Source organism: Neorhizobium sp. DAR64862/K0K3 (assembly GCF_050500185.1).
Classification (GTDB): Bacteria; Pseudomonadota; Alphaproteobacteria; order Rhizobiales; family Rhizobiaceae; genus Neorhizobium; species Neorhizobium soli.
Genome location: NZ_CP191449.1, coordinates 565,067 through 618,811 on the forward strand (window position 1 = coordinate 565,067; position 53,745 = coordinate 618,811).

The following is a 53,745-nucleotide window of genomic DNA, read 5'->3' on the forward strand; positions in this document are numbered from 1 at the left end:
AACCATCCGCTTGCGGCCGTCGGGGCGGAGCGCACATGACAGAGCCTGTGCTTGTGGTTGATGATCTCAGGGTTTCGATCGGCGCGCAGCCGGTGGTCGATGGCGTCAGTTTCCACGTCGACCAGGGCGAGATCCTGTCCGTCGTCGGCGAGTCCGGTTGCGGAAAGTCGATGACGGCGTTTTCCGTGATGGGCCTGCTGCCAAAGGTCGCCCGGGTCGATGGCGGCCGCGTCCTGTTCGGTGGAGAAAACCTGCTGACCGTGCCGGAAGCCAAGCGCCGGCAGCTGCGCGGCAATGATCTTGCGATGATCTTCCAGGAGCCGGTCGCGTCGCTCAACCCGCTGATGAAGATCGGCCGGCAGATCGAGGAAAGCCTCGTCGTGCATCGCGGGCTCGACGGCAAGGCCGCCCATCGTGCCGCGACCGCCATGCTGGAAGAGGTGGGTATTCCGGAGCCTGAAATCCGCTCCGGCCAATACCCGTTCGAGCTTTCGGGCGGCATGTGCCAGCGGGCGATGATTGCCATGGCGCTGATCTGCAAACCGAAACTTTTGATCGCCGACGAACCGACGACGGCGCTCGACGTCACCATTCAGGCGCAGATCCTCGACCTGATGAAAAGGCTGCGCGACGAGACCGGAACCGCCATCCTTTTGATCACCCACGATATGGGCGTGGTTGCCGATATGGCGGACCGGGTTGCGGTGATGTATGCCGGGCGGATCATCGAGGAGGCGCCGGTCGATACGATTTTCGCGCGTCAGGAACACCCCTATACGCGGCTGCTGCTATCGACCATCCCGCGGCTGGACGGTAAGCCGAAGGCGCTGCTGCCGACGATCGAGGGGCTTGTGCCCGACATCGGCCAGTGGCCGGTCGGCTGCCGCTTCAGCCCGCGCTGTCCGCTGGCCGACCAGCACTGTCTCGACGAAATCCCGCCGCTTGCGCCTCGCCGTGACGAGGGCAGTGCCGCATGCTGGCATTCGGAACGGGTGGGAGAAATGCTATGACTGAACCGCTTCTGTCGCTGTCCGGCCTCAAGGTGCATTTTCCCATCCGCGGCGGCCTGCTCGGACGTCCGACCGGGTTCGTCAAGGCCGTCGACGGCATCGATCTCGACATCGTCCATGGCGAAAGCGTCGCTCTTGTGGGCGAGTCGGGCTGCGGGAAATCCACGCTCGGCGCGGCCATTCTGGGCATGACCAAACCGTCGGCGGGCAGCCTCCTGTTCGAGGGCAAGCCGATCGTTCATGGCGAGACCGCGTCTCGGCGCGCCCTGTCCCGCGAGGTACAGATCGTTTTCCAGGATCCGGTTTCCGCTCTCAATCCGAAAATGTCGATCGGCGAGAGCATCGGCGAGCCGCTGGCCATCCACGGTGTCGGTAACGCCGCCGAGCGGGCCGAGCGCGTCGCCGAGCTTCTGGCCCTCGTCGGACTGCATCCACAGCATGCGGAGCGCAAGCCGAACGCGTTTTCGGGCGGGCAGCGACAGCGGATCGTGATCGCGAGGGCCTTGGCGCTCAACCCCAAACTGCTGATCCTCGATGAGCCTGTGTCCGCCCTCGATGTTTCGATCCGCTCGCAGATCCTCAACCTGCTTCTCGATCTGCAGCGGCGGTTCGGTCTGTCCTACCTGTTCATCAGCCACGACCTTTCCGTCGTCCGGCATTTTGCCGACAGGGTTGCGGTCATGTATCTCGGGCATCTCATCGAAACGGGCCGGACGGACGATGTGTTTGCGCGCCCGGTACATCCCTATACGGAAGCCCTTTTGTCGGCAGTGCCGCTTCCAGATCCGGTGGCGCAGCGAAAGCGGCAGAGGATCGTGCTGAAGGGCGATCTTCCCAGCCCCGCCAACCCGCCCAAGGGTTGCAAGTTCGTGACCCGCTGTCCTCTGGCTGTCGATATCTGCCATGTGACGCACCCGCCGCTGGTCTCGACCGGGCCGGGCAGGGAGGCCGCCTGTCATGTCCGCGCCGGATCCGTCGCCACGGTCTGACCGCATGGCGTTGTTTCGGCGCGGCCGATGGTGCCAACTGTCCCAAAGTCGATCGGGTCACTACACGAAAGTGTAATCGCCGACGGGCAATCGTTGCCGCGGGTTTCCGGAACGATTTGGGATGGCTGTGGTTTCGGGTGGGATCAATCAGGAATACCCATGCCGCGCCTGAACTTCGCCGTCCCGTTCACATCTGCTTCCATCTTCTTGATGACGCTTCTGTCCAGCCCGGCTCATGCCGTGGATGCCTCGGGAACGCGCGCTGACCTGCGCGCGCCAAAACCGGTTGCAGGGCCGATCGAGGCGGGCGTCCCTCTTGTCGATCAGGCGAAAGGAGAAGTTGCCATCAAAACCTCTCAAACGAAACCGCGTCGTCTGGTGATTTCCCTGCACGGCATCAGAGGCTCCGGTTCGGTCATGGCGGCCATCGGCAATTCCTGGCAGTCAATCCTGATGGACACGCGGTTCGTCGCGCCGGATGCGCCGTTTGCGCATCGATCCGGCGGTCGTCAGTGGTTTGCGGTCGACGATCAGGTGCTGCGGCCGGATCGTATCGAAGGTGCCAGAAAGGCTTTCGACAGCCTGATGGCCGACATCGTCGAACGCGAAGGTTTCAAAAGTGATCTGGAAAGTGTCGCCTTTGTCGGGGTGTCTCAGGGTGCAATCATGGCGCTGGATGCCGTGTCCTCCGGGCGCTGGAAGGTCGGCGCAGTCGTCAGTATCGCCGGCCTGTTGCCGCTGCCGCCCAAGGCCTCGGCCTCGAAGATACCGGTTCTTCTGATGCATGGCGAGGCGGATCAGACGATCCCGTCCGTGGCATCCGTTGCCGCCGCCGGCCAGCTGCGGGGCGCGGGTTACGACGTTACTTTGAAACTCTATCCCCAGGTCGGGCACACGATCTCGTCCGAAGAGGCGAGGCAAGCCGTGCTTTTTCTGCGCGACCGGTTTGATCGCTAGCAACAAGCACGGGGCACCGTTCGGGTGCTAAGGTCGGTCCTCGTCAAACTGCTCCGCGTCCGGCAGCGCGGCAAGCCATGGCTCCCGTCGTTTGATCCAGAGTTCGTAGGTCGGCACTATACCCGAAGGCGCGTCGCGCAGGCTTCCGAGCTTGACCTCGGCTTCGTGCTCGTCGCAGGCGAAAAGCCTTGAACCGCACGACGGACAGAAGCGCCGTCCCCCTTGTTCGGCCGTCGTTCCTTCACTCAAGAAAGCATGAGCAGGCCAGATGCCGAAATAGGTGAAAGCCGATCCGCTCTCCTGACGGCAGTCGGTACAGTGACAGAGCCCAACCCGCGTGGGTTCGCCCGCCACACTGAATGTCACCTTGCCGCAGAGGCAACCACCCATTCGCACGACCGTCATGACGACCTCCTCCGGAATGCGCTTCGTCTTTGTCCGGAACATCATCGTCCGGTGCTGGTTCCAATTGCAAGATCCAAGAAGGAACCGATATGACCCAACTGGCCGACAATTTCATCGCTGCCCTTCATCGTCTGGAAAAGTCCAGCGACGTCGATACTATCGCCCGCCTGTTCCGCGACGATGCTGTCCTGTCCAACCCGTTGTCGATCCATGATTCAGCCGAGTCGGGAGCCGCACAGACGTTCTGGACGGCCTATCGCGCCGCGTTTTCAACGATCGAGTCCGAATTCATCAACGTCGTCGAAACCGATGGCGTCGCGATACTCGAATGGCGCAGTGACGCGGTTGTCGAGGGGCAGTCCGTGGCCTATTCAGGCGTCAGCGTTCTCGAAAGCGATGGCGAAAAGATCAAGTCGTTCCGGGCCTATTTCGATCCTCGCGAGCTTGTCGCCAAAGTCGATACCCGTGCGGTGGATGCAACGCCGAGCGACGTTGAGCCCGCCTGACTTTATGTCGAGATCGTCATCGCGGCCAAATCCCGTCTGCCGAAGCCCCGTCAGACCAGGGCGGCAGCGTTCTCCCGGGCGCTGTTCAGGCGCCCGGTCTGGATCTTGCCATGAAGCTCGAACCGCACGCCGTCGAAGTTGTAGAGGGTCTTGCCTTCGCCTTCAAAATACGCGGGCACGATCTTGTTGGTCAGCCGTGATCCAAATCCCGTCCTGGCCGGAGCCATTACGGGTGGGCCCCCGGTTTCCTGCCAGACCAGATGGAACGTCCCATCCGCAGTCACTTCCCACGAAATTCCGATCCGCCCGGTCTCTGTGGATAAGGCGCCGTATTTCACGGCGTTTGTCGCAAGTTCGTAGACCGCGAGCGAGAGTCCGATCGCCTGCTGCGATGCCACGTAGAGGTCCGGCCCGGAGATCACCGCACGATCGGACCGATCGAGATGCGCTGCAAGGGCTGCCTCGACGATCCCCCGGACGGGGGTATTGTCGGCAGAATCGTGCAGAAGTTCCTGCGCGCTCCCAAGCGCGGCGATCCGGTCCGAGACGGTGGCCCTTGCTTGGTCGAGGCTGCTTGCCTGACGCAGCGTCGACGAAACGACCGCAGCTGTTACTGCAAGCGTATTCTTGACGCGGTGTACCAGCTCGCGCTGCAATGCGCGCTGGTTCCTGCGGGCGAGCACTCCCGGCGTTGCGTCGAGGGCGATGTTGATCATGCCCTTGATCTCGCCCTTCTCGTAGAGCGGGCTGTAGGAAAAGGTCCAGAAGGTCTCTTCGTCGTATCCGTTGCGCCGCATCGTCAGAGGAAGTTCCTCGGCCCAGGTTCCGTCGCCCGACAGCGCCTGGTTGACGAAAGGCTCGATATCCGGCCAGATTTCCGACCAGACCTGTTTGGCAGGCTGACCGAGGGCGCCGGCTTCCTTTGCGCCCAGAAGCGGTGCGTAGGCATCGTTATAGAGGATGTTGAGTTGCTCCCCCCAGAACACGCAGATCGCATGCTTTTGGCCCAGCATCATTTCGATGACAGAGGTCAGCGCTTCGGACCATGACGAAATCGGTCCCAGCGATGTTGGCGACCAGTCGTATTCAGCCGTCAGCCTCGCCATGCGGCCGGTGCCAATATTGGACAGAGGTCTTGTCATCTCGTGGTTCTTTCGCGGTGGGCGATCTCGATGTACCTCATTCAGATCGTTGAGGATAATCCCAATTCGAAGAGCGCGACGCTGAGCTGGCGTTCCGAGATCGGTTTCGACAGGAAGCGTGCTCCCTGCGGCAAACTACCCTGATCGGGCGAGAAACGTCCAGAGATGACGATGATTCTGCATTCCGGCCACCGCGAAGCCGTCAGGTTTGCGAGTTTGATGCCGTTCATCGATCCCGGCATGTCGATATCCGTCAGCATCGCCTTGACCGGAATGCCGGCCTCCAGAAGCGCAAGCGCCTGATCGGCATTGGCGGCTTCGACCACATCGAAGCCGCTGTCGCTGAGGACGTCCGCCAGATCCATGCGGATCAGGCCGTCGTCTTCGACCACGAGGATGGGATGATGTTTCATCAATGTTCCTGCTGGAAACCCTGGAGGTCTGCGTCAATTCGGAAGGTGAGACCTGAAGGCTGGAATGTGAAGGCGACGGTACTGTCTGCGGTCCCGTTAAGCCCGGCATTGATCAGACGCAAACCGGAACCGGGGCCTTCGGGTTGTTGCACCGGCGGTCCGCCTGTCTCGGTCCAGATGAGTTCGAAGCGATCCGATTTCGGGCCGGCGATCTTCCACTGGATATTGACCCGCCCGTCCGGAAGCGAAAGGGCTCCGTATTTGACTGCATTCGTCGCCAGTTCGTGAAGGATCAACGAGAGAGAGAGGGAAGGGCGCGAGCCGACCTTGATATTCGTGCCTGTAACGGTGATGCGGGGATTTGCAGGGTCGTCGTGAAGGGACGTCATCTTGTCGACGAGCTGCGTGACAGTAGAGGCGCCCATACCGCCTAGCAGAATGGTATCGTGGGCGGCGCTGAGGACGGCGATCCGGTCCGAAAGGCGGACTCTGGCGCTGGCGAGGTCTGTCGAATTTCTAAGCGTTTGCGATGCGATCGCCTGCACCATTGCAAGCTGGTTTTTCAGGCGGTGCCCCAGTTCATGCGACAGCTGTGCCTGTTTTTCCTCCTCCGCTCGAAGCTCCGTGACATCGATTGCCTGAACGAGAATGCCGATGACCTTGCCGTCGTCCTCCACCATGGGCTGATAGGCGAGATCGATGACCCGGTCCTGCTTTTCGCCGGCGGTTCCTCTGTTCAATTCGATCCGAAGGTTTTTCGCAACGAAGGGTTCGCCCGTCTGGTAAACTCTGTCGAGGATGTCGATGTAACCCTGGCGGACCACTTCCGACACGGCCTCGGCGACGGTCTTGCCGATGATGTCGCGGCCGCTGCCGATCATCGAGTAGTACACTTCGTTGGCGTATTCAAAGACGTGATTGGGTCCGGTCAGCATGGCGATACCGCCGGGGCTGAGCTCGAAGACCTGCTCGAAGCGCTCCCGCAGGGTCCGTTCGGCGTTTCGTGCCGCCACGGTCGATGTCTGCTCGGTGCAGGCGCAGAACATTCCCAGCACCGTTTTCCAGGGGTCTCGGACCGGCGTGTAGGAAAAGGCGAAATGTGTTTCTTCGGGAACGCCGTTGCGATGCATGACGAACTCGATATCGTCCATCGACGTACCCTGTCCGGCATAGGCTGCAGAAATGATCGGCTCCACCTGATCCCAGATGTCGTGCCACAGTTCGCCGAAGGGTTTTCCGAATGCGGCCGGGTGCCGCTTGCCGCACATTTCGGCGTAGCCGTCGTTGTAGAGCGTGGTCTGTGAAGGGCCCCACACGATCAGCATCGGTTGCAGCGACCCGAGCATGACGTTCACCAGAGTCCGCAACTCCACGGCCCAGCGATCCTTCGGGCCGATATCTGAGGATTCCCAGTCATATACGTCGAATAGATTTCGACACTCTGGATTGGTTTCCAGCGTCAATTCCTTACCGTCCTTCATCAGCGCGCGCACAGGAACGCGGTTACCGGTCGTTTGTTCCAGGTGCTAGAAGAGTCTTCTACGGCCGCTCATAAATCATAACTTTCCCCTGCTTCCAATGGCTGGGAAGCAGGGAGCAACGACGGAGCTGCTTCGTACGGGGGCGGACTGAGTGGATCAAGCTCAGCTCATGGAGCGGGCGGCGATGTAACCGCAGGCGCTGGCGATGCCCGTCAGGACTGTTCCCCAGATCATGTCGATGACGACAAGCGAAGCCGGCCAGTTTTTCAAAGTCGAGAGATTGGTGATGTCATAGGTGCCGTAGGCGGCCAGACCGAGCAATGCGCCACATCCGATCGCAATCCACAAGGACCCTCCATCGAGACCCGGTTTTACCGCCAGGATGACGATCGCAACCGCGAAGAAGAGGTAGAAGATCGCAGCGATCCCGAGATTGGGAGAGGGAAGCATGAGGTCGCCGAGTTTTTCCCGGTACATCTTGCCGGCAACAAGGCCGAGCCACACAGCGTCGATTGCGAGAAAGGAAACAAGAGTGGCCACATAGGCAATGGCGAGAGATTTCATGAGGCGTTCCACATCAGGGTTGAAGTGCAGAGATAACCCTGTGTTGTTCACCTTGTTCCGCCCGACCAATGTGGTTGTGATCGCAGGCGGCGAGGACCGTTTGCGCAGCGGTCAATCGACGACTTTCTCGAGACGGAAATAATACCGGCGTGGGTCGCCTTCGACGATCATCTTGCCCGCGATCTCTGTATCGGAGATCCGCCGGAACATGTCGGTAATCGGTTGCTGGTCGTAGACCATCGCGGCAGTCAACACGTCGCGATCCATCCTGTTTTCCAGGGATGCGGTGGTGGATTTTGCGCGCACGCGCGGGCGTATGTGGGAAAAGAGGTTCACCGCGCTCGAGGTGCGGCCGAACCTTGCAAGCCGGATCGCCCACCGGATGGGAAACACTTTCGGGTCGACTGCAACCAGCCTGCCCGGTGCGCCCTCAAACAGCAGCGCATCAGCCCGCCCGTCCGGATGGAAGCGCTTTCCGAACCAGCGCAGGTTTTCAAGGACGCCATCGAGCGGATGGCCGGACGGGTGGCCGCGGCCTCTCCACAGGCCGACCATGTCCTGAGGCCTGACCGGCTCAAGGGACGCGAACCACTCGGCGCTTTCATCCTGCAATGCCTGCGCTGGGCTTTTTGTCATTATGTTCGCGGGTCCTCAGCCGCCGCCCGGCGAAACGCTCTCGTCATCCGTATCCGGCAACGAGCCCGTACCAGGCGTCTTGCTCTCATCCATCAATTCAGGCTTGGCGTGCGGACCGGCGGCAGGGCTATCCGATGTCGCCGGCGCTTTCTTGCCAGTTTCTTCGACGGCTTCCTGAGCGTTCTTGTTATCGTCCATGATGTCTCCCATTCGGCTGCTACAAGACTGTAGAGGCTCAGTCAGGAATGGGTGGGCACGGCAAAATGTTCCATGGGGGCCGTTGTCCGCCGCATCACCGGTTGGCAAAACTCTGTGTCAACGGCCTGAGCGCGCGTCCGTGTCCAAGCGCGATCGCATCGCGGCGGCCATCTCGACTGCTTCTTCTCTGGCATTGTGAAAATAGCTGATAAGGCCCGGCGTCATACCGATGAACCAGAGGCCTGGAATATCAGGGCCGCTCGGGGATGGGACGTGACCGTTCTCGATGGCCAGCTCGCCAAGAAGCGATTGATGGTGCGCGCCGTAACCGGTCGCGTAGATGATCACACCCGGGGCTGTCACCACGCCGTTCTTGTGCAGAACGGTGCCGGCTTGCGTGAATTCGACAACTTCGCCGACAACCTTGATGCGGCCTTCACGTACGGCCTTGATAGCGCCGTCATCCACCGGGATCGCCACATGATTGCGGGCAAGCCGCGTTGCGGCCTTGTGCGATGATCTGGGAAACCCGAGCTTGGTCAGATCCCCGAAGGCCAAGCGTTCCGTCAGCGAGATCGTGATATCGACCACAGGCGTGGGAAGACGTGCCAGCCATGGCGAGAATTTATGGACGGCCACGCCGAACAATCGCTTGGGAAGAACCGATGAACCGGTGCGAACGGAAAACCAGCAGTCGGCCAGATCGACCTTCGCCAGGTGATTGGCAATGTCGAACCCCGAATTGCCGGCGCCGACGATCAGCACCCGCTTTCCCCGGTACTGCTTCGCATCCCCGAAGTCGCAAGCGTGTATGCTTTGTCCGCCGAAGTTTTCCGCACCCTTGAACAGAGGCTGCCACGGATCGCCATCGCGTCCTGTGGCGACCACGACGTTGCGGCACAAAACCGGACCGGCGGATGTTGCAAGATGGAAGACGCCGTCGCGTCTGCTCAACGCCTCAACCGAAACGCCGTGTTCAATATCAAGGGCGTTGTCACGGGCAAACTGTGCCAGATGAGCGGCAACAACGTCCCGTTTGGGAAAAGCCGAGGTTCCGCTCGGGTATTGCAGCCCCGGCATGTGGGAAATGTCGCGATGCGTGTTGAGAGAGAGCTGCGGATGGCGTTTGCGCCAGGTCGATCCGACCTGCTCTTCACGGGCAATGATTCGGGCGCGGATGCCGCGCCTTCCCAGCTCACAGGCGGCGGTCATTCCAGAAAGCCCGGCACCAATGACCACGACATCTTCGATTTGGAGAGGCTCAGCGGGCAGATTCATGGCCAGACAATGCTGAAAAACATGCGCTGCTGCAACACCCAATCCTGAAACAGCGGGGAGATGCCCTCCAAGTTTAGAATATCTCTATGTACCATAAAACGCGCGTGCCAAAAGTACGGACATCGACTTTGAGGAAAATCGTATGGCAGGCCTCCGCGGGTACATCGACTCCGTTCTTGACCGTGGCCTTCCGCATCTCGCGTCCGCTCAGTTGTCAGATGAACGCAGGATGGAGCTTTGCCGGCAACACGGCGACTTCTCGCTGGCGTATTCGACGGCGGTTCAGAAGAACCTCAGCCACTTCGGCGACGACAAGGGATATATCGCTTACGCGACGAAGATGGGGCACATGTTTGCCTTGGGCGATCCTGTCGCCGACAAGGCCGATCGTGCCCGGTACGTGTCCGATTTCGTCGCAGCGGCCGAACGTCCCTGTTTCGTGCAGATCGGCCGGCAGACGGCAGAGACACTGTCTCGGCTCGGCTACCGGATCAATCAGATGGGCGTCGATACCCGTCTCGTGCTCAACGAGCATTCGTTTGCCGGAAAGAAGAACGAGACGGTCCGCTATTCGGAGCGGTGGCTGCTGAAGAACGGTTACCGGATTGTCGAGTGTGACGGCAGTCTGGCCAGGCCCGACCAGATCAAGGCCGTTTCCGAAGAATGGCGCGCTGGCCGCATCGTCCGTCGGCGGGAAATGTGTTTCCTGAACAGGCCGTTCAAAGCCGAGCTGTCGGCGCATATGCGCCGGTTCCTCATCCTCGATCCGCAAGGCGAAACCATCGCCGTGCTCGATTTCGATCCGATTTTCGATGCGGGGCAGGTGACGGGATACACGTCCACTTTCAAGCGGAAGAAGACGGGGACGACCCCGCATGCCGAGATCGGTCTGACGAAGTTCGCGACGGACCGCTTCAGGGAAGAGGGCAGGTCGCTGGTGACGCTTGGGCTTTCGCCCCTTGCGGCGATCACGACAAGCGGGTTTGCGGAAAGCGCATTCTGGCGCGGCAGGTTCGAATATGCCTACAAGTCGCCGGCCATCAACAAGAGGATCTTCAACCTGCAGGGACAGGCGGCATTCAAGCGCCGGTTCCATGGCGCCGAAGAGCCGACCTACATCGCCTTCAAGCGTCGCAGCCCTCTGGAAATGCTTGCTCTTTTGAGACTGCTCAAGACGCTCTGAGCCGAGGTCACTTCTTAGCCGGCTTTCCGTAAGCCGCAGAATAGGCGAGGGCCACGAAGGCTCCGCCGATCACATTCCCGATCGTTGCCGGCAGCAAGTTGCCGAAGATGTCGCTGATGTCCAACAGCGCCGTCGAGGGTTCAAGCATGCCCTGGACGAGAGTGGCATAGGTCAGCAGATACATGTTGGCGATGGAGTGTTCGAAGCCTGCCGCGACGAACGCTGCGACCGGCAGAAGCAGACCGAAAATCTTCTGCGTGACCGTCTGGCCCGCATAGGCCAGCCAGACACCGAGACAGACAAGCGTGTTGGCAAGGATGCCGCTTGCAAGCGTCGTTGCGAACCCCTTGGCAGTCTTCGTTTCAGCAAGCTCGAATGCCGCGCGACCGACCGCTCCGTCGCCGGCCTCATGCAAGCCGGCGAAAATCGCGACGACAGCGAGCGCAATCGAACCGGCGAAATTGGCCAGATAGACAGTCGTCAACGCCCCCGCCGCCCGTCCAGCGGGGATCCGTCCGGCAACCACCGGACCGATCATCAGTGTGTTGCCGGTAAACAATTCCGCGCCGGCGATCATCACCAGTGCGAGGCCAAGCGAAAACACCGTGCCGGCGAGGATCTGCGCGACGCCGAAGGGAAGGCTGTCGGCGCCAGCCAGTGCCACCGTCGCAAACAGTCCACCGAAGCCGATGTAAATGCCGGCAAGCATGCCGAGAATGATCATCTTACTGAGGGGAAGGCCGGCTTTGTCCTCGCAGGCAGAAAAGACCGTCTCGCAAAGGTCGGGCGGTGGCGGCAGTGAATTGGTGTCCGACATGACATCCTCCTGTCGATCGTGTCCGGCGAGGACGTAGATGAGACAGTTGACGGATCCGGGAAGGGCACGATCCCGTGAGCCTGTTTTGAGGAGGGTGTCGTGCGCCTGCGTCCTTAAAGGTCGGACGTGGTTCCACTCAGTTTCGCGCTGAGAGCGTTTATGGTCGCCAAGGTCGCGTTGACTTGAGGCTGATCCATGCCGACGGCATCAACGATGCACTTCGTCACGGCGTCCGACTTCTCCTGCAGGGCGCGGCCTTTTTCCGTCAGGTAGATATCGACGCGGCGCTCGTCGTCGTCCCTGCGCATCTTTGTCACGAGACCCATCAGCGAAAGCCGCTTGATCAATGGCGTGGTCGTGCCGGAATCGACGCCGAGCCTTAGCGAGATCTCGCCCACGGAAAGGCTGCCCTCGCTCCACAGAAGCTTCATCGTGAGAAACTGCGGATAGGTCAGCCCCGTCGGCGCCAGCGCAGTCCGGTAGACCCGGTTGAAGGCCTGTTCGGCTCTATAGACGGCGAAGCACAGCATTTGGTCGAGTTCAACCGATGCCGGTTTTTCAGGGATATCTGTCATTAGCGCAATCTATATTGTGCGCAAGGTAATTGCAAGCAATTGACATGCACTTCCGAGCGCGATATCAATGGCGTGCAATTGAGTTGCGAATTAAGAAAATTGATCCGCCCCAACCCAGGAGAAGACTATGTCTGTCGACGCGAAGTACAAGACCAGCGCAACTGCATCCGGCGGTGGCCGTGACGGCAAGACGGCGCTTTCCGACGGGACGCTAGAACTGCAGCTGGTCGTGCCGAAGGAACTCGGTGGCCCCGGTGGTGATGGCGCCAATCCGGAGAAGCTGTTTGCACTTGGATATTCGGCCTGCTTCCTCGGCGCCCTGCGCGTCGGCGCTACGCAGCTGAAGACCAAGGTTCCGGATGGTTCGACCGTTGATGCAACCGTCGGCATTGGCCCGCGCTCGGAAGGTGGCTTTGGCATCACCGCTGCCCTGGATGTTTATCTGCCGGGTATGTCGGAAGCCGACGCACAGAAGCTCGTCGAGGTAACCCACGACATCTGCCCGTATTCCAACGCGATCAAGGCAAGCGTCGACGTCGATTTTACGATCCGCACCTGATCGAAAACGGAAGTCGTTCGATTGGGAAAATGTGATGGACGGCTCTGGAATAACGCCGCCCACCAGTAAATCTATCTGACAACTATCGCAGGCGGCCGGCAACGGTCGCCTGTAGGTTTTGGCCGCAACTCGCCGTCGCTGCACCCGGCAAGCGGTGTCCGCCGAAAATCAGCATCTGTAGATTAGCATCTGAAAAAACAGCATTATCTGGAACATAAGGCCCTCGTCCCGGTTAGCTAGCCATCTAAACCGGAGACCCAACATGAAGTCCTCAATGTTTGCGAAAGCACTTCCTCTCGCACTGGTAATGGCCGCCCCGCTTGCCGCCCCGTCGTTTGCGCAGGAGATGGCAAAACCCACCACAGATATGCAGGCCGTGCTCGACAAGCTTGGTGCGCTAGACGCCAAGCCGTTCTCGAGCTTGAGCGTTCCGGAAGCCCGCACACAGGCAAGCCCTGCCGATGCTGCGAAGGCTGTCCAGTGGGAAAAGCGCCTGTCGTCCAATCCCGAAGCGCAGGTGACCAACAAGGACATCACCATTCCGACGGCTGAAGGCGGTATCGCCGCGCGCGTCTACATGCCGGCCGGCAAGGGTCCGTTCCCCGTCGTCGTCTACTATCACGGCGGTGGCTGGGTGGTTGCCGACATCAACGTCTATGACGGCGCACCGCGTGCCCTTTCGCTCGGCGCCAAAGCCATCGTCGTCTCAGTCGAGTACCGTCATGCGCCGGAGCACAAGTTCCCGGCTGCTCATAACGATGCCTGGACGGCCTATAAGTGGGTTGTCGAGAACATTCACGACATGAACGGCAACTCCGACAAGATCGCGGTTGCGGGCGAAAGCGCCGGCGGCAACCTGGCGGCCAACGTCGCTCTGATGGCCAAGGAGATGAAGGCGAAGCAGCCGGTTCACCAGCTTCTCGTCTACCCGGTCGCCGGCAACGACATGGAAACGGCGTCCTACAAGGAAAACGCCAATGCCAAGCCGCTCGGCAAGGCCGATATGGAATGGTTCGTCAAGAACACGGTCACGTCCATGGATGAGACCAAGGACCCGCGCATTAACCTCAACGGTCGCTCGGACCTTGCAGGAGTTGCTCCGGCAACCGTGATCCTCGCCCAGATCGATCCGCTGCGGTCCGACGGTGAAACCTATGCGTCCAAGCTCAAGGACGCCGGCGTTCCGGTGAATACCAAGACCTATAACGGCGTGACACACGAGTTCTTCGGCATGGGCAAGGTCGTTCCGGAAGCCAAGCAGGCACTGGATCTCGCGGTCGCCGATCTCACCGCAGCCTTCGACAAAGCCAAGTAAGGAGAGCCCCTATGAACAAGATGATTTCAGCCTCGCTCGTATCGCTCTCGCTTCTGATGTCCTCGGCAAGCTTTGCGGCACAGCCCGCCAGCGCCGACAAAGCCGCTGCCGCGTTCAACGTCGACAAGGCTTCCTTCGTCAAAGCCGTCACCAGCTCCAACGCCTTCGAGATCGAGTCGAGCAAGCTCGCCGAACAAAAGGCCAAGGATGCCGACGTGAAGAAGTTCGCGTCAGAGATGATCAAGGATCATACGATGGCGGGCGAAGAACTCAAAAAGGCGGCCAAGCTCGGAGACGAGGCACCGGTTATGTCGCCAAAGCACGCGGCCATGCTTGAAATGCTGAAGGGTGCATCTGACCAGGACTTCGAGCCGCTCTATATCGACATGCAGGCAACAGCGCATATGGAAGCGGTCAGCTTGTTTGCGACCTATGCCAAGGGCGGTGACGATGCAGCGGTCAAGGAGTTCGCGGCCAAGACTCTGCCGAAGCTTGAAATGCACAAGATGCACATGACGAAGCTCGTCGCGGCTCACTGAGGCGGGCAGCATCTGGAGCCTGCGTCTCAGCAGGCCGGGTGAATGTCGAGACGTTTAAAACAATGGCCGCTCCGGAAACGGGGCGGCCATTGGTGTTCCAGGGGTCGGGGGAGAGGACGGTTCAGGCTGCAACGGATGACGATCCTGTAGCCGTTTTCGGCAATGTGATGGTTTGGCGCAGTCCCTTATCGTCTTGATTGCGAAGCCCAATCTTTCCGCCATAGAGCTGTGCGAGTTCATTGGCGATCGTCAGGCCGAACCCATCTCCAGCGACCGTCTCATCCATCCGAACACCCGGCAGAAATGCCTTCTCGATCGTATCGTCGGAGATACCGGGGCCATCGTCTTCGAGCGTGATGACGATCGAGCGTCCGTCCGTGCGGGCATCAATCGCGACAAGGCTGCCAGCCCATTTGAACGCGTTGTCGAGGAGATTGCCGACGATCTCGTCGAAATCCTCGGCCGCACAGGCAACCGAAATTTGCGGCTCGATCGTGCATTGCACCGAGATGCCCCGGTCAGCGTGGATGCGCGACATGACAAGCACAAGATCGTCTATGCGGGGGTTCACTTGCGTTGCCGAAACGGTGCCGCTGGAGGCAGTCTTGCGGGCACGGGCGAGATGATGGCGGATGCGCTGGTCGATCCTGTCGACCAGATCGCGCATCTCGTTGGTGGGATCGTTTGCGCCGTTCAAGGCTAATTGTAGGCTTGCAACGGGGGTCTTCAGGCCGTGCGCGAGGTTTGCGAAATGCAGGCGTGTTTCGGCGAGCCTCTCGGCATTCTTGTCCACGAGGCGGTTGATCTCGCGGGATGCGGGCTGCAACTCCTCGACGTCCTGATCCGGCAAACGCGGCAAAACGCCTGCGGAAATGGATGCAATATCTAAGGTCAGTTGTCTGAGCGGTCGAAGCCCGTAGCGGACCTGCAGCAGGATGCCGCCGACGAGAACGCCACCCAAAAGAAGCATCGCAGGAACCAGCCACAGCAATGCCCGCCGGGCGGGTGCGCTCAGGGAAGATTGCGGCGCCGATGCGATGATCTCGACCGTCCGATCTCCGACCATGGTTTCCAGCGTGCGCAGATACAGTGTCTCGTCGCGGAAGGCGACACGATCGGCCGGATGTGGCTTGGGCTCCGCCGCGTGGCGCCAGTCGAAGGGGCGGGGCGGGCTTTCCAGGGTTTCCTCGGCCAGCGACCGGGAGGTTATGCGGGTCCGATCGTCGGACACCTGCCAGTACCAACCGGAGCGCGGACGATCGAATGGCGGGCCGTCGAGGTCTGCAGAGAGGACGACGTCGCCGGCACTGTCGGTGGTCAGTGCATTTCGCAATCCCTCGATCTGGGTGTCGAGCCGCTGATCGATCTGCTCCCTCACCACGCCCGCCACGATCAGGTAGAGAATGACGGATGCGACGATCACCGTCGCCGTCACGAAGATGATGGAAAAGCCGGCGAGCCGCCGGGCGATCGACGCCTGGCCGGATAGGTTGAGCCCGCTCATGGCGCTGCCGTCAGCATGTAGCCGCGGCCGCGAACGGTTTCGATCAGTTCCGCGCCGATCTTGCGGCGCAGGCGCGCGACGATCACCTCTATCGAATTGGAATCGACCTCGGCATCGCCTTCGTAGACGCGCTCGATCAGCTCGCGCCGATCGACGATGACGTCCTTGCGCAGGATCAGGCAAGAGAGCACGCGCCATTCCAGCGCGGTCAGCTTCAGCGATAGGCCATTGAACTGGAAGGTGCCGAGCTGGGCGTCGAACTCCAGGGGACCGCAGAGGATTTTGGAGGATGCATGGCCCGTGGCGCGGCGGACGAGGGCGCGCATGCGCAGCACCAGTTCCTCGATCTTGAACGGCTTGGTGAGGAAATCGTCGGCGCCCGCCTTGAAGCTCTCGACCTTGTCCGGCCATCCGTCGCGCGCGGTCAGGATCAGGACGGGGAGGGTGCGGCCCGCGGCCCGCCACGATTTCAGAACCGACACGCCATCGATCTTCGGTAGGCCCAGATCGAGAATGGCAACGTCGTAGAGTTCGGTCAGGCCTGCGTGCTCGGCATCCTCGCCGTTCTTTGCAATGTCCACGACAAAACTTTCGGCCCGCAGGCTGGCTGCGATGCGTTTGGAAAGATCGGTGTCGTCTTCGACCAGAAGTACGCGCATGTGCAACCCGTTTGCCGTGGTGGAGAGACGCTGTCCTATGGCGGCAAGGCTTAACTCAAACTGAACCACAAGGTTCAGGCTGTTATCGGTCGTCGGCTGATAAATCTCTCCTGGCATACCAAAACAGGAGAAGACCATGTCAATTTCGGACAACAACACGACCGTCGATCAGAAGGATGGTTCGGCCGACAAGCCGCATGCACCCAAGCCCCCGCACAAGACCGGCAACGGGCGCATGGCAACCTTCGGCGTCACGGCCTTGGCGATCCTTGCCATCGGGGCCGCGGCCGGAGCCGGCGCAATGAAGCTGACCGGGCCGAGCGTCGAGCTTGCGCCCATGAACCCGGTCGCCATCTCCGCCGTCAAGGAGGACAGCCTGGTGACGGTTAAGGGGACGGTAGCCGAGGTATTCGGCAACAAGTTCGTCGTTCAGGACGACAGCGGACGGGCACTGGTTGAAACCGGGCCATCGGGAGACGACGGCAAGCTTGTCGATCTCAACGAAGCCGTCAGTGTCCAGGGTCGCTTCGACAACGGCTTCCTGCACGCGACCTATATCGTTCGCCAGGACGGCAGCATGGAAGCGCTCGGCCCGGCCGGCGGCCCTCCGCGTCACGGACCAGCGGGCGGCCCTCCGCCTCATGGCCCGGCCGGCGGCCCTCCGCATGACGGTCCGCGCGGTGATATGCCGACACCCCCTGCGCCAAAAGGGTAAAGCCCTGGTTGCAAAACCTGGTGGCGGAGCCCTGACCGCAGGGTTGTAACGGGAAAGCGTTGCCCGATCTTCTTTCGGGCACGCTGGAACCCCGCGTCCGCCACCGGCGTTGGACGCCACAATTTTCAAGCATGTAGCATGATGAAGCGAGGCTGGCATGCGATCCACCCTACAGACAGGCCTGACTGATCGATCCCTGGTGGCACTTGCCGTCCTCAACTTCTTTCTCGCCGACGCCCGCGACGGGCTTGGACCGTTTCTCGACGGGTTTCTCGCTACCCACGGGTGGTCGCCGATGACGCTCGGCTTCATCGCCACGCTTGGCGGTGTACTCGGAATGATCGCGACACCGCTGTTCGGCGCATGGGTGGACGCCTCCAAGCGTAAACGCACGCTCATCATCATCCCGGTGATCCTGGTGACGGCGGCAGCCTTGTGGACGCTTGCCAGCCCCGGAAACGCATCGGTGTTCGGCGGTCAGTCGGCAACCGCCATCGTTGGCGCCGTCGTCGGTCCGGCGCTGATGGGGCTGACGCTTGGCCTTGTCGGCGAAAAGGCGTTTTCCCGTCAGGTGTCGCGAAACGAATTCTGGAACCATCTCGGCAACGTTGTCTCGCTCGCCGGCATCTATTTAGCGACGGTCTACTTCGGCGTCAGCGGTGTCATCGGATTGATGATCGTCACGGCGGTCGCCGCCATTCTGGCAGCGCTTGCGATCGACCCGGAGCGGATCAATCACAACGCGGCGCGCGGTCTTGCGCATGACGATGGAGCGCCGGGTCCCTCCGGCTATTCCGTCCTCGTGGGCAGCAAGGGGCTGATCCTGCTCGCCGTGACGCTGATGATCTTCCACTTCGGCAACGCGCCGATCAGCCGCCTCATTGCCCAGGACTTCTCGATCCATCTCGGGACGCCGTTCCAGACGACGGCGGTGACGACAGGCGTGTCGCAGCTGTCGATGATCGTCATGGCTTTAGCGGCGCCTTTCCTGATCCGGCGGTTCGGGCTGGCGACGGTCTTCCTCATCGCGCTGCTTGCATTGCCGATCCGCGGTGCGATCGCAGGCTCCTTCAGCAATTTCGCTGTGATCTATCCGGTGCAGATCCTCGATGGAGTTGGCGCAGGCCTGATCGGTATCGCGACCCCGATTGCGGCAGAACGGATCCTCGCGGGGACCGGTCGTTTCAATGTCGGACTGGCTGCGGTCATGACCGTTCAGGGCATCGGCGCGTCGCTGAGCAACGTGGTGGCCGGCTGGCTGACGAATGTCGGCGGCTATGCGCTCGCCTACTGGGTGCATGGCGGCGTTGCAGCGCTGGCGGTTGCGGCCTTTCTCACCGGGCGCAAGAGCATTGCCCCTTCCCAAAAAGGTGCGAACAAGGCAGGAGACGATCGCCAGATCCCTGTCGCACCATAATCGTTTCGGTTGGACCATCCATGAACGCATTGACCATGACCTGGAGCATCGCCGGCTTGACAGCGCTCGGCGTCATTACCCGGCCGTTTGCCTGGCCGGAAGCGATATGGGCCGTGCTCGGCGCATCGCTCCTTTTGATGTTCGGCCTGATCGCCCCCTGGGATGCCTGGGCCGGTGTTGCCAAGGGGCTCGACGTCTACTTGTTCCTGATCGGCATGATGCTCTTATCGGAACTCGCGAGACGGGAAGGGCTGTTCGACTGGCTGGCATCGATTGCGACCGCCTATGCAAAAGGCTCGCCGAAGCGATTGTTCGTCCTGATCTATGGGGTCGGCATCGTCGTCACCGCGTTCCTTTCGAACGATGCGACCGCGGTCGTGCTGACGCCTGCCGTTTATGCGGCGTGCCGCACGGCAAAGGTGAAGGATCCGATGCCCTATCTTCTCATCTGCGCCTTCATCGCCAATGCCGCAAGCTTCGTGCTGCCCATCTCCAACCCGGCCAATCTGGTGATCTTCGGCGGCGGAACGATGCCGCCTCTGTCGCGCTGGCTCGCCACGTTCGGTCTTCCCTCAATCGTCTCAATCGTCGTGACGTTTATCGCGCTTTATTGGACGCAGCGCTCGACCATCGCGGCCGACAGCGTGTCCCCCGTGGTTGAAAGCGTGCCGCTGTCGCATAGCGCAAGGCTGACGGGGATTGCCTTGTGCGCGACGGCGGTCCTGCTGCTCGGAGCATCGGCGCTGCATTTCGATCTCGGGTTGCCCACCTTTGTGGCCGGCTGCATCGCGACGGCGGCTGTTCTCGCGATCACCCGGCAGAGCCCTGTCGAAACGCTGAAGGGCGTGTCCTGGAGCGTGCTGCCGTTGGTGGCCGGCCTGTTCGTCGTGGTCGAAGCCCTTGACCGGACGGGCCTGATCGATGCATTGGCGCATCAGCTGACCCAGAATGCCTCGCTTTATCCCGCCCAGACGGCAGCGTTCGCCGGCACGGTCGTGGCGCTCGGCTCCAATCTCGTCAACAATCTGCCGGCCGGCCTCGTTGCCGGAAGCGCCGTGGAGCTGGCGCATGTGTCCGACAAGATTGCCGGCGCGGTGCTGATCGGCGTCGATCTCGGCCCCAACCTCTCGGTCACGGGGTCGCTCGCGACCATTCTGTGGCTGACGGCGCTGAAGCGCGAAGGGTTGCACATCGGCGCCCTGAGCTTTCTCAAGCTGGGCGCCGTCGTCATGCTTCCGGCGCTCGCCCTGTCGCTTGCAGTCCTCCTCATCCAGTGAGGCGCCGGCGCGCATTGCTCGCTAGCCCATCAATAGACCATCGCATCGAGGTCGGAGATCAGCGTCGGGCCGGTCGGGTGCCAGTCGAGCTTTGCTTGTGTCTTCGCGCTCGATGCCCTCATGTCGAGACCGACGAACCGTGCCATCGCGCCAAAATGCTCCGAAGCCTCGTCGGCTGAGATGGAAACAACAGGGACATCCAAGCCGCGACCCAACGCTTCGGCGATAAGGCGCATCTCCACGCCCTCTTGGCCGACCGCGTGATAGCGTGCACCGGGTGCCGCTTTCTCGATAGCAAGGCGGTAGAGGCGCGCAACATCGCCAAGGTGACCGGCCGACCAGCGGTTCGTTCCGTCCCCCACGTAAGCTGAAACGCCTTTTGCTCTGGCAATGTCGAGGAGCGGCGAGATGAGGCCCTGCTTGAACGTGTTGTGGACCTGCGGCAGACGGAGCACGGAGACGTTGATCCCTCCGTCCAGAAGCCGGTTTCCAGCGCGCTCAGAAGCAATGCGCGGGTTTGGGTGATCCGTATCGAAGACGTCTTCGACAGCGAGCTCGCCTTTGCCGCGCGCGCCCATCGCGATGCTCGAGGTGATCAGCAGCGGGCGTTCGGAACCGGCAAGGGCTGATCCCAGCGCTTCGATGACCCGCCGGTCCTTTTCGCAATTCTCGGCGAACCGTTCGAAATTGTGGTCGAACGCCGTATGGATGACGGCATCCGCATTCCGGGCGCCGCGTTCTATGCTTTCGAGGTCTTCGAGCGTCGCCAGATGTGGCTCGACCCCTGATGCGATCAGCTTTTCGGCGCCTGCCTGCGAGCGGGTCATGCCGATGACTTCGTGGCCCGCGTCGAGAAGTTCAGGAACCAGTGCCGAGCCGATGAAGCCCGTGGCTCCGGTGAGAAATACACGCATTGTCATTCTCCAGTTGCTTTGACAGCGGGACTATCTGCGCTCTTCTTATTCCGTTAAAGTAGTGACCGTATCAGGGTATAATTGCTAACAGGGTATCGATGCCGGACATCACGCCGAATTCATTGGCAGCGTTTCTGAAAGATCGCCGGACGAGGCTCGACCCTGGCGCCTTCGGGTTTTCGGGAAGACGACGGACGCCGGGGCTTCGCCGCGAAGAGGTTGCTCAACGCGCCAATATCAGCCCGACTTGGTACACGTGGCTCGAGCAGGGCCGCGGCGGCGCGCCCTCGGCTGACGTGCTGAACCGGATCGCTTCCGGGTTGATGCTGACGGAGCCGGAACGCGAACACCTTTTCATGCTCGGTCTCGGACGGCCGCCGGAGGTTCGCTACAAGTCTACGGACGGGATTACGCCACGGCTCCAGCGTTTGCTCGATACGCTCGATGCGAGCCCAGCCTTCGTCAAGACTGCGACCTGGGATGTGGTGGCGTGGAATGCGGCAGCGGCCGTGGTTCTGACCGACTACGGGAAACTGCCCGAAGGCCAGCGAAACCTCCTGCGACAGATTTTCTTGAGCCCGTCGCTCCGCGCCAAGCAACATGACTGGGAAGGGCTCGCCCGGTTTGTCGTCGGCGCCTTTCGCGCCGATGCCGCACGGGCCGGTGCGATGTCGGAGGTTTCGGATCTCGTCGACGAGCTCTCGAAGTCCAGTCCGGAATTTGCGGCATTCTGGGGTGAAAACGATGTAAGGCTTCAAAGCGATGGGCTGAAGCGGATCGAACATCCGGATCTCGGCACGGTCGAGCTGGAATATTCCGCATTCTCCCTCGACGGTCGGCCGGATCTCGGCATGATGGTCTACAACCCGGTCGATCCGGCAATGGCCGCGAAGATCCGGCAGCGCATTGCCGACCGCGCGGCATCAGCTAAACCCTGACCGCTATATCTCACCAGGGAATACTGCTTCCGTCATAGGCGACGAAGGAGCCGGAATGCTCCGGCGCGAGGCCGTCCAGCGTTGAGAGGATCGACGCTGCCGCCTGTTCCGGGCTGACCGTGTTGTGACCGCGGGAGTAGGGGTCAGATAGGCCTGTGCGGACCGTGCCCGGATGGATCGCGGTGATGACCGCTGCCGGGTGGGTCCTGCTGTATTCGATCGAGACGGTCCGCACGATCTGGTTGAGCGCCGCCTTGGCCGATCTGTAGGACACCCAGCCGCCGAGGCGGTTGTCGCCGATCGATCCGACACGGGCCGACAGGAATGCGGCGATCGAGCGGGTTTCGCGGTCAAACAGTGGGAGAAAGTGTTTTGCCACAAGCGCCGGTCCGACGGCGTTGGTGCGGAATTGGGCCATCATCGTTTCGGGATCGAGCTGCCGCAGAGACTTTTCCGGGCCGCGGCCATCGGTCGTCAGGATGCCGGTGGCGCAAATGAGGAGGTGGATCGGCTTTGCCGAGATCGAGCCTGCGGCGTCCGCCACGCTCGTCTCGTCGGCGAAGTCCAGACCGTCGCGGCTGCGGGAAAAGGCGATCAGTTCGCCGAGATGGGGCTCGTTCTGCAGACACTCGCAGATCGCGGAACCGATACCGCCCCTTGCCCCGATCACTGCCGCCCGGAACCCGTTCGGCAGCGATGCGAGAAGACTGGTTTCAGTGCCGGCCATGTCTGACATATCCGAGATACGCGCGTGTAGGTCGCTTCTTCATCGCACTATGCCCGAACTCCACGGTATTGGGTAGGCGTCGTCAGTCGGAGTTGATGGTCGGAAGATGCGTCTCGACTTCGCGCAGGCGCGCGGCTTCGAGCGGTTCGATCTGCGTCTTCCAGAACTCGTCTGCCTCGGCCGGTTCGTCATCCCACTTGCGGACGTCGGCGATGTTGTCGTCGAGCTTCGCGCGGCGTGTGCCGCCGAGTTCGAGATATTTCATCGCGAGTTTCTTGGTCGAGGTTTCCTGATCGGTCATGAACCGGTTCCTTCCCGTTGCGTCAATCGTGTGCCAAGTCGCCTCGACCCCGCTCAAGCGCTGTCGCAAGCGCTCGTAAGATCGGACCTTGAGTTAGATTAACGGCGCCCCGGTCATCCTGTTCCTGCCGCTGCACGTTTCCAGTGCAAGATATCGGCGGGTCTGGAACAGAAGCCAAGCTCGCCAGTTGACCCGCGTCATCAAAAGGAGAAATCGCATGGCTCACATCGAAGACGAACACGAGAAGGTCTGGGACCTTGCGGAGAAGATCGGATTTTGCATGCTCACGACCCAGTCGGGTACGGATCTGCGGGCTCGGCCGATGGCGGCCTATGCCGAGCGTCTTGAGAATGCGTTCTACTTTCTGACGGATGTGGCAAGCCACAAGGACGAGGAAATCGCGCGCTACCCGAACGTTTGCCTGGCGTTTGCCGATTCCAAGGGCCAGAAATACGTGTCCATTTCGGCGACGGCAGAAGTGCAGAACGATCGCGAGAAGATCCGCGACCTCTGGGCGACACCGGCAAAGGCCTGGTGGGACAGCCCCGAGGATCCTTCGATCCGCGTCCTGAAGATCACGCCGTCAGCAGCGGAATACTGGGATAGCCCTGGCACCGTCATCAGCTACATCAAGATGGCAGCCGCCGCCGTTTCCAGTTCGAAGCCCGACATGGGCGACAATGCCAAGGTTCAGATGTAACCTTCATGGCGGACGGGCAACCGTCCGCCATTCTTCTGCGGCCCGCATAGACGGGCCGGCGTCTCAGTTGAAATCGCCGATCGTTCCGGTTTGAAAGATAATCACCGGTTCGCCTTCCTCACCAATAGCTGGCGATGCCTCGCGCTTCCAGACCACCACGCCGGCATGTCGATCGCCGAGTTTGCGGGCCTCATCGATCGCAGCCGTCTCGTCTTGTGCTTCCCTTACCGCGAACGCCGGAACTGTCTGCCCTCTCTCATCGAGATCGAAGGCGAGGACGAAGATAGATTTGAACGCTCCGGGCATCAGTTTTCATTCCTTGATATGGCTTTGGACGCCGGCACGCTCTCTTTGATAGCGACCGGAAACAACGGCGTCTCGATCTTCCGCAAATATCGCGGAGGTTTCATGCTGCCAGGGTCCATCGAGGTATTTCCACAGATCAACACCTTTAATCTCGATGGTGTGAGGCTGAAACGTCGCGCGGAGCTCCTGATACAGCCGGTCAGCCCGGTCCTTCGACACCTTGTTCTGGATCGTGATATGCGGTTGCCATTTCTGCATGTCCTGCGGGCCGAGCCATGGAAGGAAGGCCTCCTTCAACCGGGCTCGCACATCCTGAAGCGCGGCACTGTCGATCGTGAAGGCAACGCCCGCACCGAGATGGCGGACGCCGCTGACCTCGGCTTTGATCGATGACCCTGCCTCAGTGACCTGTCTGAGATGCTCGACGATCCCGTCGGTATATTCGCCCGGCAACCGATGAAACATCGTCAGATGCGCATCGAGAAAATTCCGGTCGGGCGGGAAATGGGTTTTCCGCAACAGATCGAAAGGTGCTTTGTCCGCTTGCGCGATACGGGCTGTCAGGATCAGCGGTTGAAGCGTCTTCACGGCGATGAACCTTCGGGCCAGGTTGCGAACGGGTCTTCGAAGCCGAGATCTGGGATGCGGGCCCTCAATATCAATCCTTCAGTTGCGCGAACCAGTCGGCATAGGGCGTGTTCTTGGCCATATGCCGGTTGAGATCCGGCTCGCCGTCATCCCACCAGACAGGGCCGCGTTCGCCAAGCTGAACCTTGGCATCGTCGACCCGCCGGCGCGCTTCGGCCATCGCGTCGGGTTTGCCTTTCGCATCGCGGACGGCCCGGCGTGCCGACATCAGGTCCGAGACCAGCTCCTGACGCGTCTCGGCGTCCAGTGCCGGGTTGCTTCGACGCCAGAGCCTGCCGCGGACGACGAAGTATTTGCCGTCGGGTGTATCCGGATACGTCTCGCTCATCGTCCAACCCCGGTTTTCGCCATACCGATTACAGGAGCGTTCCCTGCGGAGGGTCAACGACGGGCGGCTGTGGTTGTTCACCGCGGCGCGTCAATTCGGCGCGGGCGGTGAAGCGGATATCGATATCCCGGTCTTCCGCGAGGTCCCGAAGCGCATCTTCGCTGATCCGGTCCCAGGGCTTGCCGCGATCCGCGCCTGATGGCACGCGCGGCAGCAGACCCGGCTCGCTGCTCCAGGCCAGGAGGTCTCCGAGTGATGCCTCGTTGAGGAGGTCGCGCAGGTGGTGCGCCGTGACATAGGCATCAGGCATGGCGCGATGCGCCGGCAGGCCGATCTCGTGGACCAGACCTTCGGGCGTGCGCAGGTAGCGCAGCATCTGGTTGGAGAAGCGCGGCAGTTCGGGCCAGACCCGCAGGCTGCATTTCCAGGTGCAGATCCAGGGCAGGCCACCCGTCAGCCGCGGTGTACAGTATCGCTGTTCGAAGGCGGCGCGATGGGCGGCAAGCGCTTCGATCCGGTGCGGGGGACGCAGGACAGTCGGTGCGATATCTTTCCAGAACGGCGCGTCGGCGACATGGCTGTTAAGGATGTGATGGATCGCGATCGTGTCGGGCGACATCGGACGGCCGGGATTGACCAGAAGCGCACCGCGGTCCTCGTCGACCTGCCATCTTCCGTCTGCCCCTTGGGTGACATCCTGCCAGCCGATCTCGCAGACGTCGTTCGGTCCGTTGCCGCCGGTCTCGAGGTCGATGACGCGGATGGTGGGATTGCTCATGTCGAAGTCCTTACCCGGCGCTCTTGATGTGCTTGTCGATTATAAATCGAGACCGAGCTGCGGTTGTTCCACATCATCCGGCCCGGCGCCGACCAGCGACGAGAGGGACACACCCAGCAGCCTTACCGAACGCCGGAACGGATAGACGGTTGCCAGGAGCCCCGATGCCGCCGCCAGCACTTCCGCGACGCTTGCATAGGGGAGGGACGCCGTGCGGCTGCGTGTCGCCTGGGTGAAGTCGGAATATTTGATCTTCACGGTGACGGTCTTGCCCGAAATGCGATGCGCTTCGCAGTGGCGCCAGACCTTTTCGGCGAGCGGCTTCAGTTCGGCGGTCGCAAGGTCGAGGGCGTCGATATCCTCAACGAACGTATCCTCGGCGCCGACGGATTTGCGGATCCGGTCGGGACGCACCTGGCGCTCGTCGATGCCGCGGGCGATGCCGTAGAAATAGGGTCCGGATTTGCCAAAGCTCTCGGCGAGAAACTGCAGCGACTTCGACTTGAGGTCAGCGCCGGTCTCGATGCCGTATTTTTTCATCCGCTCGGCAGTCGCCGGCCCGACGCCGTGGAATTTCTTGACCGGCAGCGATTCCACGAAGCCCGGACCGTTCTTTGGCGTGATCACGGCCTGACCGTTCGGCTTGTTGAGATCGCTTGCCATCTTGGCGAGGAACTTTTAAGCACAACAAGCATGTAAATTGCAAGGCTTAAACCATTGACTAATTGGACCAAAAAATAGATTTGAAGTCAATAGACGTAAATGATTTTTCGTATCTGGTCGCGAGCTGGAGGCTGGCCGACGTCTGGCACGACGGTAATTCGGCCGGTCCGTGGAGCGAACCGAAACTCGGAGCGGACCGGCCGAATGAATTGTTTGGCGCGTGAGGAAATGTTCAACAGCTAGAGGTGGAGAATTGTGTCAAGAATTGCGGCTTTTGAAATCCAGAAGCGTCGACCATGACTTCGACTGTGTGAGCGGCTTTGCTCTGACAAGGTTGCCAGCGAAACTAGCAATGCTGATCTAAGGCACAGCCGGAAGTATGTATGTGCAGCGGGTGAAGCACCATGTGCCGTCAACGGGCCCCGGAGCACGGCACGGTAGCCTGGTTCGGCAGACTATGTTGGCACGTCGGTTCCACGCTCCTCTCCGCATAGAAAATTCTGTTCGGTGCGGTAAAGTGGTCGTGCCAACTTTGGGAAAGGGCAGATACCAGCCGCGCCCTGGGACGCGGCTGGAATTCTTATTTCACCTGTGTGACGGTAAGCTTTCCGTTCACGCGTTCGGCCACAAACTGGACCTTCGCACCTTCTTTCAGCTTTGCGAGCAGTGCGTCATCCTTCACTTCAAAGACCATTGTCATTGCAGGCATTTCTAGCCCCTTTAGCTCCTCGTGGATAAGCGTGACCTTTTTGGTCTTCGCATCCAGCTTCTTGACGGTGCCGTTCGTAAATTCCTGCGCGAACGCACCGGACACAGAAGCGACCGCGAGTGCAGCGGCAAGGGCGATTTTGGTAGAGGTTCTCATATCAGGTTCCTTCTCTGTTATTTAGCGACAGCGACGTCGCCGTGCATCCCGGCGTCGTAGTGACCGGGAACGAGGCAGGCGATCTTGAAGACGCCATCGTTCGTGAATTTCCAGACGATCTCTCCAGACTTGCCTGCCTTGAGCCGGATGGCGTTTGGATCATCGTGTTCCATCTCAGGAAACTTCTCCATCACGGCTTTGTGCTCCATGACCTTGTCTTCCTGGTCGAGGACGAATTCGTGATCTAGTTCGCCTTCGTTTTTGATAGTGAAGCGGACGGTCTGGCCTTTCCGGACTTTGAAGTTGTTAGGGCTGAAGATCATCTTCCCGTCGGGCGTCTCCTTCATGCTGACGCGGATCGTCTGGGTGACCTTGGATTTGTCACCAGCTTCGCCAACGACCATGGCTTCGCCGTGGCCGCCAGCGTGGCTACCGGAAGCGAGAACCGGAGTCGCGAGGGAGGCCAGAAGTAGGCCGAAAATAGCTGTCTTCATTGTTGTAGTCCTTCTTTCTACTGAGGTGGAATCAGCCGTGGTCCGAATGTTTCGGAGACAGCTTAGTTTTGGAGTCTTTGGCCTTGGGCGCGTCGGGAAGACTTCCCGTCCACTCCCAGGCCTGCGTGCCCGGAGGGTTTTCATACCAACCGGGGTCGCTGTAATCGCCCGCCGAGATACCCTCGCGGACCTTCACAACGGAGAACATGCCGCCCATTTCGATGGGGCCGTGCGGACCCCAGCCTGTCATCATTGGAACGGTGTTCTCCGGGATTTCCATCGACATTTCACCCATATCCGCCATACCGGCGGTACCCATGGGCATGTACTCGGGACGGAACTGTCGAATCTTCTTGGCCACTTCCTTCTTGTCGACGCCGATAAAAGTAGGAATTTCGTGGCCCATGGCGTTCATCGTATGGTGGGACTTGTGGCAGTGAATGGCCCAGTCGCCGACATACTTCGCATCGAACTCGTAGGCACGCATTGCGCCGACCGGGATGTCGATGCTGACCTCGGGCCACCGAGCCTCTGGCCGCACCCATCCCCCATCGGTGCAGGTGACCTCAAAGTCGTAGCCGTGCATGTGGATCGGATGGTTCGTCATCGTCAGGTTGCCGACGCGGACACGCACCCTGTCATTCTTGGAGACGACCAGTGGATCAATCCCTGGAAACACGCGGCTGTTCCATGTCCACAGGTTGAAGTCTGTCATTTCCATGACGCGCGGGACATAAGTGCCAGGGTCGATGTCATACCCACTGAGGAGAAAGACGAAGTCCCGGTCCACGGGCATGAACGTCGGGTCCTTTGGGTGGACCACGAAGAAGCCCATCATGCCCATCGCCATCTGCACCATCTCGTCCGAATGCGGGTGGTACATGAAGGTACCAGACTTCACGAGGTCGAACTCGTAGACGAAGGTCTTTCCGACAGGGATATGCGGCTGCGACAGCCCGCCAACGCCGTCCATACCAGATGGCAGGATCATGCCGTGCCAGTGGATGGTCGTATGCTCCGGAAGCTTATTGGTGACGAAAATGCGTACGCGGTCACCTTCAACCGCCTCGATGGTCGGCCCCGGAGACTGACCGTTATAACCCCAAAGATAGGCAGTCATGCCCTCTGCCATCTCGCGTTCGACCGGCTCAGCAACAAGGTGAAATTCCTTGACTCCGTTGTTCATCCGGAAAGGTGCCGTCCAACCGTTCAATGTCACGACCGGATTGTAGTCGGGACCGACTGAAGGCTTCACAGGCGTCTGTGTTGTGGGGGACTCCATGACTGCCGCTTCCGGCAGGCTCATGTTTGAGGTTTGACTCCATGTTTGGGAGGAGACGAGGGCAGCGCTGGCTGCGCCTGCTCCGAGCAGTTGTCTTCTGTTAAACATACGACTTTCCTTTCTTAGTCCGCATCAGCCGAAGCGACTTCGGTTTCTTCTGCTTCTGAAGATTCGCTGCCGCCGTAGATGACAGGGGCGAGATTTGCTTCAGCCAGCCAGAAGTCGCGTTTTGCGTTGACGGCGAGGATGGTGGATTCAATCTTCTCTCTGGTGTCCGAGATCAGCTCAAAGGTGCTGGTAATCATGCCGTTGTAGCTGCGCATCGATTGCTCTTCGATTGCGTTGCGCAGCGGCAGGACGCTGTTGCGGTAATGGCGGGCGATGTCGTAGTTCGATTTGTACGACACGTATGCCGACCGGGCTTCAGAACGGACGTTTACGGCTCGCTCCGCCAGCTGATTTGCCGCTCGCATGTAGGCAAGTTCACCCTTGCGAAGCCGCGCCTGGCCGGAGTCGAAGATCGGGATTGTGAATTCGAGCCCAGCTGTTTTGCTGATATCGGAGACGATGCGACCGTCTTCTCGTTCACGCTCTTTCTCCCAGGTCCCGACCAGCTCGATGTCGGTGACAATACGGGTGACATCCTCCAGCTTGTAGGACTGCGCCGTGGCCTGAAGTTCCAGGCGAGCCACCTGGAGGTCCATCCGTTTGCGAATGGCTTCCGCCTCGATGTCCTCACGCTTGATCAGTGCCTTTGGCAGGTTCGGCAAGCGGTTTGGAATCTGGAAGTCGATGTCGGAGCCTGAGAGACCCATCAACCGGACGAGTTCTTCTTTGGCCAGCTTTGCTTCAAGACGTGCTTTTGCGGTCTCTCCCGTCAGCTCGGCATAAAAGACATGCTCGCGGGCCTGATCTGCTTTCGGTAAGGACCCAGCTTCACCAATTTTCTTGGCAAGGTCAGATGCGGCGTCTGCCGCCACCTTAGCCTGGTTAAGGTAACCGACATTTTCCCAGGCGGAGACAGCCGTGATCCAGGCACGGCGAGTTTCTGAAGCCAGAGAAATAGTTTCCAGAGCTGCCGTTAGCTGGGCTTGGCGGAAGCGCGTTTCCGCGAGCTTGATGTTCTTGTCGTACGTCGCCAGTGCCAGGATGTTGGCAGCGATTGCTCCCTCGATAACGCGGTAAGCTTCGAGCCCCGGACTTCCGATCCCCGTTAAGCCGACAGAGAATGTTGGATAGACGGAGAGCTGGGTTTGCCAGACGTCTGCGGCACTTTCACCAAGCTCAGAATAAGCGGCCTGAAGGCCCTTATTATTGAGTAACGCTACTTGCACAGCGGTCTCGACGTCGATGGTCTTCTTTGCCATCAGCGTCTTCACCCGAGACCGCACAGCCTCGGCATGCTGTCTATTTTGGACCCATACCGTCTGTTTCCCGGTAGCCTCGTTGCTTCTGAGCGATGCATTGATGAAACCTGCATCCTTAGCAGAGTATTCTGTTGTGACGCAGCCTGCCGCGATCAGCGGGAGAACGACGGCTGAGATCATCTTGATATGACGCATTGTCATCATGATCATCCCTTCTTCGGAGCTTGGGCGTCGTTGAGACCACGCCAAGGCTTAGGATCGACGGGCATGCGATGCGTGTAGCCGCCGATAGGGCTCTGGTACCGAACGGGCCTGACGGACACGGTGTCAGGGTTGTCGGTCAAAGCCACGACTTCGGGCAGCGTGGAAGTGCATCCGCTGACGACAAGCGGCAGGGCAACCACCAGGAACAAACGTTTCATGGTAAAAATCCGAGAATAAGTTCGCGATTGTGCCGCCGCGCGTGGTTGCGCAGAGGCACAGCAAGCCCCGCCGTGCGGGTGCTAGTTCTCAGATATTAGGTGGGCGATGAAGGCTCGGTGCTTGGCCGACAGTTTCAGTGTCGTCAACGAATTCGCGGATCGAGACGACTGTCGGGTGGGACATCAAGGAACCCGGGCAGGTAATTGCGGCCACGCCACAATAATCCTGACAGCAAGAGGTTTTGGACTTTTCCGGTTTGCTATGGTCGTGCTGGTCGCCGTGATTCCCTGCGTCACTTACGGTGACGTGATCAGCACCATGATCAGACGAATGTTCATCCGACTGCGAGACTTTGACAGACGCATCTGGATGCATCGCGGCGTTGACGGCAGAAAAGCTGTATCCAGCCAGTGACAGAACCATCACCAGTCTTACCAGCAGTACCAACACTCTAGATGTGATTCGATACATCCCGCCCATGCCCAATAAGATCGCCAGTGCCTTCAAGGTTGTCAATCGTTGCCATCTTCCACCACGAATTCGCGTCCTTTGTGTGGCTTTGCCACAACGCTTCCTGGTTGTAGGTCAGCGGCCCGCTGCTCTGAGCACAGCGGACTCGACTTGTTCAACCGTTACAGCCGGACCCGACCTCTGTCGGAGCTTCGGCCAGAAGCCTTTGGCCCGTCGGAGCGGTAGGTTCTCTCATGCTCTGCCCAAGCAGTCGGTCCCACCATCAGGGAAAGGACCTTAACCAGGGCACCAGTGGCGGTTTTGATGCGTGTTCTCAGCATTTCGGTAAGCCTTGCTTGGACTTGCGGTCAGGTGCTATTGCGCGAGATCAGCGATTGCGGGACTTGCGGAGGTCTTCGGCAGGATCGATCACAGACACCGTGCCGTATTTGGTGTTGGTGCGCTTGACCAAACCGTTACCCAGAACCTCGAACGTTACTGCGTCGGACTTCGCGTTTGCTGTATCGCCGGGTTTACCGTGGCCCTGAACAATTTTGTCGACATCCGACGCTCGTGGGCTGATCGGACCGTTGGCGGACGCTGTGGAGGTGGCTGCAGCAAGGGCAACTAAAGCGATGGCGAGCTGAAACTTCATGATTTTCTTCCTCGAAATAGCTGCGGAGTTGCAGCATGAGGAAGGTAGATCGTGAGATTGTCAGCTACCTTTCCGGTACTTTACATTTTTGTAAACTTGGAAAGGGGCAAGTCGCCGCAACAAAGACAGAATCAATGCCTTTGGATTCCTTTTAGAAAATCATCTGGACGCGGCATGAAAATCCTTCTTATTGAAGACGACGAGAAGACTGGCACATACATATCAAAGGGAATGACGTCAGCGGGCCATGTAGTGGATTGGCTTCGGGACGGAAGAGACGGCCTAAGTGCTGGTTTCGACGCTTCTTATGATGTCGTGGTGGTTGATCGGATGATACCCGGGCTAGACGGGCTGACAATGGTGAAGAGCCTTCGTGCCGCCTCAATCCGTACGCCTGTCCTCTTCCTCACCGCGATGAGTGGGGTTGATGATCGCGTTGAAGGCTTGGAGGCCGGGGGTGATGACTATCTGGTCAAGCCATTCGCTTTCTCTGAGCTTACGGCGCGGATCAATGCGTTGGTAAGGCGACCACCGATTGCCACTGAGAAGACCAAACTGAGGGTTGGCGACCTTGAGATCGACCTCGTAAGGCGCAGTGCGGACCGAGCTGGAACTCCGCTCGATCTTCTGCCGCGCGAGTTTGCCCTCTTGGAACTTCTCATGCGGAACGAGGGCAGGGTGCTGACCAAGACAATGCTGTTGGAGAAAATCTGGAACTTCAACTTTGACCCCCAAAGCTCTGTGGTCGAAACCCATGTCAGCAGGTTGCGGGCAAAGATCGACAGACCCTTCGGTTTCCCCTTGCTACATACCGTCCGCAATACCGGTTATTCCCTACATGCGCGGAGGTAGCTTCTTCAAAAGCACAGCTGCTCGGCTGGCAATCATCTATATCTGCTTGTTCGTTGTTTCCTATCTCGGCGCAAACGTGATCGCCTACCAGATGGTGCTGGCATACCTGGACGGCCGCCTAAACGTCAACGTGATGGAGCGGTATCGGGAAATTGAAACTGCGTATCAGGCACGAGGGCTTCCTGGGGCAGTGGATATGATCAACAGTCATGGGCCCGCAACTCGGGGACAGGAGACAATCTACACGCTCAGGAACCCGGCAGGCAGTCTCATTGCTGGAAACACTTCGCTGGACGGCGTTCCTGACGGCTACTCCGTCCTGAAGCCGCAGGATCAACATGACAATGACACCAATTACAAACTCTTTCGGGGGCAGATCGGCGACAGCGTTCTGATCGTCGGTATCAGTTATGGCGATACCGATCAGCTGGCGCGTATAGTGCTCATGAGTTTCGGATGGACAACCGCCATCGTCTTCGCTGTCGGTTTGGGCGGTGCGGCGGTGCTGTCATACCGAACCCGGCGTCGAATTTCGGTCTTGTCAAAGACTGCCCATGCGATTGGGCATGGTGAACTGTCTAAGCGACTGCCGGTCTCAGCAAGGATGGATGAGATCGATGTGCTGTCCACGCAAGTGAACGTGGCGCTGACGCGGTTGGAGACGAGTGTCTCTGCTTTGAAACAAGTGACCATTGATATCGCCCATGATCTCAAGACGCCTATCGGTCGAACATTCTTAATGCTCGATGATGCGCTACAATCTGCAGACCTTGAGCAGATGCAAAACGCGGTCAGTACCGCTTTAGTGGAACTGGGCGACATCGCGAAAACGTTTGACGCGCTTCTGCGGATCGCGCAGATCGAGTCGCGTAGCCGACTGGCTCATTTCGCCGCCGTCGATCTGAGCGTTGTCGCCAAGGACATCTGCGAAACGTATGAAGCGATTGTGCAGGATGACGGCTATCAATTGTGCTGGCACGAAGAGCCAGCTGATACAAAAATCGAGGGTGATCCAGATTTATTGCGTCAGCTTTTGGCAAACCTCTTGTCGAACGCCATGCGTCACACACCAAAAGGCTCACGCATTGACGTTTCTGTGATCCGGCAGCGCGACAGTATCATTTTGTCGGTTCAGGACAATGGTCCCGGAATACCGGAGCAGGAGAGTTCGCGGGTTTTCGACAGGTTCTATCGTCTAGAGAAAAGCAGGACCACGGCAGGCTCAGGGTTGGGTCTGAGTCTGGCCAAAGCAATATGCGATCTTCACGATGCGAAAATCCAGCTTCTCGAAAATCATCCTGGGCTCAAGGTAATCATGACCTTTGAGCCTCACGTTAACTGACCTCTTCACGGGTTGCCAAAGCGGCCGAAGTCGAAGGATGCGGTAGCGGCAACCGGTTTTGACGAACCTTCTGCGGGGTATCCGGTCGTATAGGTTGAACTGAACGTGGTGGTGGCGGGTCTGCTGCCCGCGCTGGGCGCGACAAAGGCAGACGCTACCTCGCTATGTGTAAGAACAGGTGCATTCACCGCCTTGGGTGTATCGAACCTCTTGGTCGCGCTCGGGGCCGCCAAGGTAGTAACCGCCGCTGCCACGGTAGAGCGAGGGTTCGCAGACGGAATAGGGATGCTGCCAGTTTGGTCAGGAGCGTCCGTAACACGTCCTTCCTGAACAGCTACGGTTGCGGAGGAGATGGATGCTAAAGCCTGATGTGATGCTGTCGTCGAAGACGGAACAAAAGCCGTCAGCGTGGGGCTTGCCATCGGACGAGTAGTGGGGACTGGAGCCTTAAATCCTGGATTTTGCTCCACCAATACTACCGCCTGTGGTGCATCCGCTTGCTTACCGTTCCCGGTTCGCTGCGCAGGAGAAGAGGTTTCACTCTCAGCGACGTCTTCTTCCTCCTCCACCTTGTCGCCCCCAAACAAAGCTGCAAGGAGGTTGCCCCTGCGCGGAGCGGCGTTCTGCTTGCCAACGGCTGCAAGTTTTACGCTGAGACTTGCTCCCCGGCGTTTATATTCCCCCACGGCAATTTCGTATCCTGGAAGAGGCTTTCCGTCAGCTGGAATGTGCAGCGTTTTCCCGGTCGGAAACAATTGCACTAGCTCTTGACGGTTCATTCGGGGCCATGCACGAACGCCGCCGACATCCACATGCACGAAGGGTGATCCAGACGTGGGATAGTAGCCTACGCCGCCGCCCTGCAACTGCATGGCAAGGCCACGCAATGTTGCGAGCTTCACCCCCGGGATGAAGAAGTCTATCGCTTTGCCGCGCGTGTGCTGACTTTCCTTTGCAACACCGGAAGACCGAGTCCGAAGCATCGAGTTGGTGTCTGGCGAGCGGTAACCAGAGACGACGTTGATGTATTCTGTCGCACCACTTCGCCTGTAAATCTCCCAGACGATATCGAACAGGCGCGGGTCCATCTTTGTGGACTCGTCGCGACGCCAGTCGCGCAGAAAGCGATTAAGCTGATTCAGCCCGTTCTGTTCGAAGACACCATTTCGTTTGAAGGTGATGACCGCCCGCTCACCTGTATGGCAAAAATAAAGCTTCAGACTGCGCTCCTCAGCGGAAGCTTGAGCTGCAGCGCCAACCGTCACGAGCAAAAGTGCGCTGAAACTTAGCGCAAAAGGAATGGCTCTCAGCCAAGTCCGAACAAGCATCATCGCGACCCTGTGGCCGATGTTCTTCAGGATGATCATTTTCAAGCTAATTATGCTCCTGCTGTCTGCCGCACAGCTCAAGAGAATCGTCGTGCGGGAGCATGTCATAAATATCACACACGTCCACTATCACATTTCATAATAAAGAAATGGTTAAGGTGTGCCTCAACTGCACCAGAAGCGCCTAGCGACCCGTATCCCAAATCAGCACCTTGATGCGGTTAAGAGACCGGCTTTCAGCCGGTTGATGCCGCAGTGGAACCTTCAATGATCTGTGGTGTTCCCACTCCAAAGGGAGAAGCAACGATGACCTATATGCACCGTTTCAGGACCGTCATCGGAGTTTTTGCATCAGTTCTGGTGCTGGTAAACATGATCGCGATGTTACCAGCGAGCGCATCAGCATCGCGGCCGTGTGTTGCCGTTGTTGGGTTCAACGCTGGTCATCAAAAGCAATCTGACGCTCCTGCCGGTTGTTGCAGCGATATGCATTGCTGCCTGATGCTGCCGTACCAGCCTGACCCGATGGTGCCGGTGGCCGTCAAGTTTAAGGCACTATCATTAAAGAGCGCAGAGCAAGCGCTCCTTCTCGTGCGTCCGATTGATCCTCCTCCACGCGTTCTTGCTGCGTGAAGAGGTATCGGTTCAACACATCACGAATAAGGATTTTAGCAATGAAGACGCTTCTCAAGATTTCGCTTGCAGCTTTCGCAATCTCTTCTGCCACAGCAGCCCTGTCTAGCACTGCATCCGCTCAGATGGCTTACCCCGACAAATGTAAATCAGAGATGCCGATGTCTGGCGATATGGCCATGCAAGGGCACAACATGCCGATGGGAGAAATGACCGACTATCAAAAAGAATCGATGGAAGGCATGAAGTCGATGGGCATGAACATGATGCAGGGAATGATGAAAAAAGACGCTGACGTGTCCTTCGTCTGTGGAATGATTGCTCACCACATGGGAGCAATCAGCATGGCTGAGGTCGAGTTGAAGTATGGTGACAACGCCGAGGCCAAGGCCGCAGCACAAAAGGTCATTGATGATCAGTCGAAGGAGATCAAGGAACTTACTGCTTGGGTCGAAAAGGAGGCCAAGTGATGCATCACCTGTCGTCGGAGATGAAGGCATGCATCGATAACTGCCTGGCATGCTATAGCGAGTGCCTTTCGATGGCTATGGGCCACTGCCTGGAAATGGGCGGGCAACACACTGAGCCGAAGCACTTCAAACTGATGATGGCTTGTGCGGAAATGTGCAGAACTTCAGCGCATTTCATGCTGATCGGCTCCGAACATCACAAGCACACCTGCCGTGAATGCGCAGAGATATGCCGTCAGTGTGCGGACGACTGCGAACGCGTGGGCGATATGCAAGGTTGTGTCGACGCTTGCCGCAGATGCACGGACAGCTGTGAAAAGATGGCAGCTTGACCTTGGGGCGGGGGCGGTGGATTTCGCCGCCCCTACTTTGCACCTAGATCACTAGGGCGGCCTCTAGGTCGCCCATCTCGGACCAGTCTAGGCAACCTGGTGGCAATGGGGCGTCATGATCGATCAAAGCATTGAGAAGCTTCGACACGACCGTCCGACGGTTCTCATCTGTCCGGAGGGTGCGCACGGCCGTGTACGGCTTCTCTCCCGTTAGAGCCGTGTCGAAAAAAGCCGCTTCGAAATGGACCTTGGAGGCGACCAACCGTACCGATTTGTCTGCAAGCTGCTTTTCCACGGCCGCGAGAATGTTCTTGTTCGTCGTCCAAGCGGGGTTCGCAATGGGCTCCTTGAATCCAGTTTTCGGGTTCTTACGCATCGTCGTCGGCACGTCTGTGTCATGCAAGATTGAATACCTCGCGCCGAATTGATTGAGAATCTTGGCTAGCGAAGCTATCGTGGCCTTTCCTCGCGCTCGGATAACGTGAACGTCGGAATAGGACTTGTCCCCATCCATGATCATGCGGAAGGCGGAATACTCTGTGTCGCCCTCAACGAGGACCACACGGCCGCCAAAGAAGAACTCTGCGACATACGGGTCGTACATGTTGAGGAGCTTCAGGTTATCCCGGTCTTCCTTGCCAAGCTTCGCGTTCTCAGGCCTATACAATGTTGTGCCGATGATCTCCCCCTTTTCCTTTCGCTCGACCCGGACGATAGACGTGTTATCGCGCGAGAGATCAATGAAGACTGGTGAGTGCGTCGTAATCATCACCTGCCAACCATCCTTGGAGGCTAGATCATAAAGTACCTTGCATGCGTCACGAACAGCACTGGGGTGCAGGCATAGTTCCGGTTCGTCGATGAGCAGGACGTTGGCACGCTTTTGATCCGCAGCGCTATCCTTTAGAAGCTTGATGGCTGCCCAGAGCATGGTCCTCCGGGCACCGCTTCCTTGCGACTCCAGGTCTGACATGTGGCCGTCCTTGTGACCCATAGTCAGCCTACCACCGTCTGGAAATAGTTTAAGGGATGCGTCCGAAGCATCAGTCGTCTGGACGTACCGAACCGCATGGTCCATGAAAATGGACGAAACTATCTCGTTCAACATTTTCTCGGCCTGATCGATCTTTTCCTTATTATCTTCGAGCGCGAGTTTCTGAAATTCAGTTACATCGGCCAGAAGCTTCTCATATAGGTTCACCCCTTCTTTCGTCAGGAGCCTTGCCGATCCAATGATAGCTTTGCTTAGGAGATCGTGTATCTGCTTCGCCTGGGCTTCAGGAGGATCGAACGCTCTCACGGGGTGGACGGCAGGGCGACGCGCGTTAGCGACATTTGCATAACCCCAAGGCTTTTTGTCATCCCAAGCCTGTAGATCAACGTTCCAGCCGTACCGGGTCCCTTTACCCACTCCAATCCAGCCCCACTTTTCCTTGACATACTTCCGACCGCCCGCGACGACGGGTTTGCCCTCTAGGTCACCGATCCATTGCTTCCCTGGATTGCCATGCACGACTTCAGTGACAAGTTCGATCTCTGTCGGTTTGTCAGGATCGATCTGGCCGTTCGGGAAGTCCTCCTGCTTCAGGTTGCCCGGCTTCGCGCCTTCGCTGACCGCAATTTCATAAGCTCGAAGGATCGAGCTTTTTCCGGAATTGTTAGGTCCAACGAGCACAACAATATCGTCAAGATCGACTTTGACCGGATTGTTCCCGATGCACCGGAAGTTTCGCACGGAAAGCGAGCGAAGCTTCCCTCGTTCGAGTTCTGCTTGAACTTCTGCCATTTTGATCCCCTCCCGTGATTCCCTTCGGAATGATACCTGCTCAAAGGCCCGGAAGACACCGAGACACGACAGGAGAGCCATTCGAAGGATGGCGATGACGGTGACCGATGCCGCGATCAGCAGCCATGTTCGGTTATGGTCATAGATTGATGCTCCTGAGCCTAAGGGAATTGCCGATCACGCTCACAGAGGACAAAGCCATGGCTGCGGCGGCAATGATCGGCGAAAGCAGGATACCGAACGTAGGATAAAGCAGACCGGCGGCAACTGGGATGCCTGCAGCGTTGTATATGAACGCGAAGAATAGGTTTTGCCGGATGTTGGCCATTGTCGCCCGACTCAGCTGACGCGCTCGCACAATGCCCTGTAGGTCGCCCTTGAGCAGGGTGACGCCTGCACTTTCGATAGCGACGTCAGTCCCTGTGCCCATGGCAATACCGACGTCGGCGGCGGCAAGGGCAGGGGCGTCGTTAACGCCGTCCCCGGCCATGGCGACGATCTTGCCTTCGCTCCTGAGCCTCGATACGATCTTGCTCTTGTCTTCAGGTAGAACCTCGGCTTCCACCTCTGAAATTCCGAGCCTCCGTGCAACCGCGTGGGCTGTCGTTTTGTTGTCGCCGGTCAGCATGACGACCCTGATGCCTTCCGAAACGAGCGCCTTCACGGCCTCGGGTGTCGTTGCTTTAACTGGGTCGGCGATGGCAAATAGCCCTGCTAGTTGACCATCAGATGCCATGAAGATGACCGTTGCCCCTTCGTTGCGCATGTCCTCAGCCTTGGCAGTCATCGCGGATACGTCGACGTGGCTTTCTTCCATAATCCGATGGCTCCCCAGGATCAGCGTCTTGCCGTTGACGGTTCCGGTCACGCCCTTGCCCACCGGGCTGTCGAAATCCTGGACGTCACCGAGTTGAATGTCCCGTTCGGCAGCGGCATTGACAATGGCGAGCGCAAGAGGATGCTCGCTCGCACGCTCAATTGATGCCGCCGCCTGCAACAGCTCAGACTCCGACAGGCCTTCCGTCGGTACTATGGCGGTGACCTTTGGTCGACCTTCAGTAAGGGTGCCGGTCTTGTCGACGACCAACGTGTCGACTTTTTCGAAGCGCTCCAAGGCCTCAGCATTTTTGATCAGGACCCCCAGCTTCGCACCTCGGCCGACGCCGACCATAATGGACATCGGTGTTGCTAGTCCGAGGGCGCAAGGGCAGGCGATAATCAGAACGGCGACTGCAGCAACCAGCCCATGTGCGAATTTCGGTTCCGGACCGATGAAAAACCATATGAAAAAGGACAGGATAGCGGCGGCGATTACTACGGGCACGAACCACCCGGAAACCTCGTCAGCCAACCGCTGTATCGGTGCGCGGGAGCGTTGGGCTTCAGCTACCATTTTCACGATCTGAGAAAGCATCGTGTCCTTGCCGACCTTGCCCGCCTCCATGATGAAACCGCCCGTCTGGTTCATCGTGCCGCCGATTAGCCTTGAACCGACTTCCTTGGTCACGGGCATGGATTCGCCGGTAATCATTGACTCATCGACGGAGCTACGGCCCTCCAACAACGAACCGTCGACTGGGACCTTTTCACCAGGGCGAACGCGCAGCCGGTTTCCGACGCTAACGTCGTCGAGAGTGACGTCCTCGTCGGTACCATCATCCTTTACCCGTCGTGCTGTCTTGGGTGCGAGATCAAGGAGGGCGCGTATTGCGCCACCCGTCTGCTCTCGTGCTCGGAGTTCCAGGACTTGGCCGAGGAGCACGAGAACAGTGATCACGGCGGCAGCCTCGAAATAGACAGCTACCGCACCCTCTCCGGTTCGGAACGTTTCAGGAAAAGTGCCAGGTGTGAGCGTCGCGACCACGCTGTATATCCACGCAACGCCCGTGCCCATTGCGATGAGCGTGAACATGTTCAGGTGACGGTTGACGAGGGACTGCCACGCGCGTTCGAAGAACGGCCAGCCAGCCCAAAGTACAACGGGCGTTGCAAGCACCATTTGAACCCAATTCGAAGTTTGTGGCCCAATGATCATATGGAGGTTGGTCAGGTGCCCGCCCATCTCCAGGGCGAGAACGGGGAGCGAAAGTACGAGACCAATCCAGAAGCGGCGGGTCATATCGACGAATTCAGCGCTCGGTCCGTCTACAACGACAGGCGTTTCGGGCTCCAGGGTCATCCCACATATCGGGCAGTTGCCTGGGCCGATTTGTCGAACCTGTGGATGCATGGGGCACGTATAGACAACACCCTCTCCGGTAACCGGCGCTACCCCTATCGAAGCTGCGGCATCGCTACGGTGATGGTGATCACCATGATCATGATTATGTTGATGATGAGAGTGCCCGTGGTTCTCGTTGGTCATGTAATCCTCCTCGAATCCCGCCACTGTAGGTGATGGAGTCACTCATTTCCGCATCCTGGTGCAGCTCATTCTTCTCAAATGTTGCAAGTACATCATCGTCTGCCTTTGATGAGAGATGCCGCATGCAGGTCTATCGCCCTTGATGTCCGTCAACTTGCAAAAGGCGTGTCAATCTGTGCGCCCTACAACAGTGGGAAGGTCAAGCGTTATGTTTTGTAACTGAACGATATAAAAGCTGGTATGCACGTTCATTTAGAACCGTTCGGTGTTAAAGCCGAACGTGACTTCACGGGTCCAACATTGGACAAGATTTGCCCGCGATTTGGAGATAGGAACAGCCATTGTTCTGTTGAGCATGGCCAGACAGATGATCACTGCCGTACCTGCCACGCGGAAAAGCTTCACAGGAACGGAAGCGTACCCAAAACTGCTTGATCTCGCAGTCGATGACATTCTTGAACGATGCAGCAGAGTAATGGACTGGTGAACCACCTAAAAGCCCAACCTGGAGCCCCACTTCCCCACCGGCAAATAGCCTTTCGGCTAAGATTCTTCGGGGCCATTATAGCGTTTACTGGCCCGTTCATGTTCATGTCTGTCGCGGCGGGGCTCGACGAAACTGTGGCTATTCGCCAGCGGGAGATGAAGGAGATCGCGGCAGCTACCAAGATCATTGCTGACGTGTTCAAATTTCCAGAAAAATATTCCTCTCAGGACTTCAAGCAGGCGGCCAGAGCAATTAGTAATCGTGCCGGTCAACGGCTCGTCGAAAATTTCGACATGGTCACGACAGCCGACGGTTCGAAGGCTACTGAAGCGATAGGTGGGGCTCGTGACCGCTTCGATGATCTCGCGCAAGACCTGAAGACCTACGCGGACAGACTGGCGACGGCAGCTGACGAGCATCCAGACAAGATGACCGAAGATATGCGGATGACCGACAAGGAGCCAATGGGCGGAGGGCCACTGGGGACCCGAATGAGGAGTGAGGCATCTGTTTCCTCGATGTCAGCAGAGCCCTCGTTTCACCTGATGTTGCAGACCTGTACAGCCTGTCATTCCCGTTTTCGCCGGAGTAACTGAAGTCGAACGCATCGACTGCTGATGCTGCCCTGACCGCCATCGCCGCCGCCGGGACATCCGCCACAGGAGCAACTTGTTTTGCTGCTCAGTATCTCGCCGACCTCACTTCCAGTGATCGCAGCGTGTGAGCCGAGACCGCTGCGCACATCCGCCTGCTCACCTTGAAGCGATAGAGCACACCATTATGAAAATTATTGCGTCTTCGACAGCACCCAGTCTCGAAGACGGAGAAATGTTCTCTCGACGCAAAACCACAGGATGGCTGCGACTATGAAGCTTGTCGTCCAATATGCAATAAAGCCGAAGGTGCCTTGCAAATGCTGCTCCCCAATAACCAGGCGCAGGACATGGAACACCGACTTATGGGTAAGGTATAGGCTGTACGAAAGGGTGGCGATCAAAGCTGTTCCGGGCGGGGTCCAGCGGCTTAAGGACCGCTCTAAATCCAGCATCGCGCAAAACAATAGGGCGATCCCGCCAGAGATGAGCGGGAACCCAGCTACTGTCCCAAGGTGGGCCTGAAACACCGGAAAGACACCTGCACCTCCTAAAGGCCCACGGCTCGTGAAGCAAAGCAGCGCTGCGATCACTAGAGCCAGTCCCAAAGGAAGAGTCGCTTTGGGCGCTAGGTATCTTCGGCAGACTTCTGGTTTGAAGAAACGAGCCGCCGCCAGCACCACTCCAAACAACAGCCCATCCAAACGCGTGTAGGTCGGGTAATAAAGTTCACGAAGGTATGTCGCAAAAGCCGGACGGAACTGTCCTTCGCTCACCAGTCCACCGATCTGAGCGTCCCAGATCACGTAACGCAGCACGATCCCGACCACTGTCAGCATTGTCGCAAGAGTGAGGACCCAACTCGTGCGGACCCGCCGGTAAAGGAGAAGGATCAACAACGGCAAGAGGAGATAGAACTGTTCTTCAACAGCAAGCGTCCATGCCTGGGAAAAGGCGTTGCCTTCTCTCGGGTCGAAGCCGAGGTTTACAGTGAAGGTGGCAAACTTCGAAATGGGCTGCATAGTCGGCGCGTCACGCAGGATCGGAAAGGCGGCGTATAGCGCGAGGACGACAAAGAAAGCAGGGAATATTCGGAAGGCTCGGCGGAGGTAGAACGCCCTGAAATCGACAGTCCCCGTTCGCGTGATTTCTTTGAACAGTTGTGTGCCGATCAGGTACCCGCTGAGCACGAAAAAGACGTCGACACCGAGCCACGCATATTCGCGGATCGACACGAGCGCGTTTGGCGTTGCATTTAGCGGTAGATGAACCAGCATGACGAGTAAAATCGCCATCGAGCGCAGAATGTCAGGACCCGATTGGCGCTCGCTCGCTGTGCCAACGGCTGCTCTTCCGCCCAAAGCGATTGTACTACCTTGCGTGCTGTCGGTGCTGGCAAATACCGTCATTGGGCCACATCCCGTGATTTTCGTGAACAGGTGCCGTCAAGTTACCGATCAAGCTGTTCGAGGGAAGTCGCTAAACAAAAAGTCGCCAAAAAGCGTAAATTAAATGTAAAAGTAGAACTATCTTGTGCACCGCATGAAGCTGTTGATGCCGCATTCGCTAGCGGTGAACTACCCTCACCCGAATTCGAATCCACGTCCCGTCGAGTGCACCTTGGGACATGGACGTCTGGCGGTGATAAATGATTGGTCGGTCTAATTGGGATGTCAATCGTCGGGCCCGTCGCTTGAACTAATCCTGGAGCCGTAGGTGCGTTGACTGTTAACTGGCAGCCTCCAATTCAGCCAAGCAATTCTGACAACGCCAGGTTGCCTGTTGAGTGAGACTCAGCTTACTCTCCATCGACGATGGTAGGGGAGAGCTAAATGTCCGGTGGTGGTCCAAGTTCAGAGCGTGAGCCCTTTAGGCCGGTGCCGACGAAAGTGCCTCCTACCTCGACTGGGGATGGGGGTGGCGGCGGTGGAGGCGGCTCGCTTGGCGAATGCGCCTTTACCGAAATCACCATTCTCAGCTCCCCTGATCCAGCAGTCGTTGCTGGTCTGTCGGTCGGAGATGTCCTAGCCGTGGTGATGGAAACGCAACCGGTTCCCAGGCTCATTGTGATGACCGGAGGCCACCGTATAGCGGGCTCCATTACGTCGGCGAAGCTTCTCGACATGATGGAGTGTATCCGACGGGGTTACAACTACGCTGCCACGGTTAGAGATATCGCTGGAGGCAGGGTAACGGTCGAGATTCATCCCGCATGATTTCAGTTGATGTCGTCGGAGGTGTTTACACCGAGAGATGCGCTTTCCCGTACTGGGATGAGCTACTAGGTTCCGCAGGACGAGCAGCGCTGGCTCTCAGTGAGAAGGGCGTTGCCCTGCGGCTCCACACACTGCTTGCGCCTAAGGAAAGGAGGTTGGCAGACGCGATCTTCATTCCAAGGGGAATTGAAGTATCGGCTGGAGATCGTGATGCGCCGATCAGCTTCGACTATGTGCATTGCCTGTCGGTACCCATTATCACACCGAGGCGCAGCGACGGCACAATTAGTGGCGTGATCGCCGGAGACATCCTCATCAAGTTCGGCATGCTAGAGACCGATCCCTGCGTCCAAGCAAATTGGTGCGTTTACGATCCTCAGTCCGCGTTCTCGCCAAGGTTTTTCACCGCCTCGGGTTCGACGGCGTCTCATTTGGCCGTCATCACAAACAAATCTGAAATCTTGAAGATGACGTCGTTGCGAGACGTTGATGACGCGGTCCAGCAGGTCTTCCAAACCGACAAGGCAGACCTGGTCGTCGTTAAGGACGGTCTCAATGGCGCGACGGTCTACGCTTCAGGGACGAGACACGCGATTCCAGCCTTCAAGACCAACAGTGTCTTTACAATTGGCTCTGGAGACGTATTCGTCGCCGCCTTTACATTGGCTTGGGCAGTTCAACGCCGTTCACCACAAGAGGCAGCGACTTACGCCTCCCTGGCAACCGCCGAATACGTCGAATCCAGAAATCTGCCGATACCTTCGCCGGAGGCCATTCATAATAAGCATCGTGAACCAGTGAAACTGGCCGGTGGCAACATCTACCTGGCTGGCCCTTTCCGAGAGGTTGGTCAGCGAATGCTGATCGATGACGCGTTGGAACACCTTTCGGCGCTGAAGATGATGGTCTTCAGTCCGATCCACGATATTGGCCCAGGAGAGGCAGAGGTGGTGGTTGAAAAGGACCTCGACGCCATCCGCCAGTGCGATGCGGTTTTCGCGATCTTGAACGGGAGCAGTCCAGGCACAGTCTTTGAGGTGGGTTTTGCAAGAGCGCTCGACAAGCCAGTCTTCTGCGTCGCCCAGAACCTGCGGCATGGCGACTTGAAACTGCCTCGCGGATCGGGCGCTTACATGCACGACGACTACGTCAGTGTGCTTTTCCAAATTGCGTGGCGATCAACATGAAGCGAGCGTTACTCCTCTCCGGTGGAATGGACTCAACGTCAATCGCATTTTGGCGACCGCCCGATCTGGCGATAACCATCGACTATGGTCAGCGGCCTGCGGCCGGTGAGCTTCGCGCGGCCTCCGCCATTTGCCAGGCCGTGGGTATCTCCCATGAAGTCATCTCATGTGACCTGTCTCAGCTCGGCAGTGGCGATTTGGCTGGTTCAGAGCCGAACGCCAATGCTCCTGCCAGCGAGTGGTGGCCGTACAGGAACCAGATGCTCGTCACCTTAGCAGCGATGGTATGCGCCAAGCATGGAATGGAATGCTTGGAGATCGGAGCCCTTCGCACAGACGGCTTTCACGTCGATGGACGCGTTGAGTTCATTGAGACCTTGAGCAGCTTGCTTGCAATGCAGGAAGGAAGCATCAGGCTTTCAGCGCCAGCCGTTCACCTTTCTGCAGAAGAGTTGGTCGTCGAGTCGAAGATACCGATGGAATTGCTCGCCTGGTCGCACTCCTGCCATGTCAGCGACTACGCCTGCGGTACATGCCGTGGATGCGAGAAACATTATCGTACGATGAAGGCTCTTGGCCATGAGCCATGGTGATCCAAGGCCGAAGGCGAGCGAGCAGCTCGAAGCCCGTCCATGGCCATTCACCTCCCTTAGGATGGTGGAGTTTGTGCACCAGCAGCCGTGGCAGAGCGACACCAAATTCGGCGATGTTCTGACAGGTAGGCGCTCATCGCGAGCGATTACAGCCGCTGCCACTGCCGCCGTCGCTTCCATTGTTCGCGAGACCCTTTCGAAAAGGTTCATAGCTGGCGAGCGAGCCCGGAAAGTGGTCCTGTCAGCCGGGGCTCTTCACCCGCTGCGTTGTGTGTTCTTTCGCTCGGTTTCGGATGTCATGGTCTATGACGATGAAAATAACCTGTTCATGCATGTCGCTGCTTTTGATGAAGAGGCGCTGAGGGAGCTTATCAGTGATTGCCGGGCGGTGCTGCCGGACTGCGACGGTCATTGGTTGCTGCTGATTGCGGACCGTGGCAAGACGGCTAATGCCTACGACAACCCCGAGTCCCTACTATGGCGAGATGCGGGGGCAGTGCTCCAGGCGATGGCATTGATCTGTGAGGCAGCAGGTCTTGCCTTCTGCCCGCTAGGCCTTCTCGGGCAGCAAGGCGTTGATGCGCTGCTGCAGGATCAATCGAACTTCTTGGCAGTTGGGGTTGCTGCTGTTGGTAGGAAGGGCTGAGATTAGATGGCGAGAGCCAGCTGTGCCGACTGGTAGCTCTTCTGCTTTACAGGTGCGGTCAAGCCAGATGTTGGACCCGCTCGTCTCATATAGTCCCAGATCAAAGCGTCTAGAACGCTGGCCTTCACGGCAATGGCACGGCAGAGGTCGAGGAAGCTGGCTTCCAGCTTCAGGTAGTCCCTTGTAGGCTCCGAGTTTTGCGGGAACAGTCCCATCATTTGCCCGGCGCGATGCAGGTGGATATCGATGATCGCAACAGAGTCGGAGCATCGGTGGTTTCGGACGATCCACGAAGCTGTCTTCGGGCCGATACCCGGCAACGCCATCAAAGCCTCTCGAAGCTCCAGGTCAGAGCAGTCAGTAGGTATGTCCTTAAGCGCAGCCAGACAGAGTGACAGGTACCGTGCCTTCTGCGAATGGAAGCGATAGCGTCTACTCTTGCCGCCAATGCAGAACGGTTCAGCCAGCTGCTCCTGCAACACGATTTCCGATATTCCCGGCTTTAGAAGGTCTTGAGCACGAAGCCGGTCGAACGCAAGCAATCCCATTTCCGCCGGGATGCCGTATCCTCCAAGGAGGCAGACTGCGACCTCTTCTGCGAGGTTTCGTCCCAGCTGATGGCTCGTGTACTGGTTCTTGCGGACATGAAGTTCGGTCTGGCACTTCCAGAATGCCGCCGTGTAAAATTGGTCGACGGCACCCCATGGAACACCTGCTACAACCTCCTGCCCAGCTGAAGGTATAGCCAGCTCCTCAAACTTGTCGCCTGCATTAATCCAAACAATTTGCATATCGGCCATCGCGTTGTGGGGGCATCAAGCGGTTTGCGGCGACATGGTCGAGTCATATCGTTCCTGCCGATGCTGTTTTCCCAGATATCAACAGGGAACATCGTAGGCTTGCGCGAAACAATCCAATCCAAACGCGCCTACATTCTCGACGGCATGTGCTCCTGTCGATTTATCGAGCATGCACCCCGAACTTTGCGTCAACCGACGGCAGACCATCATCGGGTGCGTTGGCGATGTCATCGATGATCGGGCATTCTGGACGGTCATCGCCGTGGCAATTGCTTGCCAAGTGCTTGAGCGTCTTCGACATCGCCTGAATTGCAGCAGCCTTTCGCTCCAGCTCTGCCACATGCTCCAGCGCGATGGTCTTGACGTCCGCGCTGCTTCGAGACTTGTCGCGCCACAGGGTCAGTAGCGTCTTCATCTGCTCGACTGAGAAACCAAGGTCACGCGCCCGGCGGATGAATTTCAGGGTGTGAATGTCGTTCTCGCTGTAGGTCCGGTAGCTCGACTCGGTACGGTGAGCGGGACTAATCAGCTTGATCTGCTCGTAATAGCGGATCATCTTCGCTGAGACCCCGCTTGCCTTTGCAGCTTCTCCGATATTCATGATTTCTCTCCGATGATTGCTCTCCGGATGGACAGCCGATGACCGTTACGGGTTCACTGAGCGAAGGCGCAGGGCGTTGCCAAGTACGAAGACGCTGGACATAGCCATGGCTGCTGCCGCGAAGATCGGCGACATCAACGTGCCGTTCACCGGGTAGAGAGCCCCGGCGGCCACGGGAATCAGGCTGACATTGTAGGCGAAGGCCCAGAACAGGTTCTGTTTGATGTTCTTGATGGTAGCCTTGCTGAGGGCGATTGCCTTCGGCACCCCGTTCAAGTCGCCAGACATCAATACGACATCGGCACTCTCGATTGCAATGTCAGTACCGGTTCCGACTGCCAATCCAACGTCGGCCTCCGTCAGGGCAGGAGCATCGTTGATGCCGTCTCCAATGAAGGCCACTTTCCGCCCGCCGTTACGAAGACGTTTCACCGCCTCAACTTTTCCTTCGGGCAGAACCTCCGCCACGACTTCATCGATGCCAAGTTTGCGAGCGATGGCCTCCGCTGTACGTCTGTTGTCACCAGTGATCATGGCGACCTTCAGCCCAAGTGCATGCAGGGCCTGGATCGCTGCGGGCGTCGTTTCCTTGACCGGATCGGAAACTGCGATAACGGCAGCAAGCTTCCCATCAATTGCGGCGTAAAGCGGCGACTTTCCCTGATCACCCAGAGCAGATGCCTCAGCTCTCACCTTGGCCAGATCGATCCCAGCCTTCTGCAGAGATCGGTCCGCGCCGACGAGAACTTTGCGCCCATCGACTGTGCCTTCGATCCCAAAGCCCGGAGAAGCTGAGAACCCCGTCACCTGCTGGAGATCAAGCCCGTCGGCTTTCGCCGCTGCCACTATCGCTTCAGCAATTGGATGTTCTGACAGAGCTTCTACGCTGGCAACCAGACGAAGGACCTCGGCTGCAGAAAAGCCAACTTGCACGATGAAGTCTGTCAGCTCTGGCCTGCCTTTGGTCAGTGTCCCCGTCTTGTCGAGAGCAACTACGTCGGCTTCGCGAAGGCTCTGCAGAGCTTCACCTTTTCGGAAGAGGATGCCTAGTTCTGCTGCGCGGCCGGTGCCAACCATGATTGAAGTTGGTGTGGCCAAGCCCATCGCACACGGGCAAGCGATGATTAGGACCGCTACAGCGTTCACAAGCGCGTAGCTGACGGCGGGTGAGGGGCCGAATACGTACCACGCTGCGAACGTCACCACAGCAGCAAGTATGACAGCTGGTACGAACCACGCCGTGACCTTGTCGACCAGCGCCTGGATCGGGAGCTTTGACCCTTGTGCGGCTTCAACCATCTTGATGATCTGCGAAAGCAGGGTGTCTCCACCGACTTTTGTTGCCTTGAAGGAGAACGAGCCGGTCTTGTTGATTGTACCGCCAACGACTTCGCTGTCGGCACCCTTTTCAACTGGAACCGGTTCGCCCGTGATCATAGACTCATCAACGAAGGAGCGGCCTTCTACAACAATGCCGTCGACAGGCACCTTCTCACCAGGGCGGATGCGGACCACGTCTCCGACCACAACTTCCGCAATTTCAGTTTCGACGAACTCGCCATTGCGCGACACGAACGCCGTCTTCGCCTGCAGACCAATAAGACGCTTGATCGCCTGGCTGGTTTGCCCCTTCGCCCGCGCTTCAAGGAAACGACCAAGCAAGATGAGCGTGACGATCACGGCCGCAGCTTCGTAGTAGACATTGGCGGTGCCCGCTGGCAGGAGGCTTGGTGCAAATGTCGCGATGACTGAATATAGCCAAGCTGCCGTTGTACCCAAGACGACCAAGGAATTCATGTCTGGTGTCCACTTCAAGAGGTTTTGAACACCTTTCCGGAAGAACCTGAGGCCTGGGCCAAAAAGGACAATGCTCGCTAGCATGAACTGGAGGTAGAGATTGTTCTGCATCCCGATGGTGTTCATGATCAGATCATGGACACCTGGAATGAAATGCGACCCCATTTCGAGCAGGAATAGCGGCAGGGTCAGGATCGCGGAGAAGATCAGAAGCGTCTTGATCTTTGCCGCCTCCGCCGCGCGTTGGTCTCCTGCCTCTTCGGCGGAATGCACCTGCTGTAAAGGGCGAACTGCGTAGCCTGCCTTCTCGACGGCGGCTGCAAGCGCCGACATATCAACGGCACCAGCCGGGGAGCGAACGGTGGCTCGTTCCGTAGCAAGATTGACCGAGGCATCAATGACGCCTGGCACTGCCTTTATCGCCTTCTCGACCCGCCCGACACAGGACGCACACGTCATTCCTTCGACGCCGAACTCTTGGATCACCACTTTCGGTTCATAGCCCGCCCGTTCGATGGCTTTTAAAACGGCAGGTGCGTCCGGGGTGCCAATAAACTGAACCGTTGCTCGCTCGGTTGCGAGATTTACGTGGGCAGATGCTACTCCTGGTACGGCAGCGATGGCTTTTTCAACGCGCAGAACGCAAGATGCGCAAGTCATCCCTTCGATGCCAAAGTCGGTCGCAACCGGCGGAGAGGAGGCAGCCGTGATTTTCGATATCGCAGTCATCGCGGGATTCCTTTTCCTCAACTGCACAGATAGGTAGACCTTCCCAACATGGTAAGGTCAAGGGAATTGCGAGAAGTTTTTCAACGAGGATTGAAAAAGTGGTCGATGAAGAGGAATTGCCCAGGTCTCCGCTCGAACGGGCTTTGATGATGGAGCAGTTGCTGACAGCCAGCGCAACGGGAAGCGCTGCCGACACCAGTATCTACGAGTATCTCCGTCAGGAATTTATGCAGTCGGATGAACTGAAGAACCTTTTACCTTCGTTCGTGCGCACCAGCCGTACGCTCGATACCTTCTGGCCGTTCATAAAGAGAACAGCGGCGTCCTATGCTGAACGCCGAGAGTTTATCAGCCAGCAGTTCATGCCGCTTATCGAGCATCTGGAAGGCCGCAACCGGCATCCGGGGGACAACGTCACGTCCGACGCTCTCGTTAGTTTTGACGCCGATGGCGTCCACGCGGTTTGGAACAAGGCGCTCGCCAGGCGGCAGAGCGACCCTGAGGGTGCGATCACTATCGCTCGAACGCTCCTGGAGACGGTGTGTAAGCGGGTTCTGGATGAACTGCAGGTAACATATACCGACAAGGAGGACCTTCCGCTGCTTTACCGGATGGCGGCCAAGGAACTGAACCTAGCACCCGATCAACACACGGAGGAGCCAATCAAACAGATTTTGGGCGGCGCGATGACCTTGGTGAATGGCATCGGGACGCTACGGAACCGCCTGAGCGACGCGCATGGAAGAGGGGGAGCCCTGCCGGTTCGACCGTCACCTCGCCACGCCAGCCTGGCTGTAAACACCGCAGGGGCTGTTGCGACGTTTCTCGTCGAAACACTGGCGACAAAGAAAGGATGATGCCGTTGGTGATCCTGTCTCCAGATCGTGGCCAGCACGCGATCACGGGCGTTCGCAACGTGACTCCACCATTTTCGGATTTTCCGGCCGCGCGGCATTCGACCATTGGCCGCGTGTCATTAGGGAGGCCGCGCCGACACTGTTTAAGCATTAACTCTGTCGGTTGAACGTGCTTCAACTCTTCTTTCGTAGGTTTCATTAGAACGAACAGCTGGATGCCGCGACATGAACCGGATAATCAAAGTCAGACTAGCGGTGGTAACCGGTTCAGCCGTGTTTGTCGGCGCGGCGGCAGGAGCAGCGTTGTATCTCGCGCCGCATCTCATTCCCGGCAACTCGGCAGAAACAGCGGCGGCGATGCAGTGCAGCACCGTGAAAACTATAAGGAGCAACGACAAGGATGGAACTCATGTTCGCACCTTTCTGGCGGTTGGTCCGATGGACGAAGCGGCAAGAATGAGGACCGCCTTGCGCGTCGCGAAGGCACTACACGAAGCCGAAAAACCCCATCTGATCCAGGTTGCTGTTCTGGACGAGGCCGGACCAACCACACTAGCGGAAATGAGAGGACCGGTTATCGGGGCAAGGCTGACCTTCATCGCCAAAGCCACCAATGACGCGGAAATCAAAGCTGGCCCTTTTTCGGGCTACGCTATCCAAGGAAGTGCTGGTTCTGACGGCAGGTTCTATGGTGCCCGGCAAGACTTCAACCTGGCAGACTTCGCGTCTATGACCAGCGGCCTTGGCGAACTGTCTGATTGCAAACCTGACCCGACGGAGCCGGTTGTCCAAAACAAGGCTGCCGCCCCGCCGCAAGCGGACGAAGTTGCCGTCGCAGAACCTGCTCTTGCTGCGCCAGCACATTAAGGGAGCCACTTTGCTGGGTTCGAAACTGCACGACGTCATGGCAATCGTGCACAGTAAGGGGCCGGGAACTTTTACCCATGACGTCTGTAATTTAAACGCGTTTGGCAGAGACCCGTACAGGTTCAGGATGCGCGGCTTAGTTCTCGACCACTACAACAGCGACGACGCTCACAAGTACCTGATCCGAGCCCTTGGGATATCGGGGCAAGGTCACAGTGATTGCATTGTCCCGCCCGTCTATTCTGGCTGAGAAGCGCTTGTAGATCGAGTCATCACTTTGCTCCTCGCCAGCTGGCTCAGCGCCGGTTTGCTCAATGATCTGCTTTTCCACTGACGGGCCATCAACGCTCGAAACGGCTGTAGTACACCCCTCAACAACGTTTTCCGCTACCTTGACCTTGAAGGTCACCAGCGCCTCAAACGGATGGTCTTCACGACCTTCCAGAAGCCAACCCTCTATGGATGATGGATCACGCACCGGGGTAAATGCCATGGCCATGTCAGCGGCCAACGGCGTCCACTGCTTTGACTTAGAAGCAGCCAGTACCTGATCGTAATGCGGTCCTGTTGCCAAGCAGAGGGTCAGAAAGGCTTCCAGAGCGGGAGGCTTGTCCTCAGCCATGACCGGGTAAGCAGCGAGAAGAAAGAGAGTAAGGTACGCTGGTACTTGCATTTCACTCTTGTCCGCGTGAAATCGGCCTTGTTTGTGGCTTCGTTCGATGAAGCACGGGCAGCAGAACTCGTCGACCCCGAAGTACAACGAGCTGCGACCAGTCGCAGCTCGTTGAGAAGCATCACTTGGCGAGTGAGGGGGAATACCCAGCCTCGGAAATCGATGCCCCAATCACTTCCGGAGTAAGCGTAGTCTCGACTGAGACGGTTTTACTCGCCAGATCAATCCTCGCGGATGCATTGGGATCGGCTGCCTTTATGGCCTTCTCGACCGTGCTCACGCAGTGGCCACAGGTCATGTCGGGGATTTCGAACTTCATCATCGGGCGTCTCCAGGTAGTTGACTTCCCATATCTGGTGCTTCCAACGGTGGGAAGGTCAAGACTGCATGGCGGGTATTTCGCGCAACTTGCGCAACCATTCATGCAGACGTGACTTCACAGCGTTCTGGATGTGTGTCAGGCTTCCCTTATGGTCGCTATTCACGCGCTACGGCGCTTCTGTCTTATGCTTAGTGTTCTAGGGCTTGTATTTGCCCCGGCCAGCATTGGTACGGCCATGGCATCAATGACATTGTCGGCCGCGTCTGAAATCAATATAGCGATGGGCGACGA

Annotated in this window: 61 protein-coding genes and 1 pseudogene (2 of these 62 only partly in view); 25 read left to right on the forward strand and 37 right to left on the reverse strand. The window is 58.5% G+C overall.

Features of this window, described 5'->3' with window-relative positions; all coding sequences use genetic code 11:
• From ACQY1L_RS02795 to ACQY1L_RS02810, 4 genes are all read left to right on the forward strand, one after another.
• Positions 1-39: the final stretch of a gamma-glutamyltransferase family protein gene (locus ACQY1L_RS02795; protein WP_430242567.1), read on the forward strand. It extends 1,506 nt beyond the left edge of the window; the window shows 39 of its 1,545 coding nt (coding positions 1,507-1,545); its start codon lies beyond the left edge, outside the window; the stop codon is at positions 37-39.
• Complete coding sequence (locus ACQY1L_RS02800; RefSeq protein ID WP_430242569.1) at positions 36-1,010, forward strand: ABC transporter ATP-binding protein; 975 nt, start codon at positions 36-38, stop codon at positions 1,008-1,010. Before ACQY1L_RS02795 ends, ACQY1L_RS02800 begins: the two co-directional genes overlap by 4 nt.
• Positions 1,007-1,999, forward strand: coding sequence for an ABC transporter ATP-binding protein (locus ACQY1L_RS02805; RefSeq protein ID WP_430242572.1), 993 nt, complete (start codon positions 1,007-1,009; stop codon positions 1,997-1,999). Before ACQY1L_RS02800 ends, ACQY1L_RS02805 begins: the two co-directional genes overlap by 4 nt.
• 159 nt (positions 2,000-2,158) lie before the next feature.
• Positions 2,159-2,956, forward strand: a complete 798-nt coding sequence (locus ACQY1L_RS02810; RefSeq protein WP_430242575.1) for an alpha/beta hydrolase — start codon at positions 2,159-2,161, stop codon at positions 2,954-2,956.
• Positions 2,957-2,983: 27 nt separating this feature from the next.
• On the opposite strand, the gene ACQY1L_RS02815 is transcribed toward ACQY1L_RS02810, so the two are convergent.
• The gene (locus ACQY1L_RS02815) at positions 2,984-3,361 is read right to left on the reverse strand and encodes a GFA family protein (RefSeq protein ID WP_062457783.1); all 378 of its coding nucleotides are present in this window, start codon (positions 3,359-3,361) and stop codon (positions 2,984-2,986) included.
• Positions 3,362-3,450: 89 nt separating this feature from the next.
• Between ACQY1L_RS02815 and ACQY1L_RS02820 the strand changes: the two genes are divergently transcribed.
• The gene (locus tag ACQY1L_RS02820; protein WP_174196267.1) at positions 3,451-3,867 is read left to right on the forward strand and encodes a nuclear transport factor 2 family protein; all 417 of its coding nucleotides are present in this window, start codon (positions 3,451-3,453) and stop codon (positions 3,865-3,867) included.
• Between the two features lie 50 nt (positions 3,868-3,917).
• Here ACQY1L_RS02820 and ACQY1L_RS02825 read toward each other — a convergent pair whose 3' ends face one another.
• The 7 genes from ACQY1L_RS02825 to ACQY1L_RS02855 form a co-directional block, all read right to left on the reverse strand.
• Positions 3,918-5,009 (reverse strand): HWE histidine kinase domain-containing protein, encoded by a 1,092-nt coding sequence (locus tag ACQY1L_RS02825; protein WP_430242579.1) that lies wholly within the window; start codon positions 5,007-5,009, stop codon positions 3,918-3,920.
• Positions 5,010-5,050: 41 nt separating this feature from the next.
• A complete protein-coding gene (locus tag ACQY1L_RS02830) occupies positions 5,051-5,422 on the reverse strand; it encodes a response regulator (protein ID WP_062455024.1) in 372 nt (123 codons plus the stop codon).
• Positions 5,422-6,795: a PAS domain-containing protein gene (locus ACQY1L_RS02835; RefSeq protein WP_430261948.1), complete on the reverse strand. Its 1,374-nt coding sequence runs from the start codon at positions 6,793-6,795 to the stop codon at positions 5,422-5,424. Before ACQY1L_RS02835 ends, ACQY1L_RS02830 begins: the two co-directional genes overlap by 1 nt.
• 270 nt (positions 6,796-7,065) lie before the next feature.
• Complete coding sequence (locus tag ACQY1L_RS02840; RefSeq protein ID WP_430242591.1) at positions 7,066-7,467, reverse strand: DUF2177 family protein; 402 nt, start codon at positions 7,465-7,467, stop codon at positions 7,066-7,068.
• 111 nt (positions 7,468-7,578) lie between these two features.
• The gene (locus ACQY1L_RS02845) at positions 7,579-8,103 is read right to left on the reverse strand and encodes a GXWXG domain-containing protein (RefSeq protein WP_062582513.1); all 525 of its coding nucleotides are present in this window, start codon (positions 8,101-8,103) and stop codon (positions 7,579-7,581) included.
• A 15-nt stretch (positions 8,104-8,118) separates the two neighbouring features.
• On the reverse strand, positions 8,119-8,301 hold the full coding sequence (locus tag ACQY1L_RS02850; RefSeq protein ID WP_062582515.1) for a hypothetical protein: 183 nt from the start codon (positions 8,299-8,301) through the stop codon (positions 8,119-8,121).
• Positions 8,302-8,418: 117 nt separating this feature from the next.
• Positions 8,419-9,579, reverse strand: coding sequence for a flavin-containing monooxygenase (locus ACQY1L_RS02855; RefSeq protein WP_430261950.1), 1,161 nt, complete (start codon positions 9,577-9,579; stop codon positions 8,419-8,421).
• A 142-nt stretch (positions 9,580-9,721) separates the two neighbouring features.
• Here ACQY1L_RS02855 and ACQY1L_RS02860 point away from each other — a divergent pair, with 142 nt between their 5' ends.
• Positions 9,722-10,762 (forward strand): phosphatidylglycerol lysyltransferase domain-containing protein, encoded by a 1,041-nt coding sequence (locus ACQY1L_RS02860; protein WP_062582519.1) that lies wholly within the window; start codon positions 9,722-9,724, stop codon positions 10,760-10,762.
• A gap of 7 nt (positions 10,763-10,769) precedes the next feature.
• Here ACQY1L_RS02860 and ACQY1L_RS02865 read toward each other — a convergent pair whose 3' ends face one another.
• Together ACQY1L_RS02865 and ACQY1L_RS02870 are read right to left on the reverse strand one after the other, a co-directional pair.
• A complete protein-coding gene (locus ACQY1L_RS02865) occupies positions 10,770-11,579 on the reverse strand; it encodes a formate/nitrite transporter family protein (protein ID WP_430242596.1) in 810 nt (269 codons plus the stop codon).
• Between the two features lie 113 nt (positions 11,580-11,692).
• A complete protein-coding gene (locus ACQY1L_RS02870; protein WP_082472002.1) occupies positions 11,693-12,154 on the reverse strand; it encodes a MarR family winged helix-turn-helix transcriptional regulator in 462 nt (153 codons plus the stop codon).
• Between the two features lie 127 nt (positions 12,155-12,281).
• Between ACQY1L_RS02870 and ACQY1L_RS02875 the strand changes: the two genes are divergently transcribed.
• The 3 genes from ACQY1L_RS02875 to ACQY1L_RS02885 all read left to right on the forward strand — a co-directional run bounded on the left by ACQY1L_RS02875 (position 12,282) and on the right by ACQY1L_RS02885 (position 14,567).
• Positions 12,282-12,713, forward strand: a complete 432-nt coding sequence (locus tag ACQY1L_RS02875) for an organic hydroperoxide resistance protein (RefSeq protein ID WP_062582523.1) — start codon at positions 12,282-12,284, stop codon at positions 12,711-12,713.
• Positions 12,714-12,975: 262 nt separating this feature from the next.
• Entirely contained in the window at positions 12,976-14,028 is a 1,053-nt protein-coding gene (locus tag ACQY1L_RS02880) for an alpha/beta hydrolase fold domain-containing protein (protein ID WP_430242599.1), read from the forward strand.
• Positions 14,029-14,039: 11 nt separating this feature from the next.
• Complete coding sequence (locus ACQY1L_RS02885) at positions 14,040-14,567, forward strand: DUF4142 domain-containing protein (RefSeq protein ID WP_430242602.1); 528 nt, start codon at positions 14,040-14,042, stop codon at positions 14,565-14,567.
• A 121-nt stretch (positions 14,568-14,688) separates the two neighbouring features.
• On the opposite strand, the gene ACQY1L_RS02890 is transcribed toward ACQY1L_RS02885, so the two are convergent.
• Both ACQY1L_RS02890 and ACQY1L_RS02895 read right to left on the reverse strand, forming a co-directional pair.
• Positions 14,689-16,071 carry a sensor histidine kinase gene (locus ACQY1L_RS02890; protein ID WP_430242605.1) on the reverse strand — a complete coding sequence of 461 codons (1,383 nt, stop codon included), beginning with the start codon at positions 16,069-16,071 and terminating at the stop codon, positions 14,689-14,691.
• Positions 16,068-16,730, reverse strand: coding sequence for a response regulator transcription factor (locus tag ACQY1L_RS02895; protein WP_062455050.1), 663 nt, complete (start codon positions 16,728-16,730; stop codon positions 16,068-16,070). The genes ACQY1L_RS02890 and ACQY1L_RS02895 overlap by 4 nt, the downstream gene beginning before the upstream one ends.
• A 136-nt stretch (positions 16,731-16,866) precedes the next feature.
• Between ACQY1L_RS02895 and ACQY1L_RS02900 the strand changes: the two genes are divergently transcribed.
• From ACQY1L_RS02900 to ACQY1L_RS02910, 3 genes are all read left to right on the forward strand, one after another.
• Entirely contained in the window at positions 16,867-17,445 is a 579-nt protein-coding gene (locus ACQY1L_RS02900; RefSeq protein WP_430242609.1) for a hypothetical protein, read from the forward strand.
• A gap of 157 nt (positions 17,446-17,602) precedes the next feature.
• Entirely contained in the window at positions 17,603-18,862 is a 1,260-nt protein-coding gene (locus ACQY1L_RS02905; protein WP_325262914.1) for an MFS transporter, read from the forward strand.
• A gap of 20 nt (positions 18,863-18,882) precedes the next feature.
• The gene (locus ACQY1L_RS02910) at positions 18,883-20,139 is read left to right on the forward strand and encodes an arsenic transporter (RefSeq protein ID WP_430242612.1); all 1,257 of its coding nucleotides are present in this window, start codon (positions 18,883-18,885) and stop codon (positions 20,137-20,139) included.
• 29 nt (positions 20,140-20,168) lie between these two features.
• On the opposite strand, the gene ACQY1L_RS02915 is transcribed toward ACQY1L_RS02910, so the two are convergent.
• Positions 20,169-21,053: an SDR family oxidoreductase gene (locus ACQY1L_RS02915; protein WP_430242615.1), complete on the reverse strand. Its 885-nt coding sequence runs from the start codon at positions 21,051-21,053 to the stop codon at positions 20,169-20,171.
• Positions 21,054-21,151: 98 nt separating this feature from the next.
• On the opposite strand from ACQY1L_RS02915, the gene ACQY1L_RS02920 reads away from it, so the two are divergent.
• Entirely contained in the window at positions 21,152-21,991 is an 840-nt protein-coding gene (locus ACQY1L_RS02920; RefSeq protein ID WP_430242618.1) for a helix-turn-helix transcriptional regulator, read from the forward strand.
• Between the two features lie 10 nt (positions 21,992-22,001).
• Here the strand turns inward: ACQY1L_RS02920 and ACQY1L_RS02925 are convergent, their stop codons facing one another.
• Together ACQY1L_RS02925 and ACQY1L_RS02930 are read right to left on the reverse strand one after the other, a co-directional pair.
• Positions 22,002-22,718, reverse strand: a complete 717-nt coding sequence (locus ACQY1L_RS02925) for an SDR family oxidoreductase (RefSeq protein WP_430242621.1) — start codon at positions 22,716-22,718, stop codon at positions 22,002-22,004.
• An 82-nt stretch (positions 22,719-22,800) separates the two neighbouring features.
• Entirely contained in the window at positions 22,801-23,019 is a 219-nt protein-coding gene (locus tag ACQY1L_RS02930) for a hypothetical protein (RefSeq protein WP_062455061.1), read from the reverse strand.
• A gap of 217 nt (positions 23,020-23,236) precedes the next feature.
• On the opposite strand from ACQY1L_RS02930, the gene ACQY1L_RS02935 reads away from it, so the two are divergent.
• Positions 23,237-23,719 carry a pyridoxamine 5'-phosphate oxidase family protein gene (locus ACQY1L_RS02935; RefSeq protein ID WP_062455064.1) on the forward strand — a complete coding sequence of 161 codons (483 nt, stop codon included), beginning with the start codon at positions 23,237-23,239 and terminating at the stop codon, positions 23,717-23,719.
• Between the two features lie 63 nt (positions 23,720-23,782).
• Here ACQY1L_RS02935 and ACQY1L_RS02940 read toward each other — a convergent pair whose 3' ends face one another.
• From ACQY1L_RS02940 to ACQY1L_RS02995, 12 genes and pseudogenes are all read right to left on the reverse strand, one after another.
• Positions 23,783-24,025 carry a hypothetical protein gene (locus ACQY1L_RS02940; protein WP_192086110.1) on the reverse strand — a complete coding sequence of 81 codons (243 nt, stop codon included), beginning with the start codon at positions 24,023-24,025 and terminating at the stop codon, positions 23,783-23,785.
• Positions 24,026-24,031: 6 nt separating this feature from the next.
• Positions 24,032-24,613: a 2'-5' RNA ligase family protein gene (locus ACQY1L_RS02945; protein WP_430242625.1), complete on the reverse strand. Its 582-nt coding sequence runs from the start codon at positions 24,611-24,613 to the stop codon at positions 24,032-24,034.
• A gap of 70 nt (positions 24,614-24,683) precedes the next feature.
• The gene (locus ACQY1L_RS02950; RefSeq protein WP_092660009.1) at positions 24,684-25,001 is read right to left on the reverse strand and encodes a hypothetical protein; all 318 of its coding nucleotides are present in this window, start codon (positions 24,999-25,001) and stop codon (positions 24,684-24,686) included.
• 28 nt (positions 25,002-25,029) lie between these two features.
• The gene (locus tag ACQY1L_RS02955; RefSeq protein WP_430242627.1) at positions 25,030-25,779 is read right to left on the reverse strand and encodes a DNA polymerase III subunit epsilon; all 750 of its coding nucleotides are present in this window, start codon (positions 25,777-25,779) and stop codon (positions 25,030-25,032) included.
• A gap of 39 nt (positions 25,780-25,818) precedes the next feature.
• Positions 25,819-26,457, reverse strand: a pseudogene (locus tag ACQY1L_RS02960) (DNA polymerase thumb domain-containing protein); the annotation flags it as partial.
• Positions 26,458-27,022: 565 nt separating this feature from the next.
• Positions 27,023-27,307 carry a copper-binding protein gene (locus tag ACQY1L_RS02965; RefSeq protein WP_325262898.1) on the reverse strand — a complete coding sequence of 95 codons (285 nt, stop codon included), beginning with the start codon at positions 27,305-27,307 and terminating at the stop codon, positions 27,023-27,025.
• Between the two features lie 17 nt (positions 27,308-27,324).
• On the reverse strand, positions 27,325-27,801 hold the full coding sequence (locus ACQY1L_RS02970; protein ID WP_325262896.1) for a plastocyanin/azurin family copper-binding protein: 477 nt from the start codon (positions 27,799-27,801) through the stop codon (positions 27,325-27,327).
• A 31-nt stretch (positions 27,802-27,832) separates the two neighbouring features.
• Entirely contained in the window at positions 27,833-29,191 is a 1,359-nt protein-coding gene (locus ACQY1L_RS02975; protein WP_325262894.1) for a copper oxidase, read from the reverse strand.
• 14 nt (positions 29,192-29,205) lie between these two features.
• Entirely contained in the window at positions 29,206-30,651 is a 1,446-nt protein-coding gene (locus ACQY1L_RS02980) for a TolC family protein (protein ID WP_430243795.1), read from the reverse strand.
• Between the two features lie 5 nt (positions 30,652-30,656).
• Positions 30,657-30,872 carry a hypothetical protein gene (locus ACQY1L_RS02985; RefSeq protein ID WP_325262893.1) on the reverse strand — a complete coding sequence of 72 codons (216 nt, stop codon included), beginning with the start codon at positions 30,870-30,872 and terminating at the stop codon, positions 30,657-30,659.
• Positions 30,873-30,960: 88 nt separating this feature from the next.
• Positions 30,961-31,389 (reverse strand): hypothetical protein, encoded by a 429-nt coding sequence (locus ACQY1L_RS02990; RefSeq protein ID WP_325262891.1) that lies wholly within the window; start codon positions 31,387-31,389, stop codon positions 30,961-30,963.
• Positions 31,390-31,711: 322 nt separating this feature from the next.
• Complete coding sequence (locus ACQY1L_RS02995) at positions 31,712-31,978, reverse strand: hypothetical protein (protein ID WP_325262889.1); 267 nt, start codon at positions 31,976-31,978, stop codon at positions 31,712-31,714.
• Between the two features lie 174 nt (positions 31,979-32,152).
• Here ACQY1L_RS02995 and ACQY1L_RS03000 point away from each other — a divergent pair, with 174 nt between their 5' ends.
• Positions 32,153-32,830 carry a response regulator transcription factor gene (locus ACQY1L_RS03000; protein ID WP_325262887.1) on the forward strand — a complete coding sequence of 226 codons (678 nt, stop codon included), beginning with the start codon at positions 32,153-32,155 and terminating at the stop codon, positions 32,828-32,830.
• On the forward strand, positions 32,817-34,172 hold the full coding sequence (locus ACQY1L_RS03005) for a HAMP domain-containing sensor histidine kinase (RefSeq protein ID WP_325262885.1): 1,356 nt from the start codon (positions 32,817-32,819) through the stop codon (positions 34,170-34,172). Before ACQY1L_RS03000 ends, ACQY1L_RS03005 begins: the two co-directional genes overlap by 14 nt.
• A gap of 5 nt (positions 34,173-34,177) precedes the next feature.
• On the opposite strand, the gene ACQY1L_RS03010 is transcribed toward ACQY1L_RS03005, so the two are convergent.
• Positions 34,178-35,539: a DUF882 domain-containing protein gene (locus tag ACQY1L_RS03010; RefSeq protein ID WP_430243797.1), complete on the reverse strand. Its 1,362-nt coding sequence runs from the start codon at positions 35,537-35,539 to the stop codon at positions 34,178-34,180.
• 267 nt (positions 35,540-35,806) lie between these two features.
• On the opposite strand from ACQY1L_RS03010, the gene ACQY1L_RS03015 reads away from it, so the two are divergent.
• The 3 genes from ACQY1L_RS03015 to ACQY1L_RS03025 are packed head-to-tail and all read left to right on the forward strand — an operon-like array spanning position 35,807 to position 36,935.
• Complete coding sequence (locus tag ACQY1L_RS03015; protein WP_325262884.1) at positions 35,807-36,133, forward strand: hypothetical protein; 327 nt, start codon at positions 35,807-35,809, stop codon at positions 36,131-36,133.
• 41 nt (positions 36,134-36,174) lie between these two features.
• Positions 36,175-36,603, forward strand: coding sequence for a DUF305 domain-containing protein (locus ACQY1L_RS03020; RefSeq protein ID WP_325262882.1), 429 nt, complete (start codon positions 36,175-36,177; stop codon positions 36,601-36,603).
• Complete coding sequence (locus tag ACQY1L_RS03025; protein WP_430242631.1) at positions 36,603-36,935, forward strand: four-helix bundle copper-binding protein; 333 nt, start codon at positions 36,603-36,605, stop codon at positions 36,933-36,935. The genes ACQY1L_RS03020 and ACQY1L_RS03025 overlap by 1 nt, the downstream gene beginning before the upstream one ends.
• Positions 36,936-36,978: 43 nt before the next feature.
• Here ACQY1L_RS03025 and ACQY1L_RS03030 read toward each other — a convergent pair whose 3' ends face one another.
• Positions 36,979-38,721, reverse strand: a complete 1,743-nt coding sequence (locus ACQY1L_RS03030; protein WP_430242633.1) for an ATP-dependent nuclease — start codon at positions 38,719-38,721, stop codon at positions 36,979-36,981.
• A gap of 139 nt (positions 38,722-38,860) precedes the next feature.
• The gene (locus tag ACQY1L_RS03035; RefSeq protein ID WP_430261952.1) at positions 38,861-41,086 is read right to left on the reverse strand and encodes a copper-transporting P-type ATPase; all 2,226 of its coding nucleotides are present in this window, start codon (positions 41,084-41,086) and stop codon (positions 38,861-38,863) included.
• A 585-nt stretch (positions 41,087-41,671) separates the two neighbouring features.
• On the opposite strand from ACQY1L_RS03035, the gene ACQY1L_RS03040 reads away from it, so the two are divergent.
• Entirely contained in the window at positions 41,672-42,169 is a 498-nt protein-coding gene (locus ACQY1L_RS03040) for a cytochrome c (protein ID WP_430242637.1), read from the forward strand.
• A 191-nt stretch (positions 42,170-42,360) separates the two neighbouring features.
• Here ACQY1L_RS03040 and ACQY1L_RS03045 read toward each other — a convergent pair whose 3' ends face one another.
• A complete protein-coding gene (locus ACQY1L_RS03045; RefSeq protein WP_430242639.1) occupies positions 42,361-43,575 on the reverse strand; it encodes an acyltransferase family protein in 1,215 nt (404 codons plus the stop codon).
• 962 nt (positions 43,576-44,537) lie between these two features.
• Between ACQY1L_RS03045 and ACQY1L_RS03050 the strand changes: the two genes are divergently transcribed.
• From ACQY1L_RS03050 to ACQY1L_RS03060, 3 genes are read left to right on the forward strand one after another with little or no spacing between them, the layout of a single operon-like run.
• Positions 44,538-45,569, forward strand: a complete 1,032-nt coding sequence (locus tag ACQY1L_RS03050) for a PfkB family carbohydrate kinase (protein ID WP_430242642.1) — start codon at positions 44,538-44,540, stop codon at positions 45,567-45,569.
• Positions 45,566-46,162, forward strand: coding sequence for a 7-cyano-7-deazaguanine synthase (locus ACQY1L_RS03055; protein WP_325262869.1), 597 nt, complete (start codon positions 45,566-45,568; stop codon positions 46,160-46,162). The genes ACQY1L_RS03050 and ACQY1L_RS03055 overlap by 4 nt, the downstream gene beginning before the upstream one ends.
• Complete coding sequence (locus ACQY1L_RS03060) at positions 46,149-46,808, forward strand: hypothetical protein (RefSeq protein WP_325262867.1); 660 nt, start codon at positions 46,149-46,151, stop codon at positions 46,806-46,808. Before ACQY1L_RS03055 ends, ACQY1L_RS03060 begins: the two co-directional genes overlap by 14 nt.
• Positions 46,809-46,810: 2 nt before the next feature.
• Here ACQY1L_RS03060 and ACQY1L_RS03065 read toward each other — a convergent pair whose 3' ends face one another.
• From ACQY1L_RS03065 to ACQY1L_RS03075, 3 genes are all read right to left on the reverse strand, one after another.
• The gene (locus ACQY1L_RS03065; RefSeq protein WP_430242645.1) at positions 46,811-47,608 is read right to left on the reverse strand and encodes a hypothetical protein; all 798 of its coding nucleotides are present in this window, start codon (positions 47,606-47,608) and stop codon (positions 46,811-46,813) included.
• A 160-nt stretch (positions 47,609-47,768) separates the two neighbouring features.
• Positions 47,769-48,209 (reverse strand): Cu(I)-responsive transcriptional regulator, encoded by a 441-nt coding sequence (gene cueR / locus ACQY1L_RS03070; RefSeq protein ID WP_430242648.1) that lies wholly within the window; start codon positions 48,207-48,209, stop codon positions 47,769-47,771.
• A 45-nt stretch (positions 48,210-48,254) separates the two neighbouring features.
• Positions 48,255-50,735 (reverse strand): heavy metal translocating P-type ATPase, encoded by a 2,481-nt coding sequence (locus tag ACQY1L_RS03075; protein ID WP_430242651.1) that lies wholly within the window; start codon positions 50,733-50,735, stop codon positions 48,255-48,257.
• A 98-nt stretch (positions 50,736-50,833) separates the two neighbouring features.
• On the opposite strand from ACQY1L_RS03075, the gene ACQY1L_RS03080 reads away from it, so the two are divergent.
• Together ACQY1L_RS03080 and ACQY1L_RS03085 are read left to right on the forward strand one after the other, a co-directional pair.
• A complete protein-coding gene (locus ACQY1L_RS03080) occupies positions 50,834-51,592 on the forward strand; it encodes an abortive infection family protein (RefSeq protein WP_430242653.1) in 759 nt (252 codons plus the stop codon).
• Between the two features lie 225 nt (positions 51,593-51,817).
• Positions 51,818-52,459, forward strand: a complete 642-nt coding sequence (locus ACQY1L_RS03085; RefSeq protein WP_430242656.1) for a hypothetical protein — start codon at positions 51,818-51,820, stop codon at positions 52,457-52,459.
• A 136-nt stretch (positions 52,460-52,595) separates the two neighbouring features.
• Here ACQY1L_RS03085 and ACQY1L_RS03090 read toward each other — a convergent pair whose 3' ends face one another.
• The 3 genes from ACQY1L_RS03090 to ACQY1L_RS03100 all read right to left on the reverse strand — a co-directional run.
• Positions 52,596-53,132 (reverse strand): hypothetical protein, encoded by a 537-nt coding sequence (locus ACQY1L_RS03090; RefSeq protein ID WP_430242659.1) that lies wholly within the window; start codon positions 53,130-53,132, stop codon positions 52,596-52,598.
• A gap of 121 nt (positions 53,133-53,253) precedes the next feature.
• Complete coding sequence (locus ACQY1L_RS03095) at positions 53,254-53,454, reverse strand: heavy-metal-associated domain-containing protein (protein ID WP_430242662.1); 201 nt, start codon at positions 53,452-53,454, stop codon at positions 53,254-53,256.
• A 159-nt stretch (positions 53,455-53,613) separates the two neighbouring features.
• Positions 53,614-53,745, reverse strand: partial view of a hypothetical protein gene (locus tag ACQY1L_RS03100; RefSeq protein ID WP_430242665.1) — the end only. 156 nt of this gene lie beyond the right edge of the window; 132 of the gene's 288 nt are visible here — the last part of the coding sequence; its start codon lies off the right edge, out of view — the gene reads right to left on this strand; it ends in the stop codon at positions 53,614-53,616.

Excerpts from the sequence above, each read along its gene's own strand:
- ACQY1L_RS02800 (WP_430242569.1), top strand. The coding sequence starts at position 36 with ATGACAGAGCCTGTGCTTGTGGTTGATGATCTCAGGGTTTCGATCGGC.
- ACQY1L_RS02805 (WP_430242572.1), top strand. The coding sequence starts at position 1,007 with ATGACTGAACCGCTTCTGTCGCTGTCCGGCCTCAAGGTGCATTTTCCC.
- ACQY1L_RS02810 (WP_430242575.1), top strand. The coding sequence starts at position 2,159 with ATGCCGCGCCTGAACTTCGCCGTCCCGTTCACATCTGCTTCCATCTTC.
- ACQY1L_RS02815 (WP_062457783.1), bottom strand. The coding sequence starts at position 3,361 with ATGACGGTCGTGCGAATGGGTGGTTGCCTCTGCGGCAAGGTGACATTC.
- ACQY1L_RS02820 (WP_174196267.1), top strand. The coding sequence starts at position 3,451 with ATGACCCAACTGGCCGACAATTTCATCGCTGCCCTTCATCGTCTGGAA.
- ACQY1L_RS02825 (WP_430242579.1), bottom strand. The coding sequence starts at position 5,009 with ATGACAAGACCTCTGTCCAATATTGGCACCGGCCGCATGGCGAGGCTG.
- ACQY1L_RS02830 (WP_062455024.1), bottom strand. The coding sequence starts at position 5,422 with ATGAAACATCATCCCATCCTCGTGGTCGAAGACGACGGCCTGATCCGC.
- ACQY1L_RS02840 (WP_430242591.1), bottom strand. The coding sequence starts at position 7,467 with ATGAAATCTCTCGCCATTGCCTATGTGGCCACTCTTGTTTCCTTTCTC.
- ACQY1L_RS02845 (WP_062582513.1), bottom strand. The coding sequence starts at position 8,103 with ATGACAAAAAGCCCAGCGCAGGCATTGCAGGATGAAAGCGCCGAGTGG.
- ACQY1L_RS02850 (WP_062582515.1), bottom strand. The coding sequence starts at position 8,301 with ATGGACGATAACAAGAACGCTCAGGAAGCCGTCGAAGAAACTGGCAAG.
- ACQY1L_RS02855 (WP_430261950.1), bottom strand. The coding sequence starts at position 9,579 with ATGAATCTGCCCGCTGAGCCTCTCCAAATCGAAGATGTCGTGGTCATT.
- ACQY1L_RS02860 (WP_062582519.1), top strand. The coding sequence starts at position 9,722 with ATGGCAGGCCTCCGCGGGTACATCGACTCCGTTCTTGACCGTGGCCTT.
- ACQY1L_RS02865 (WP_430242596.1), bottom strand. The coding sequence starts at position 11,579 with ATGTCGGACACCAATTCACTGCCGCCACCGCCCGACCTTTGCGAGACG.
- ACQY1L_RS02870 (WP_082472002.1), bottom strand. The coding sequence starts at position 12,154 with ATGACAGATATCCCTGAAAAACCGGCATCGGTTGAACTCGACCAAATG.
- ACQY1L_RS02875 (WP_062582523.1), top strand. The coding sequence starts at position 12,282 with ATGTCTGTCGACGCGAAGTACAAGACCAGCGCAACTGCATCCGGCGGT.
- ACQY1L_RS02880 (WP_430242599.1), top strand. The coding sequence starts at position 12,976 with ATGAAGTCCTCAATGTTTGCGAAAGCACTTCCTCTCGCACTGGTAATG.
- ACQY1L_RS02885 (WP_430242602.1), top strand. The coding sequence starts at position 14,040 with ATGAACAAGATGATTTCAGCCTCGCTCGTATCGCTCTCGCTTCTGATG.
- ACQY1L_RS02890 (WP_430242605.1), bottom strand. The coding sequence starts at position 16,071 with ATGAGCGGGCTCAACCTATCCGGCCAGGCGTCGATCGCCCGGCGGCTC.
- ACQY1L_RS02895 (WP_062455050.1), bottom strand. The coding sequence starts at position 16,730 with ATGCGCGTACTTCTGGTCGAAGACGACACCGATCTTTCCAAACGCATC.
- ACQY1L_RS02900 (WP_430242609.1), top strand. The coding sequence starts at position 16,867 with ATGTCAATTTCGGACAACAACACGACCGTCGATCAGAAGGATGGTTCG.
- ACQY1L_RS02905 (WP_325262914.1), top strand. The coding sequence starts at position 17,603 with ATGCGATCCACCCTACAGACAGGCCTGACTGATCGATCCCTGGTGGCA.
- ACQY1L_RS02910 (WP_430242612.1), top strand. The coding sequence starts at position 18,883 with ATGAACGCATTGACCATGACCTGGAGCATCGCCGGCTTGACAGCGCTC.
- ACQY1L_RS02915 (WP_430242615.1), bottom strand. The coding sequence starts at position 21,053 with ATGCGTGTATTTCTCACCGGAGCCACGGGCTTCATCGGCTCGGCACTG.
- ACQY1L_RS02920 (WP_430242618.1), top strand. The coding sequence starts at position 21,152 with ATGCCGGACATCACGCCGAATTCATTGGCAGCGTTTCTGAAAGATCGC.
- ACQY1L_RS02925 (WP_430242621.1), bottom strand. The coding sequence starts at position 22,718 with ATGGCCGGCACTGAAACCAGTCTTCTCGCATCGCTGCCGAACGGGTTC.
- ACQY1L_RS02930 (WP_062455061.1), bottom strand. The coding sequence starts at position 23,019 with ATGACCGATCAGGAAACCTCGACCAAGAAACTCGCGATGAAATATCTC.
- ACQY1L_RS02935 (WP_062455064.1), top strand. The coding sequence starts at position 23,237 with ATGGCTCACATCGAAGACGAACACGAGAAGGTCTGGGACCTTGCGGAG.
- ACQY1L_RS02940 (WP_192086110.1), bottom strand. The coding sequence starts at position 24,025 with ATGCCCGGAGCGTTCAAATCTATCTTCGTCCTCGCCTTCGATCTCGAT.
- ACQY1L_RS02950 (WP_092660009.1), bottom strand. The coding sequence starts at position 25,001 with ATGAGCGAGACGTATCCGGATACACCCGACGGCAAATACTTCGTCGTC.
- ACQY1L_RS02955 (WP_430242627.1), bottom strand. The coding sequence starts at position 25,779 with ATGAGCAATCCCACCATCCGCGTCATCGACCTCGAGACCGGCGGCAAC.
- ACQY1L_RS02965 (WP_325262898.1), bottom strand. The coding sequence starts at position 27,307 with ATGAGAACCTCTACCAAAATCGCCCTTGCCGCTGCACTCGCGGTCGCT.
- ACQY1L_RS02970 (WP_325262896.1), bottom strand. The coding sequence starts at position 27,801 with ATGAAGACAGCTATTTTCGGCCTACTTCTGGCCTCCCTCGCGACTCCG.
- ACQY1L_RS02975 (WP_325262894.1), bottom strand. The coding sequence starts at position 29,191 with ATGTTTAACAGAAGACAACTGCTCGGAGCAGGCGCAGCCAGCGCTGCC.
- ACQY1L_RS02980 (WP_430243795.1), bottom strand. The coding sequence starts at position 30,651 with ATGACAATGCGTCATATCAAGATGATCTCAGCCGTCGTTCTCCCGCTG.
- ACQY1L_RS02985 (WP_325262893.1), bottom strand. The coding sequence starts at position 30,872 with ATGAAACGTTTGTTCCTGGTGGTTGCCCTGCCGCTTGTCGTCAGCGGA.
- ACQY1L_RS02995 (WP_325262889.1), bottom strand. The coding sequence starts at position 31,978 with ATGAAGTTTCAGCTCGCCATCGCTTTAGTTGCCCTTGCTGCAGCCACC.
- ACQY1L_RS03000 (WP_325262887.1), top strand. The coding sequence starts at position 32,153 with ATGAAAATCCTTCTTATTGAAGACGACGAGAAGACTGGCACATACATA.
- ACQY1L_RS03005 (WP_325262885.1), top strand. The coding sequence starts at position 32,817 with ATGCGCGGAGGTAGCTTCTTCAAAAGCACAGCTGCTCGGCTGGCAATC.
- ACQY1L_RS03010 (WP_430243797.1), bottom strand. The coding sequence starts at position 35,539 with ATGATCATCCTGAAGAACATCGGCCACAGGGTCGCGATGATGCTTGTT.
- ACQY1L_RS03015 (WP_325262884.1), top strand. The coding sequence starts at position 35,807 with ATGACCTATATGCACCGTTTCAGGACCGTCATCGGAGTTTTTGCATCA.
- ACQY1L_RS03020 (WP_325262882.1), top strand. The coding sequence starts at position 36,175 with ATGAAGACGCTTCTCAAGATTTCGCTTGCAGCTTTCGCAATCTCTTCT.
- ACQY1L_RS03025 (WP_430242631.1), top strand. The coding sequence starts at position 36,603 with ATGCATCACCTGTCGTCGGAGATGAAGGCATGCATCGATAACTGCCTG.
- ACQY1L_RS03030 (WP_430242633.1), bottom strand. The coding sequence starts at position 38,721 with ATGGCAGAAGTTCAAGCAGAACTCGAACGAGGGAAGCTTCGCTCGCTT.
- ACQY1L_RS03035 (WP_430261952.1), bottom strand. The coding sequence starts at position 41,086 with ATGACCAACGAGAACCACGGGCACTCTCATCATCAACATAATCATGAT.
- ACQY1L_RS03040 (WP_430242637.1), top strand. The coding sequence starts at position 41,672 with ATGTTCATGTCTGTCGCGGCGGGGCTCGACGAAACTGTGGCTATTCGC.
- ACQY1L_RS03045 (WP_430242639.1), bottom strand. The coding sequence starts at position 43,575 with ATGACGGTATTTGCCAGCACCGACAGCACGCAAGGTAGTACAATCGCT.
- ACQY1L_RS03055 (WP_325262869.1), top strand. The coding sequence starts at position 45,566 with ATGAAGCGAGCGTTACTCCTCTCCGGTGGAATGGACTCAACGTCAATC.
- ACQY1L_RS03060 (WP_325262867.1), top strand. The coding sequence starts at position 46,149 with ATGAGCCATGGTGATCCAAGGCCGAAGGCGAGCGAGCAGCTCGAAGCC.
- ACQY1L_RS03065 (WP_430242645.1), bottom strand. The coding sequence starts at position 47,608 with ATGGCCGATATGCAAATTGTTTGGATTAATGCAGGCGACAAGTTTGAG.
- cueR (WP_430242648.1), bottom strand. The coding sequence starts at position 48,209 with ATGAATATCGGAGAAGCTGCAAAGGCAAGCGGGGTCTCAGCGAAGATG.
- ACQY1L_RS03075 (WP_430242651.1), bottom strand. The coding sequence starts at position 50,735 with ATGACTGCGATATCGAAAATCACGGCTGCCTCCTCTCCGCCGGTTGCG.
- ACQY1L_RS03085 (WP_430242656.1), top strand. The coding sequence starts at position 51,818 with ATGAACCGGATAATCAAAGTCAGACTAGCGGTGGTAACCGGTTCAGCC.
- ACQY1L_RS03090 (WP_430242659.1), bottom strand. The coding sequence starts at position 53,132 with ATGCAAGTACCAGCGTACCTTACTCTCTTTCTTCTCGCTGCTTACCCG.
- ACQY1L_RS03095 (WP_430242662.1), bottom strand. The coding sequence starts at position 53,454 with ATGATGAAGTTCGAAATCCCCGACATGACCTGTGGCCACTGCGTGAGC.